Here is a 57,671-nt window from a genome sequence, read left to right as displayed (position 1 = left end):
AAGCCCTTGCAATTGCTACACGCTGCTTTTGCCCACCTGATAACCTTACTGGGTGTTCTTTCTCTTTTTCGGAAAGGCCAACTTTTTTTAATAATTCACGACCAAGATTTTCTGCGTCACTCTTCGAAGTGCCTTTTACCATCATTGGTGCATATATAATATTTTCAAGAACAGTCTTATGAGGGAAGAGGTTGAACTGTTGAAATACCATTCCCACTTGTTCTCTAACCTTCATGATATTCACTTTGGGATTTGTCACTTCATTATCATTCACCCATATTTGTCCGCTGGTGGGATTTTCAAGAAGATTTATACAGCGAAGAAATGTTGATTTCCCGGAACCTGAAGGGCCAATAATCGCGATGATTTCCCCTTGTTGAATGGTGGTTGAAATACCTTTCAAAACCTCAACTTTTCCGAAGTTTTTACGGAGATTCTGGATCTTAATCACTTCTTCTCATCCTCCTTTCAATCACTTTCCCAAGAAGTGTTAACACAATTACCATCAGATAGTAGATGACACCTGCGAAGATAAGGGATTCAAAATAGCGATAAGTGCTACCACCGACAATATAAGATCTTCTCATAATGTCCGTGACACCAATTACAGTGACAATCGCGGATTCCTTCGTTAACGTGATAAACTCATTTACTAATGCGGGTAAAATATTTTTCAAAGCTTGCGGTAAAACGATATCTTTCATCATTTTCTTATAAGGAATACCGAGGGCCATTGAAGCTTCTAGCTGTCCTTTATCTACAGCTAAAATACCAGCTCTAATAATTTCTGAGATATATGCACCCGAATTTAAACCGAATGCCAAGATAGCTGCGGTATACGCACTAACTTTTATATCGAAAAGTTGTGGGGTACCGTAATAGATTAAAAGAAGTTGGAGAATTAACGGTGTTCCACGGAAAATGGACGTATAGATATCCGCAAACCATTTGAGTCCTTTAAATGGTCCGATTTTACATAATGCCAAAAGAATTCCGATTGCAAAACCTATAAGTGCCGCTACGCTAACAATTTTTAGAGTGACCGCGATTCCTTGCAGAATATAAGGAATCGAGGGAGCAATTTGTGTAAAGTCTAAATTCATGGGTTACACCCTCTCTTCCTATCTGACTTAGTTGCTTAGTTGCTGAACCATTTCAAAACTAGTTTTTCTACTTCGCCTTTGTCTTGTAATTCTTTTAGGGCTTGGTCAAATTCAGCAGTCAATGGACTGTCCTTTTGGAATGCCATTGATAAACCTAATTTGTGCTCTTCAGGAAGCTCAAAACTAGATAGGTCCTTATCTGACTCGATGTAGCCATTTGCCACTACATCCGCAATTACGATTGCATCAAGATGGCCAGATTTGATTTCTTGGAATAAATCTGGAACACGGTCCCGGCTTTCGACTGTATACCCATATTGTTCTTCAAGTGATTTCGCACCTTTTTCTTGAACAGAAGCTGTTTGTGCGCCTACTTTTTTACCTTTAAGATCTTCCGCACTATTGATATTGCTGTCTTTTGCTGTAATTACCAGATTTGTTGCTGTGAAATAGGCTGTTGAAAAATCCACTACTTTTTTACGTTCTTCATTGTTGCCGTCCATACCAGCAACGACCATGTCAATGCTCTTTGCTTGTAACGCTGGAATTAGGCCATTGAAATCCATATCTTCAATTTCAAGCTCATAGCCAAGTTCATTTGCAACCATTTTTGCTAAATCTATATCGAAGCCAATAATTTCATCACCTACCGCAGTGTCAACATATTCGAAAGGAGGGTAATCAGCTGAAGTACCCATCTTAAGAATCTTGGTTTCTTCCGTATCTGAAGTACCTGTTGTTCCGCTATCCGCCTCATCTTTCGTTCCACATGCCGCTAGTACGCTCATAACTAAAACGAGTAGAAGTGCAATTCCTGACCATTTTTTCATATTAAATCTCTCCATTCTCAATTGGTTTTATTTTCGAATTCCGTTAAAGCTTCATCCAATACGTTCAATCCATCGTCAATCTGCTCTTTCGTTATTGTAAGCGGGGGAATCATCCGGATAACTTCACCCGAGTTACCGCATAAGTAGAACAGAACGCCTTTTTGGAGACAACTATCTAGCACAGTCAATACGGCTTCGCCATCAGGTTCGCCCGAATCAGGATTCCCAAGTTCGATACCAATCATCAAGCCGACACCTCTAATATCGGTAATAACTGGGTGGTTCTCTTTCATTTCAAGCAGGCGTTTCTTTGCATAGGCACCCATTTCGGTCGCGTTTTCCAATAACTTTTCTTCTTTCATCACTTCAAGAGAAGCAAGGGCAGCAGAGCAGGCTATAGGGTTACCGCCAAAAGTCGTTCCATGTGTGCCGAGTGGCCATTGATCCATCAGTTCCTTGGAGGCGACCGTCGCACTTAACGGAAGTCCTGCGGCAATTCCTTTAGCAATCGCCATGATGTCCGGTTTAACATCAAATGTCTGTGCAGCAAACCAATTACCAGTACGACCAAACCCTGTTTGGACTTCATCGAATATTAGAAGAATGCCATGACGGTCGCAAATTTCACGAACTTTTTTAAGCCATGCCTTTGGCGGAATGATGTAGCCACCTTCGCCAAGAACTGGTTCGATGATCATGCAGGCGACTTCTTCAGGATCAACTTGGTGATTGAAAAGTTTTTTTACGTCTTGTTCTAGTTTTTCAGGGAAGAAGACTTCAGGATCTGCACCTTCAGGAAGGTATTCAGGTAAAGCATATGGCAATTGATATGAAAGCCATGTGGGTTGCAGGTGTTTTCGGTATTTACTTTTAGATGTTGTAACGCTTAATGCACCCATTGAACGTCCGTGGAAGCATCCTGTAAAAGAAACAATATATGGTCGGCGAGAAGTGTACTTGGCAAGTTTTAATGCACCTTCAATCGCTTCAGTACCACTATTTGCGAAAAAGAAGTTATCGAGTTTTGGTGGCAAAATCGATTGTAATTCTGCAGCGAGTTTCAGAATTGATTCGTAAATGATGACGCCAGAGGGACCATGTATTAGGTTGTCCGCACTGTCTTTTATCGCCTGAACTACTTTTGGATGACGATGACCGACGTTTTCCACGGCAATACCAGATGTGAAGTCTAAATACCTTTTACCATCAGCGCCGTAGTAATAACATCCCTCAGCTTTAACAACCGGTAAATTCGGATGGTCTTTTGCCATGCTAGGTGCGAGAAAGTTTCCGATATTGTCGACCATATGAAGCCAATCTTGTTTTTCATTGTTTTGTAGAGACAATCTAGACACTCCTATTGAAATTCATTGTATTTTTTTAGTTTGCGTACGACGGAAGGTTGACTTATTCCTAAGAATTTCGCAATTTCAGTTGTTGTTCGATAGCGCTCTTGTGCGTCTCTTAAGACTTTCATTTCTACGTCTTCTAAAATGCTTGGGAGCGTACGACCTTCAAGATGAATAATAGACAAATCATTTGTGGTTTCTCTGCGGTATTCTGGTGGTAAGTCTATCGACGTGATAATAGAAGAAGTACTTTGAACAACAAGTCGTTCCATTACATTTTTCAGCTCGCTGTGATTGCCCGGCCATTCAAGTCGAAGTAGATGGTTAAACAAATCATCTGCAATTCTCTTCTCGGTATGGTGATAACTGACAAAGTGACGTAAATAAAATGTAATTAAAGCACTCAAATCTTCTTTTCTCTCATGTAATGGTTTTAAATAAATAGGCACAATATGAAGTAAATAATATAAGTCTCGGTTAAATTCTTTTCCAAGTAATGCATCTGTAAGAACACTTTCGGAAGAGCTGATGAGTCTCACATTAAGTGGAATGGCTATCGTTGAATGGATAGGTGTGTACTTACGTGCTTTTAAAACACTTACCAGTTTCCCTTGTAAATGAACAGACAACTTATTAATCCCTTTTAAATAGAGTGTACCTCCATGAGATAACGTCAACAATCCGGTTTCTGTGTTTTCAAACTCACCACCGAATAGTTCTCGTTCAAACATCGCTTCAGGTATTGTTTCGCAGTCGATTTCAATGAATGGCCCATCTTTACGAGTACTTTCATTGTGAATGACCTTTGCCATTGTCGTTTTCCCGGTTCCTGCTTCTCCATAAAGGAAAATGGAGACGTCAAGTGCGGCTGCATTACGTGCAGTTTCATAGGCGATTCGAGTTGATCTGCTTTCAATCGTCAGCCCATCAATTGTAAGATTTTCTTTTCGTAAGTGAGATAGTTCTTGTTTTGCCAAAGACATTTCAAGTTCAAGATCTTTCATGTATTCCTGGATAACCAGAAGTTCTGCTACTTCATATGAATAGCTCATTACAAATTCAACTTCACCCGATTCATTAAAAAAAGGCATACCAGTAATAAGTACTTTCTGTCCAGCAGGTGTGGATTGTATAATGACTACTTTCTTTTTCTGTTGAAGTACTAAAGGTGTTATGGCAGGCGAGAATATCCCCATTTTCTCCAGCGCATAAACGGACTTTCCGAGTAACTCTTCAGCTTGTATACCATAATTTCTTCCACTAATTTGCGAGGCTTTTACTATGATACCTGCGTGATTGGTTACGATGATGTCTTCGTCATATGAATCGATAATTTCTTCCCTTGAATTTGGATGTAAGAAAAATCCTAACATACGACCACCTTTCCTCAGAATGACATTATTCAATTTTGAATTATTATTTAGAAGTAAATAAATTGTACTGCTTTTTCAGAAAAGCGGCAATAGATATTTAAAAATAGGGAAGATTTTTTTATGTAAATAGTTGATAACGTTGAAAAGTATAACATGTATGTTCATTCTTGCACAAGTATAATTATGCAAAAATGAATAAAGGGAAATTAGGATTTCCTTTCTCTATTGCTTTATGATTAACTGACTAGAAGGGCTACAATTTAAATTCATTAAATGGAAGGAGAATTATGAATGCTAAAAGAAATGATATTCAAGAATATATCGGATGCTAGGATGGAAATGATAAAGATTCGTCGTCATTTACATATGCATCCTGAGCTATCACATCAGGAGATTGAAACGCCTAATTTCATCGCGAACTACTTGGAAGACTTGGGAATTGAAGTTAGGCGGGGGGTTGGTGGAAGAGGAGTCACGGGGATAATTCGTGGTGGGAGGTCTGGGAAAACAATTGCATTTAGAGCGGATTTTGATGCGTTGCCAATTCAAGATGCTAAAAATGTCCCTTATCAATCAACTGTTCCCGGAGTCATGCATGCTTGTGGGCATGACGGTCATACTGCAGCATTACTAGGGTTTGCGAAATCTTTGAATTCAGTAAAGGACCAACTTCAGGGAACTATTGTGCTTATTCATCAGTTCGGGGAAGAACTGCCACCTGGTGGGTCAAGGGCAATGATTGAAGATGGTTGCCTTGAAAACGTCGATGCGATTTACGGTGCCCATCTACAGTCCAATATGGAAGCGGGTTATGTCTATGTGCGTGATGGTTATTTACAGGCTGGAGAAGATACGTTAAAAATCACTGTAAATGGTTCTGGAGCACATGGGGCGGAACCGCAAAATGGGGCAGACCCGATTCTGGCAGCCAGTCATATTATGGTTGCCCTACAGTCGATTGTAAGCCGCAATGCAGACCCATTGAAAGAACTTGTCATTTCGATAGGGAAGTTTCATGCAGGGGATGCGGATAACGTCATTCCTGAGAAAGCAGTTATGGAAGGGACAATTCGCGTCTTTGATGAGGACTTGCGAATGCTTGCCGGCAAACGTCTAATTGAACTTGCACAATTTGTCGGTCGTGGACTCGGTTGTGAAGTTGAAGTCCAAATAGAAAAAGGCTATGACGCACTTTGGAATCATCCAACACAAGTGAATATTGTCCGGCAAGTGGTAACGGATGCATTTGGTATGGACGTTTTGGTGGAAACTCAACCAATTATGCCGGTTGAAGACTTTTCTTATTTTCTGCAAAGAATTCCAGGCGCATTTTTCTTCGTTGGAGCAAAAATGGATGACACAGATAATGTCTTTCCACATCATCATGAACGATTTGACTTTCACGAACCTGCAATGGAAATGATCGCGAAAACATTCGCGGGAATTGTACTTGCATATCAAACATAACCAATGCTCGGAGCGCAATAGCCCGTACAATATTAAAGGCAGGACTATAATTTTATAATAAATGAATGCTAGATGTTGTAAACGGTTGAATAAAGGGGGAGTTAAAGATTAAAATAGTTATCGCTCCAGATTCATTTAAAGGCAGTGTCACAGCGATGGAAGCTGCACGGTCGATTGAAAAAGGTGTTTTCCAAGCGTTTCCAAATGCAGAAACGGTCCTTGTTCCTGTAGCAGATGGGGGTGAGGGAACAATGGAAAACTTAGTCGCTGTTACCAAAGGGTATACGAAGACAGTTCTTGTTATAGGACCACTTAGAAGTCCGATTGAAGCTAAATACGGTGTGCTTGGAGATACTAAAACTTGTATCATCGAGATGGCGACTGCATCAGGTTTGAATTTATTGAGCAGTACTGAATTAGATCCACTTAACGCAACTACTTATGGAACAGGTCAATTGATTAGACATGCACTCGATGAAGGATTTAGAAGTTTCATATTGGCGCTTGGTGGTTCAGCAACCAACGATGGGGGCGCTGGAATGCTTCAAGCACTAGGTCTAGAACTGAGGGATAATACAGGTGCGGAGCTTGATTTGGGCGGGGGATCATTGAATCAACTTGATTGTATTTCAACGGAAAACTTTGATCCCCGCATTATTGAGAGTCAATTTTTGATAGCGTCTGATGTTGAGAATCCCTTTGTTGGACCTAATGGGGCTTCACACGTGTTTGGTCCGCAAAAGGGCGCGACTAAAGAAATAGCTGAACTCTTAGACAACAACCTTTTACATTTTGCTAATTTGATTGAAAGGGAAATAGGCATTAGACTCCATGAACTTCAGGGAGCAGGTGCGGCAGGTGGTTTCGGAGGCGCAGTACTTGCGTTTTTTCCTTCAACAATGAAGCGGGGTGTAGATGTCGTACTCGAGTATACAAGGCTTGACGAACATCTATTAAATGCAGACCTTGTCATTACGGGCGAAGGACAACTGGATTTTCAAACGGCTTTTGGAAAAACACCCATGGGAGTTGCCCAAATGGCAAATAAACGCAATGTATCTACTATAATTCTGGCTGGGTCGCTAATGGGGGATATCGATTCACTTTATCAGTACGGCGTAATTGGAGCATACAGCATCATGAATAAACCGATGAGTTTAAATGAGGCCATGGAAAACGCAAGTGAGCTATTAGAAAAAGTCGCGGAACAAGTTTGTCGTACTTATTTTTCAACTAGAAAAGTGGTTGAATGATATGGAAATCAAAAAACGATTGAAAAGCTAAACAAAAAAGCCCTAAACAGTTCACCTGAACTTGTTTTGGGCTTTTTCATGTTATTGAATTGCTTGAATATCCTTCAAAATTGCATAACCGTTTTTCACCTTTAAGTGAGCAACCAATTGCCCTTTAGCAGATAAATCCTCAAGCTCTTTTCCAGTGTTTTCTGGTACATAGAATCTATCTAAACCAAAGTTAATGGAATGAACGTTTATACCTGTCGTATTTTGATAGTCATAGCCATTCAGTTTTCCAGTTAAGTAAATACTGCCTTTTGGTTTTTTATCAGTTAAGCTATCAAGTACATAAATGTCTCCCTGTTTAACTAGCTTTCCATAAACAGTTAACTGATTGGAATTCGTGTGTTTTTCAATTTTTTTCAAAATACTTGTGGGAATTTCGCTTTTTGCAACTTCCTCAATTTCATAGCGGAGCGTTACATAATCTCCATACAATAAATCTCTCGGATCCACAGGCACAGTTAACAAGCTGATATCTTCACCGTACGTTAGCGCCCATAGCGGTTTAAAAGTCAAGCTAATTAACAATATAAGAGGGATGGCTAATGCAACGATGAAACCAAAACGCTTATTTTTCATCCTGTTCATTGGCTATCACCTTTCCTCTGACGTGTCTTTTCAAACCAGAAACCAAAGCCAATTAGGATCAAACCACCAATGACAAAGAATAGTGATTTTGGCATGAAGTCATATGACAAATCTGCGTAAAAGCGGAAAATCAGTGCACAAACAATGAGAACAGCGGGTAAACTACCGATTTTCAAGAAGAACAGTAGTTTTATCGCGAAAACAATTGTGAAAATAATCGCCATGATTTCGGCAGTATCTCCAGAAACAACATCTATCCAAGTAGTTGGAAATGTTAGAAATAGACCCGCTATTCCATAGACAACTGAACCAAGCCATTCAGACGATAATTGGTACCTGCCAAACGGGTAAAAGGCGAGAAATAACCCAATGATGAAGAAAGTACTTGCAATAAGAAGCCCATGCACATCAAAATAGATGAATAAATTGAAAATAAACGTCATTGCTAAAACCGTATTAGCGATGAACAAACCTCTAGAATGATCGAACCTTTTTTCATTCATCCAAAAAAGAAATGGAATGACAAGTAGAAGGAAGTAAGGTACACCACTGATTCCACCCCATACATTGAATCCATAGATAATGAAAAATACTGTTGCTACTGCAGCTATAAATTTATCTTTCAAGTAATATGCGAGCGGTAATATCCCGAGTCCCCACATGAAGAAATCTGCATAGACGCCTGCGCTTAGGTTAAACATCTGGCCAATCAAGAAGATACCAGCACCGTACACAGCCACACCGATATAATAAAGGCTACGCGATGTTTTTGGATAACGTTCTTCCATTTTATAGCCGCCAATATAAAAGCCAGCTGTCGCAAAGAATAATAGAATAAACTTTGCAAGTTTCGGTATTTCCTGCCAATTTCCAGCGATGAAACTTAAAATACCGACACCTATTAAAATGGCTCCAAAGACCAGCAAGACCCGCACAAAACCCACTCGTTCAGTAGGCTCGTATTCCGATAGAAGTGCGCTTCTTTGATCCGTCCCAAGCTTTCCTGCTTGTTCCAAATAGCGAAACTCCTTTTCAAGAACACGGTATTCAGAATTACTGACTTTTCTCTTCATCTAATCGAGCCCCCTATTCCATAGTTTCTCGTATGCTTAATTATACCCGTTTTTATTCATTAACAACACTGGAAGTTAAGGCTATTTTCTAGAACAGTTTAAACTGTATAAGAGACAAGTGGTAGATAGACGAATGAATAGTTTTTGGGCACTCTAGTACTTAGCACATTGTATTCTTTGCTGTGTGCTATAAGAAGTGTTCTTCCTTAAAATGAAAGTAGGGATGCGACGAAATCGCATCCCTACGTATTAATACATTTCGATAATGTATTGAAGTCGTTCAATATAAAGTAATACAACTGTATCCGTATTGCTCATTGTGTGGATTAAATTATTCGCTGGCGATTCTGGACAATTACCATGGGTAATTTTATTAGTACATATCTAAACCCCACGTTTATTCCCCCATATAAGGGTATGGAGCTGAGGTAACACCCTAACGTCATTCATGATAGATGAATTGACGGTCAAATCAACCAACCATTCATACCGATTCAGTAGAGTAGACACTAGCAGTTCATTTTCAGTCGTCGTCGTATCATCGTTTCCTGTCTGTAAAAAGAAAGGAAAAGCCGGGTAACGTTGGTGGACGGCTTCGGCAAATTTGAAATCCACTTCATCAAAAATGACGATTTTCAAACTAGCCGTCGTATTAAGCAGTTTCTCCATAAATGTATCCAGTTTGCTGAAATCTGTTGCCATTCCAGAACTAGGTGGTTTTGGAGAAAGGGTAATATCATCGATTTCCAACAACCAATCCTGCCAAAAAGAAGCCTGCGTTTCAACCGCAACTTTCCAGCCTTGTTCATGGCATAAATCAACAAGTTCCCCGATACCTTTATGAAGCGCAGGATTCCCACCTGAAATTGTTACATGTGAAAATGACTGCCCACCAATTGCTTTAAGTTCATCTATAATTTCAATAGGTTGTTTCGAAACGCTCTTTCCTGAACCATCCCACGTGAAACTGGAATCACACCACGAGCATGAATAATCACACCCTGATGTCCGAACGAACATCGTTTTCAATCCCATTACCATTCCTTCACCTTGAATAGTTGGTCCGAACACCTCCATCACAGGAATCTTCATACGTTCTCCTCCAGTTTAGGCCGGTAGATGACGTAGCTTGTTGGCGTTTCACGGACAATGACCTGAAGACAGACTGCTTTATTGCTCCTCGTCTGTAGAACTTCCTGAATTGAATTATAAATCTGTTCGGCTAATTTCTCAGTTGTAGGGAAGTTAGCCTTAAATTCAGGATGATCATTCAATACGGAATGATCATATTTATCATGAATGAGGGTTTTGAGTTCCTTGAAATCAATCAGAAAACCAATTGAATCCAATTCATTTCCTCCGATTGTTATGTTCAAATAGTACGTATGCCCATGCATCACTTGGCACTTTCCAGCATTTTCACTCGGAATGTAATGCGCCGCCGAAAAATGCATGTCTTTGTTAAGTTCAAAACGAAACGAGTGCTGAACTTGTGGGTAAAATTGCTGCATCATTCGGAAACACCTTCAGACTTTTTAGTAATGTAAGCAGTTAGTCCATCATTTCGTAACACACAAGCTGGACATTCCCCGCAGCCTGAACTTGGAATTCCGTTGTAGCATGTAAGTGTTTTGTGCTGTACAAAATCAAGTGCACCTAATTCATCAGCCATTGCCCAGACCTCGGCCTTATCCAGCCACATTAAAGGCGTATGGATAACAAAGCGCCCATCCATTGCTAAATTCAACGTGACATTCAATGACTTAATAAAATTGTCACGGCAATCTGGATATCCGCTAAAATCAGTTTCACTCACACCCGTTATTAAGTGCCGGGCTCCAATCGCATCCGCATAGACAGCCGCAAACGACAGAAATAGATGATTCCTTCCTGGAACAAAGGTAGAAGGTAATTCACCATCTACTTCTTTTACTTCGATTTCATCACGTGTCAAAGCATTAGCAGATAGTTGATTAATAAGGCTCATATCGAGCAGTTTAAACGACACACCGAGCTCATCCGCAATTTTTCTTGCACATTCAATTTCCGCTGAATGGCGCTGACCATAATCAAACGTGACCGTCGCAACTTCAGCGAAATTTTTCAATGCCCAAATTAGACATGTCGTACTGTCTTGGCCGCCACTGAATACAACGACTGCTTTTTCATTTTTCATAGTAAACATCTCCTTAGTTTTTTTGAGAGGGAGTTTTCGAACCTCTTTTTCGAACAATGTTAATAATAGCATAGGAGTAGAAGCTACTAGTAGTAGTTTCCACTTTAAATAAAATGATATATTTATTCAGTATTTATATACCGATTTAATCCTAATCAATTTTAATATATAAAATGTGATTTGTTGGTACATTCATTTGTATAAAGGGAATTGACATCACCAAGGATCAAAAACGGGAAGCATAAAATATATAGGATTAGTGCCGATTAACTCCACAAATTTTTATGATTTATGTATTAAAACGCTTTTTTAGCAGAAGATAATAACGAATCTTAACAATTACCGAGAAGAGTGTTTTTATGGTGCCCATTCGTAATGATGTAATCCCTTTAAAACTCGAAACGGTATTGCGGATTCAATAATTGTTCGAAACTGCTAATTAAATAAGGGAGGTGTTAAAATCATGAGAACGATACAACGAATTGCCTTGGCTTTGGTAATAATTGGAGCAATCAACTGGGGCTTAATTGGATTCTTTAAGTTTGATTTGGTAGCATCACTATTTGGTGGACAAGAGGCGTTTTTATCACGGGTGGTTTACGGTCTGGTTGGGTTAAGTGGATTGGCTTGCTTGGGTATCTTATTTAATCCAATCGAAGAAACAGTCGCAGATAAAGAAACCAATCGTCGAGGCGTTAATAATCTCAGTTACGATACTGAGTTTGGTGAGGAAACAGACATTGCGAAGTTGCGTGAGTCTTCTAAGAAACCCATTGATGGAAAGAATTCAGCTGACACAAGAAAGCAGGATTCAACAGACAATAAAAAATAAAGGAAGCTGAGCTAAGTTGTGGCATTTGAAAAAACATCCCAGCCTATGTCATATTGACAAGGGCTGGGATGTTTTTTAATGCCTTACCTATACTTTTTCGAAGGTATTAATATAAATAGGTGTCAATTTTCATTAATAATTTCATCAACTGTAGATTCAACTTCAGCTCGTGACATTTTTTCTTTACCACTCTTAAGCGTTTTTAATGTTGTTTTTGCCAAGGCAAGTGGGATTTTACAGAATAAAAGAATGTTTTTAGTGTCTAATGACTCTACATACGCATCCGCTTTATCCAAGTTCTTTGTTGCATAGGAAAACATGTCGTTACGGTCCCAACCATCGGGAATAAAATGAACACCGCGATCAGCATCTTCCTCTTGATTGCGAAGCATATTGACTGCCTGCAAACCACGTCCGTATCCTATAGCTAATTCACGATCTGTTTTAGTTCCATCATACATCTCCCATATATCCGAAAGCATAACACCTACTAATCCTGCTACATAGTATGTATATTCATCTAAATCTTCTTTGGTTTTAACTAACCAATCCTTCTCGACCCACTTGGCCATACCGTCTGCCATAATACTTGTTGACTCTTTTACCTTGTCCATAATATTTTCCGGACAAAAAGATAGCCAATCAGCCAGCCTTAATGTTACTTCAGGTAAAAGGTCCTCATAAGGCTTTAATAGTTGTTGATAGGCTGCACCATCAAAGTCTGCTTTTAAAAGTTCGCTTGTTGAGCGCAAAAGATATTGCTTCGTCTCCGATTGTAATCCTTCGTGATCTTCAATTTCATCAATTGCTCGCATACATAAATATGCTGATCCTACAGACTTTCTTAATGTTGGATTTAGTAATTTGATGGGGATATAAAAGGTTCTACTTGTCAACTTAAGGATGTGCATGGCTTCTTTATTTAACTTTGCTTCATTAATCAATGAAATGATCCCCCTTTCACAATGAGGTTGTTAATGTTTTAACGCGTCAGATAGAAAACAATCAATTACTCGGATAATATCTCAAGTTATTCAGATTGTATTCGCTCACAATATACTTGGATCGTATAATCTTTATTGTATCATGGACGGCAGTAATACGTACAAATAAACTCAGCCTACAACTTAAAGGCTGAGTTTGGATTATATTGCAGTCAACTTCAAATTGATGTCGTAATGTGCAAAAAAGACAAATTATTATTTCGTGTTCTTCTTTTTAGCGGCTTCTTCCAGTTTGCTTTTTGGATCTTTTGATAAGTCAGTATCTGCATAACCTTGGGGTGTTACACTAGTCGCTTTCTTACCCTTATCGTTATTTTTGTCTTTCTCCATTTTTTCACCCCCTATTAAAATGAATTGCTATATGTGATTGTTCCTTGTCACTTCATCTGGATTTGTATCACTGAAGATACCAGTTCCAAGTCCGCCACTCTTGGCAATTAATTCTTTTACTTCATTATAAGTTAGGCCCGAGTTTGCATTTTTTCTTTTTACGTCTTCAATATCTGTTCCAGATACTGTATAAGTTCTTTTGTCCGAATTGCTATTTACGTTCAAAAAGTCACCTCCATTTTGTGTATACTTATGTTCTCTCAATTCAGGATAATTATTCAGGGATTTATTGTCATTGGTGCAAGTGACTATATGGGACACTGCTTCGGAAATACACTATAATTGTCTAGAGTGAAAATCCAAAACACGAAAAAAGGTAATTGCTGATTTATTGGGCCAACAAGGTAGTTCGTCTGTTAGCCGCATTTTACAAATGAGAAATCAGTACAAAATAATCGTATAAGTCATAATGAAAAGTCAGTAATCTGAATAGGGATGCTGACTTTTCCATGTTTATAGTTATCAGATTGTGAAAGAGGGCATGCTAATGAAACAAGATTCATCCACACTTAAGGTAATGCGGTGCGGACTAGGCATGACGGATAATGCCCGCAAAGGAATAGCGAAATTGACAATGGACGAATATGCATTTTTTTCGATGCAAGAATCCTTTTATGTATATATTGAAAAACGACCGAATAATAGACAGGGAAATATGTCGTTTTCAATTTACTTTGATAACGTAGCGAATGAAGTTTTATCAAAACGTCTAAATGATAGAGTGGCCGTAATGGAATGCGTTTATCAAAATGAAAGTTTTTTGGCAACCGGTTTTCAAGTTAGGGGAAGGAAAGAACCCGTCCAGACAAACAGACGTCTTCCAGCACGCTTGAAATTTCTGGTAGGGCGTAGTACAGGTATTGCAATGCCGATTGATCTTTACACAAGCATTCGAGAATTGCCGATTGCACAAGAACGTTCGGAGTATGTGAAGAAAAGAATTGCCGGCTGGGAAGGCTATCTGCGAGTAGAGGAAAGAATTGCCGATGTCGATGATTTGACGACGCCTTTTTCACACGCATCTTTGAATGCAGACTTCAGTAAATTGACCATTCGATGTAAAGAACTAAAAGGAAATGAATGGAATACAATTAATGGTTTCAGTGTTAAGTTGAAAGGACTTCAAAATGAAATTGGAAATGTTATTAATACGAGTAAGGGCAAAGGGATTGTAGAAATCGAACTGAGTCGCAACTATAAAGAGATGGCTCGCCGGAATGAATGGAATCCGAATACATATAAGGAAGCAGTATTTAGTAACTTTGCTGCGCTTAGCCAGGTAAGGAGACTTCGAAAGGGGTTCAAAGATCTACAGGATGGACTTGCTGCTAATGCAAATTTGGAAAGGGTACTTTTTGAAGAGCGCCCAGTTGTACGTATTTCCAAGAAACAACAGAATCTTGTTTTTCATAATGAACTTAACCAGTTCCAGAAAGAAGCAGTCACTGGAGCAATGACTTCAAATGATTTGTACGTTATTCAAGGACCACCGGGTACAGGGAAAACGACGGTTATTTCAGAGATATGCCATCAGAATGTCAAAGCTGGACTGCGTACTCTCGTTGCTTCTCAAGCAAACCTTGCTGTGGATAATGCACTCGGAAGACTTCTATCTCATCAGGACGTCCGAATTTTACGTTATGGTCGAACTGAAAGTATTGAGGAAGAAGGCAAAAAGTTCATTGAAGAAAACGTAGCTATAAACTGGAAAAACGTGACGTTAAATACCATCAATGCAAAACGCCAGTCGAATACAAATAGAGAAATACAAATAAATGATTTGTTAGTAAGTCATGGCGTAAAGTTATCAGAAATGAAGAATGAATTGGTATCTTTAGACAAAAAAGTTGAATTGAAGGAAGCGGCTCAAGAAGAATACATAACTAATTCATTGACTATGAAAAAGCAACTTACTATTCTGAAGAGCTTGAAAGAAGAAAGTGATAAGTTGGTCAAAATTCAGGCCGCATTCATCCAATCTGAAACGACGTTAACCAGTGATGTTAATCGTCTTGAAGAACTCGTCTTATCGAAAAGCACAAGTATAGCTACAGCGGGGCAAATGGAAAAATTAGAACTACGAATAGAAAAGCTTCAATACTTCATTAGCTATAGTCAAACAGTAAATAAGATTGACGAGATGAATAGGTCCATTGAGGCCCTCCATAAAGAAGTACAAATAATAAATAACAAAAAGAAGCGACTTCATGTATTTTTGGAGGATATTCAAAAAATCACTAAAATAGATCGTTTACAAAAACAGATGGATTCGTTTGAAATTATTCCACACTTCAACACACAGTGGAAAATTACCGAGTTAAATCAATTGATCGCCACTATTAAATCTGAAACTGCGGATGTTGGATACAGTGAGTGGCAAGAACTTTCACAGCGACTATACAATGCCATTGAAATTATTGAGCGTTTATTGAAAGATAATGGTTTTATTAAGAAAGAACTGAAAAGAACAGTAAATGATAAATATAGTTCTATAAAAGAAATTCATGGCCTTATTGACCGTGTAGGTAAATTTCTAATTCACCCATCTACCAAGAGCAGCCTAGAAACGCGTAGCTACTCTGCACAAAAATATGACAATCTCGAAAAAATAGCAATTGCACTTGAAATGTTATATGAAAGAAAGAGATTTTCAGAATTACAAGAAGCAGGTTTTGAAAAACAAAATCAAATTAAGATAAACTCGAAAAAAATGTATTCAGTCATAAAAACCGAAATTAGCGAACAGATGAATCAATCCATAGTGGAAATAGGACAAGAAAAAAAAGCAATCGACTTAATTGCTAATACTCACCAAGCTGAAGTCATCAGTCTTCAGCAAACGGCCATGCAACTTTTAGAAAAAGTGGAACCCGTTGACGAAACCATGACAATCAGTTCTGCAATAGAGGAATTGAAGAAAAATGAGATCGTTTTTTCGGATTATAATGAGAATAAGAAGGATATCGAACAATATAAAGGTGAATTAGAAAAGAAAAAGCATGAAAAGAGAATTAATGCAGAACATCATATAGATACTTCAAAGGCACTTGAAGATATTAGAGATAAAACTGAGTCATTGAGCAGCAATCTCATGAAGTTGGAAAAAGTAATGATGACCTTGGATAAGCTATTGGATGAAAATCCTGAAGAAATCCGTAAACAAGTTTTAACTACCATTCAAACCATTTCCACTGAAGTAGAAAAACTTAAAGTAGAAAAAGAACGACTACCAATAACAGATAAACTCCAAAAAGAATGGGTTTCACTTCTGACTAATGCGACTGAATATGATTTAGATGAAATACGAAAACTGTATGTTAAACACGCAAATGTAATTGGTACAACCTGCGTTGCGTCTGCACGGCGCGATTTCATGGAAGAGTATCCTACTTTCGATGTAGTTATTATCGATGAAGTTTCCAAGGCGACGCCGCCAGAACTACTTCTCCCAATGTTAAAAGGGAAAAAAATCATATTAGTTGGAGATCATCATCAGTTGCCTCCGCTTATGGGACAAGCAACTCTTGAAGAATTACTTGAAGAAAGCAACAGTCATGAAGAAAAGAATGAACTGGAAAAGCTTTTGAAAGAATCATTGTTTGAACGTCTTTTCAGAACGTTGCCAAAACAAAACAAAACGATGCTGGGTATTCAGTACCGCATGCATGAAAGTATTATGGAAACAATTACGCCGTTCTATGAAGAAGGGAATTACAGTCTACGCTGCGGGTTAACTGATTCGGATTCCTTGCGTGATCATTTGCTTGATTCCCACTTCGTGAATAGAAAAGATCATCTTTTATGGTTTGATATGCCGAACGAACAAAAGTACTTCGAAGAGAAGGTCAAGGGCGGCACAAGTCGTTTCAATCAAGCTGAACTAAACATGACTTGTAAAATATTGAAGGATCTAGATATGGCTACTGAGAAGGCCAAAACCTCTGGGCTAATGAATCAAGATACTAAAAAAAGTGTCGGCGTAATTAGTTTCTACGGTGAACAAGTCAAAAGGATGGATCGGCTAATTCATCAAGAGCTGATACCTCAACATTTAAATTGCAGAACCGGTTCGGTTGATAAGTTTCAAGGAATGGAAATGGATGTCATTATATTGAGTTTTGTTAGAAACCATCGGGAAAAAGGTGGAGATATCGGTTTTGCGAGAGATTATAGACGTTTAAATGTAGCGTTATCTCGAGCACGTGAACTACTCATTATAGTAGGGAGTTCAGAAATGTTTACAGTACAGACGAAACATCCTAGTTCGAGGAAAATGTACGGACGTTTACTTGAGAATATCAAAATGAAAAATGGCTTAAGAGGTCTAGATGGAATTGTTAAATCGTAATTTGATGGATGGAGGTCCCAGGTTAATGATTGAGTTGAAAGCGCGGTTAACAAAGGAACTTCAGCAGGACATCAATCTAAAAGTAATGGGTTCTCTAATATGGAATCTACCTATACATTTAATTGAAATTGAATATAAAACGGTAATGCGAACTAAAATGGATATACTCATGAAAATGATGTTGATTGCATTTGGAAAAGCTGAATTTTCGACAGTAGAAGAATTAAGTGAAGTTCTTCTCGTAGAACAGCTCTTTATTACTGATTTAATCGATAAAATGTCCAGAACTGGTGTAATTGAAAAGAGAGAAGGCTTTTTTTCATTGACTGAAGCCGGGATTGAACAGCTGAAGAAAGGGATTTTTGAACATGAACCAGAAAAAAATTCGACACAGACGCTCTATAGTCCTAGTCATTCAGCGTTTTTGATAGGCGAAATAAAAAATAGTGCATATGAAAATGCCGAAGTCTACCGTTATTTTGTTGGTTTTGATGAGAGGGATTTAGCAGTTATAGAAGATGACTTATTAATAGAAGTGCTTAAAAAGAGTGGTGTTGAGTCAGGTGAAGGAAACGTTCAAGTCATTGTTTCAGAAATTATATCTGCATCTGAGTTAGCAACTGAATCATCACAATGTATAGAATTTCATTTGTATAACAAATCTGAAGATATATTATACGCGCGTGTTTGGAATACACTAACAAGTCACTGGGATGAGGTTATCGAAGCACAATTAAATGAAAAGGAACGTAAAAAGTGGCGGGAAACTTATTTGGCATAAGTTAACTAGCCGGTCTTTGTCCTTAGAACATCGTTTGTACCAAGTATCACAGAAACTAATCACATAAATTCATATATAAAGTAGCCTTGCTCACTGTAAAAGTGATCAAGGTTTTTGTTTTTGATTTACATGATATTTACTGCGGCAACTTTATCAAAAATAGTTTGCATCTTTTCGTATATCAGCGCATATACTAAATAGTTCAATGACTTTATAAGGAAGCTTATATATTTCCTTCTACCGTTTTGTCTTTACAAATTAGGCGATTATAATTCGGTTATTCAATTGTTCAATATACATAGTTGATAAATGCTAAAATTTAAAAGTGATAATAAAAAATATTCAGTATATTGTAACTATTTGAGGCTATCAAACGTCTAATATGGACACAATCATTTTAGAAAAGAGGGGTAAACTATGAGAGAAAAGAAAAGATTGTTAATTGCTTCAGTTGCGATAGTAATTGGGATTGGATTGTTTACACCATCTTATACATCAATGGCAGCCGAACAAATTGAATCGCAAATTAAAGTTGGACAAATTATTAAAGGCACTGTATTAGAAAATTGGGGTAATGAAATTATAGTTAAAGGAGATGACGGTAAACGTTACCATGTAGGACTCTATAATTTTGAAGAAGAACAAATTCAAAAGATGAATGTTTCTATCGGTTCCACTGTGCAAATCGAAGGAGAAATACTTTCTAGCTTTTCGGAATTATATGACTTCAACTATTTTGTGAAAACATTACCCGAAGGAGTAACTGAAGATGAAATCAAGAAGTTAGAAAAACTTTATAATAGAGTCATGGTTTTGGAAAAAGATGAGTTATGGGAAGAGTCTGGGAAGGTCTGGGTTAAAATCAATGAAATAACAAACCCATACTATCTGAAGAACTGGGAGCCGGAACCTTTTGATATTTATATCAGTATGTTTGAATATTCTTTTTCAAGTGACGACTTGATACAAATGGAAGAGCTTTATAATCAATGGATTACGCTTGCAAAAAGTGGTCAAGAAGAAGAATCAAGTAGTAAGTTGAATCAACTATTTGAAATTGTCGGCAACTATTATGTGGAGCCAACATTTGATGAATATATTGCAAGCATGGATATGATTATTCCGATTGAAGATTATCAAGTGATAAAGAACTTATATGAAGATGCTCGTCAGGCAAATATAGATGAAGATGAACAATTATCGATGGCTAAATGGGAAGCCTTTGACTTAGCGATGCGTCCATATTACCGTGCCGCATACCCAATGCCGACATTTGAAGAACAAATGTCTTACAATGATTTCGAAGTATCGGAAATAGACTTTTCTAAGCTAAAGCAGATTTATGCAACTATCCTAGACCTGGAGCAGAGTGGTAAATATGATGATGTAGATAGCCAGTGGCAGCTGTATTACTCTATTTTAGAGCCATATTATACAATTAATGAAAGTATCCCATTTCGTGCTTTACAAGTTATTGCAGATGATAAAGTGAAGCGCTGAAAAAAGGTGTGTAGATTGAAAGTATCAAATCGGTATATAAATATCGATATGCTTTTGTGATAAACAGGTAAAATGAATTTCCTTGAATAGTAGTTAATAGCCAGTAAAATTATTCAATTTGTCATTGAATAATTTTACTGGCATTTTTATTTTACAAAAAATGTACGTAGTTGGAAATCCACAAATCATTTGAAAGAACTTCTAAGTGGAAGTTCTTTCAAATGAAATTCTTTCCTGTATTATTACAGTATGGTAGACAGTTTTCTGATACTTCATTAGGAATCCTTGTAGAAAAAACGAAACGTAGTTGGCTATGACAACAAAGTCGGAAGTATCTATGTCAAAATGTAGACCTGTGAATTCTGTGCTCGTAAGAATAAGGAGCATGACTGAATTTGATAGTGTCGAAAGAATTATTTTTGGAAGCGTCTTACAATCAATAATTAAACTTAGGAGTGTGTGAAAAATGAAAAACTATCTAATGTATATTAACGGAGAATGGGTTGGGGAAGATCTTGAGAAGCTAGAAGTTAAGAATCCAGCGAATGGCCAAGTTGTCGGTTCAGTCCCAGTTGGGGGAGAAATTGAAACGAATCAGGCAATAGATAGCGCACATGAAGCCTTTCAAACTTGGTCCCAAACGACTGCGTATGAAAGAGCCAAGTATTTAAAGAAATTGAATGACCTTATATTAATAAATCAAGAAGAATTGGCACAAATGATGACGATGGAAATGGGCAAGCCGATTAATGAATCTAGAGGTGAGGCTGCTTCAGCCGCTACATATATTGAATGGTATGCGGAAGAAGGTAAACGGATATACGGAGAGACAGTCCCTTCCCATATTGCTAATAAACGTATGCAGGTATGGAAAAAACCTGTCGGAGTTGTTGCGGCAATAACGCCATGGAATTTCCCAGCAGCCATGTTAACCCGTAAAATGGGACCTGCTCTAGCGGCTGGCTGTACAATTGTAATAAAACCTTCTGGTGAAAGTCCCTTGACTGCGGTTAAACTTATTGAGTTATGTGAAGAAGCTGGGTTTCCGAAGGGTGTAGTTAACCTAGTAACAGGATCTTCATCGAAAATAGGAAAAGCGATAATGGAAAATGACAAAGTACGGAAGGTAACGTTCACTGGATCTACGGAAGTAGGTAAATTGCTAATTCAACAAAGTGCGGATCAAGTCAAACGCCTATCGATGGAACTCGGAGGACACGCACCAATCATTATTTTGGATGATGCGAATTTAGAAAAAGCCGTAAAAGGTGTAATTGCATCTAAATTTAGAAATGCAGGACAGACTTGTGTTTGTGGAAATCGAATATATGTGCAATCGGGTATTTATGATACATTTTTGGAGAAATTTACGGATGCAGTGAATAAATTAACTATAGGCGATGGCATCAATGAGGAAACAGATATAGGACCATTGATAAATCAGAGTAGTGTGGACAAAGTATCAAATCAAGTAGCCGATGCTCTCTCAAAAGGTGCTTCTCTATTAACTGGCGGAAGTGCGTTAACAGATGAAGGTGGAACTTTTTATACACCTACTGTGCTAAGTGGGGTTAATCCATCCATGGTTATTATGCAAGAGGAAACGTTTGGGCCTGTAGCACCTGTTCAGAAATTCGAGAGTATAAAAGAGGCTATCCAATTAGCGAATGATACAAATTATGGTTTAGCAGCCTATGTCTTCACTGAAAGTGTATCTAAAGGCACGCTTTTAATTGAACAACTGAATTTTGGAATTGTTGGCTGGAATGATGGTACTCCTTCTGCTGCTCAAGTTCCATTTGGGGGAATGAAAGAGAGTGGAATTGGTCGCGAAGGCGGTCATGAAGGACTGGAAGCGTTTTTGGAGACGCAGTACGTATCGATTGGTATGGATTAATTCTAGGTAAGTATTATTTATATAAAGATTTTACAATACACACATATATACATCTATTAAACATGAAAATCAGCCAATTATTAAAATGGCTGATTTTTTTCTTATTAAAATAATTTGGACTCAGATAGGTCCACCAAAAAATATTTACTAAATGACCATAACCTTCTTGTAACATTAAATAGGATGAACCAAGAGCTGCACTGTTAATGCTCTTGTCTCTTGATTAACTCTAATATTGAATATCACTAGTTGTCCCACAATAAACCTATTTATAATATCTACTCACTATCTATGAGTTTTAATGTTTCCCCGATTTTCAAAACATATAACTGTTGTTCATCTAAAGCATTTTTCTTCCATTCATTTAGTAAGCGATCAAGGGCTTCTTTTGGTGTGTCATCAGCTAAACGAAAAGCACCGTAATGCATAGGAATCATGGCATTTGACCGGGTATCTAAGAATGCCTTTACAGCTTCTTCCGGGTTGACATGCTGCATACCCATGAACCATTCAGGTTCGTATGCACCAATTGGCATGAGACAATAATCAATATTGTATTTATCCCCAATATCTTGAAAACCTTTGAAATAACCGCTATCCCCTACAAAGTAAAGTGCATAGCTAGTTTCTTGTATGATCCAACCACCCCAATGTGAGGTATTTGTATCTGTAAGTGTCCTTTTTGTCCAGTGCTGTGCAGGTACAAAAACGAAAGTTAGACCATCTAGCTGTTTTTCATCCCACCAATTAAATTCAATGATTTGTTTAAAACCTTTACGTATGAAACCTTTTTTCAATCCTTCTGGTACTAGAAATTTCGGATTGCCCGGTAATTTTTTAATCGAAGTGTAATGGAGATGATCGTAATGGCTATGTGTAATCAGTACATAGTCGATTGGTGGTAAATCTTTGATTGCTATTCCTGGAGGCATGAGACGCTTCTCGGATCCAAGCCTGTTCGCCCATACAGGATCTGTTAGGATATTGAGACCATTCAACTGAATCAGAAATGTAGAATGTCCAATCCAGGTAATCGTGGGAATTGACCGATTTGTTTGGAGAAAAGTTTCATCAATATCCTTTGCCACTGGAATTCTATATGATAAATCCTTCTTTTTTGATAATCTTTCTTTTCTCCACCGAATTAATTCTTTGAACGATGCTGTTGCAGTGATATTTATGTTTTCATAGCGTCTCTTTTTCAATGTAAACCACCTCTTCGGTTTGGAAATGGGGAATTATGTTATACATAACTATAACTAATATTTACCGTACTACCAAGTTAAAGTCACATGGATGAAATTTATACATTTTCTGTAAGAGGAAACTAGTGAAATCATAAATGGACAATATAAAAAAGCGATCAGTCAGATATCAAAATGACTAATCGCTTTTTGTAGTATTTATTAATGCTTAAAGTTTGTTCTGCGATAACTCCATTGTTGGTATTGAAAACGTATAAAACAACCGATACAGAACCCTAGTATTGCAATAAGTGCGGCCAGACCAACCATGACTGTAGCAATATTAAATAACAAGGACCACTTTAATAGTGAACTAACACTTGCTATTATTAGGAATCCGACAGCCAGCCATTGGTTAAACCTTAATTGAGCATAGTCTTCTTGAACGTACTGATTTGCGGGTTTGGTGAGAAATCGTTTAACAATTACCAAAATAGGATGGAAGCCTGTCAATAAACTTGATAGGTTCGCGATTAAAGGGATAAGTAGTATCCAAGCTGACTGTGTCAAAAGTGCAATAATTACCGCCAATACAATTGTCCATTGATTTACCATAACTAAAGGCTTCGGAATTGTTTTCATTTTAAACCTACTATTCTTATTGGATTTTATATAATTATATATCTAGTCAATCAAATTGTAAAACGTTCAAGCAACTAATCAGCATGTGAAATTGTGAGTTACTATGCATAATTCAGAGTCGGAAAGGACATATTGATAATTAAAAAAGAACTTGAAGTATTAAGCATAGGGGGATTTCCATGACAACTATAGTCAGGATAACCAATGTAGAAATATACAATCTAAAAAATGTGAAGAGAGGTGAATTTCATACAAATTCAACTTTCGATACTTTGGAAAAAGCTGATGTCATAGGATTTTATGGTCAAAATGGTTCTGGAAAAACAGCTGCGGTAGAAGCTTTCAACCTATTAAAAACGTTGTTATCAGCCCGGCACGATGCATCACTTCCTAAAATAACATTTAACTTACTCTATTTTGGAGAAAAGACAATTCGATTGGTTTTTCGATTTATTGTGGAAAACAGTTTTGGTGAATTTTCCGTTAATTATTCCGTTTCCTTATCTGCAGGAAAAACAAAATATCAGGTGCTTGAAGAAGAATTGGTATACCGAAAAAACAAAGAAGAAGATCCATTCGAACTTTTGATTTCAAAGAAAGAAAACAATATCGTCATTGGAAATAGAAAAATTCATGAAATGAATGAATCTGAAAGAGTCTCCGTTATTGTTGCCAATCGGATGGCTGCTAGTAACGCAACTTCCCTAGTTTTTAGGGACGAATTGAAAGAGGTGTTTAGCAACGCCCTTGGTGACCATGAAATTGAAATTATAAAAAGTCTATCCTTCAACTTTAATCAAGATCTACATGTAATTGATACGATTCAATATGGTTTGTTAATCGCTAATCTTGTCATGCCATTTAGTGTTCACCTTGAAAAAAAGCGTGGTCATATACCATATGAGATGACAGACACAATGGTGTTGCCAATCGATTTATTTGAAACAATAGATCAAGTGGTTACCCAAACGAATATTGTTTTACAGACAATAATTCCAGGTCTTCGAATAATAGTTAGACAAATCAATAAACAGAAGTTAAGTGATGGCAATGAAGGGATTCGCTTTGAGTTTCTTGCGAGAAAAGGGGAGATTGAACTACCGCTACGAAGCGAGTCTGAAGGTACTTTGAAAATCATCTCAATTTTAAGTACATTAATAGCCGTTTACAATAGACCAAACGCTTGCGTAGTGATTGATGAATTGGATGCGGGGATTTTTGAGTATCTACTTGGTGAAATATTGGAGGTATTGAATGAAAATGCACAAGGACAACTTATTTTCACTTCACATAATTTACGTATATTAGAAGTTCTCCCCATTCGAAACTTATGGTTTACGACACTAAACGAAGAAGACAGGTACCATCAACTAAAAGGCGTTAAAGAATTGAGCAATGCGAGGGATCTCTATTTACGTGCTGTACAACTAGGAGGACAGGAAGAAGCAATATATGAAGAAACAAGTTTGTTCGATATTAAAACAGCATTCCGAAAAGCAGGAAAAGTACATGACGAATAGTAAAAAGAAAGTTGTAATATTAATTGTCGAAGGAAGTTGTGAAGAGGTTTTACTATATAATCGGTTACGCAGTCTCTTTGAGCAGCATAATATACGATTCCATATACAGCGTGGTGATATTTTATATGATTTAGACAAGCCGAAAGAACCAATCACGTCTGTAATTGATAATGCTGTGAAAGAGTTTATGATAAAAAGTAAATTTCTAATCGATGATATATTTTGTGTTGTGCATATTACTGATATGGATGGTTGTTTTATTCCAGAAGAGGCTATTATTATAGATGAAACACAAAAAGAACTAACAGTTTATCATACAGATCGAATTACTGTGCCCCATGATAAGCAGAAACAGCAAATAGCAGTTAGGAATGTGGATAGAAGCAGAAATATCAATGAGATGAAATCAACAGTTAAAATACTTTCTGGAGAAATAAATTATCGGATGTACTATTTTTCAAGAAATTTAGAGCATGTTTTATTTGAAAATCTGAATCCGGAAAAAGGCGGGAAATTTCCTGAAGTTGAACGTTTTATTGAACAGCTTGAGATTCCGATTGAAGAATTTCTGCAGGATTCAATGCCAGAATTGAAAGGAATCGATCCTTATTCGGAAAGCTGGAAAAGAGTAACTGTGGATACAGCATCACTGCAAAAATACAGTAATGTGCCTTTGTTATTTGAATTCATAAAAGTACAATCCGAACAACTTTGAGGTTATTGAAAGTCGTGCGAGTAATCTGCTGGAAATGCTCATAATTAGTGTCCATAATCCTGAACATTAGCGTATAAAAGATGTGTAGTATGGCAATACTGATGTATCACTATGCGATTTTAGAAAGGAGAGTCTAATTTTGAGCGAGAAAAAACCTCAGCATGAACAGATGACGACTAAAAACAATGGTTTGAGTTCGATGCAAGAAGTGGTGTATCATGAAGAATTTAAAAAAGCAGATAAAGCTATTAAAAATGGAGAAAACAAGGATAAAGAGAATAAAAATTGATATAGTAAAATGAGCATCAAAAAACGATTGCAATATAACTGCAATCGTTTTTTGAATTGATAAAACTATTTCTGTTGACGATAATACTCATCGATTGGTACAAGTAGACCAACATTTCCATATTTATCAACATTCGATGTAGCGAATACGATGCCAATCACTTTACCATTACGATTAATAACCGGACTGCCGCTGTTCCCACGATAGACAGGGGCCTTCATCATAACGACACGTACATCCCAATCTGGTAGTTTTAGATAATCAATAATCTTTCCTTGGTTTGCAATGCCAGTAAAGCTTAAAGGATTTCCAATGAAGTAAACGGATTCGTCATCTCCAAACTCCGTTTTTTCGGCGAGTTGTAGAAATGGGAAATTACTACCTTTCACTTTTACTACAGCGAGATCGACGGATGGATATGTATGTATGACTTCAGCATTGAAACGGCCCTCATTTGGAAATAGAACCGTTACAGAATCATTTCCTTCGACAACATGGTAATTTGTAAGGATTATTCCATCATTTGATATTGAAAAGCCGGTGCCTTTACTGTCTTGTGTCTTAATAACAACAACAGACTTTTTATATTCCGTGATATTATCTTGTTGGGATAGTTTTGAGGATGTTATTAAAAAGTCAATAGCAGGAATCGAATAGATTTGAAAAATCATTCCAAAGGTATTGAAGAACAACACGATTGAGATGAGCCAGAAAAGCCATTTTGGAAAGGGGCGTTTAATTTTGTGTATCTCTCTCTCTTCTGTCGCTCTTGTAAGGGCTTCACGTTGTGCTTCTAAAACGAGTACTTGTAATTCTTCATCATCTATTTCTTCCAAAATGTCATTATCCTTTAAATCACTCTTATGGTTATCATTTGAATCCACAAGTTCACACCCTAAACATTATCATTATAGTCATTATACACATATGCACGAACTTGCGATTTATATATGGAAGCACACTATTCCAATCTCACCAAAAGATATTGGTTTTTCTCATTACACTTGGTTCGGTCGGTTCTACTTTTACCTTCTCAAGACGAGTAATATATATTTTTAAAAAGATTCATTTGTGGCATCGGTTTTCTTCGTTTACCAAAAACCTTTGTTGGAACATTATTGACCGATTTCTTTACCTGGGCATAGACATTACCTTTCTCTATTTCCCTGGTCTCCTAAAAGGTATAACAGGAGCAACAAGAGAAACAGGGTCAGTCGCTAGCATGTTGTATACGGAGCCTTTCATTGCTATTATCGTTACATTGTTCTGGCTAAGTGAATTCTAAGTAAATTATCCATTGTTAGGACATCATCACGATTTTAAGTGTCATCATCGTAAACTGGATAGCATTAAACGCCATCCGACAATAGTAGGTGAAATAGGTAACTAAGATTGAAGCTAGAAATGAATACGATTTGGAAATTTAAATTAGTCCATTCAAAAGACAAGTTGTTTACTCGAGATTTCGGGCAAACAACTTGTTTTTTATAATAGGAATTAGGTTTTTAAACTCTATTGTGTTTTAAGGATAGCTTTCCAGAATTGACAGGTCCATTAAGCATAATAGTTATACAAACGGGCAAAATGAAATCCATTTATCCTTGCGTGAAATACAAAGTACTATCCAAAAAGTCACATTTGGCTTGACGATTCATGATGGAGAAAAGAGGGGACAGAACCTCAGTTCAGCTTCATCACAATATCTAACTTTAAAAGGTTGATTGAGTGGGAAAAGATTGAATTCATATACTCTTGGAAGAACTCCAGCAAGAGCCTGTCATTGTTTACGGTGAAATCGATTGGCATAATGGCGAGTGGAAACTGAAATCGTTTTATCTATTTCAGTAGTGTCTAACAATATCATCCTGTATTTCACTAGTATCGACACATAAACTGTAATCTCGTACAAATCTAATTTCTTAGAAGCATTTCACCGAATAGTAATTAAATATGTCAAAAGTGGAAGTGAATTGTCAATATGACTCCACTTCCACTTTTGACGAATAGAGCTACTATTTTTAGTAATAAAACAATTAAAGGCTTAATATGATAGAGGACACTTTGAATAGGAAGGCGATAGGAACGACGTTAGGAAAGCTATCTCCGTAATAATCATCCGCTTACAACCTTTTCCAATGGCTTTGGTATAGACGTCTCTCCTTCCATTCGAACTTTTCTAATATCAACTCTGATTAAAATGGAGATAACTAGTGCAACAGCAAATAATCCAGCGAAATAGAGCAAGCTACTTTCGTAACTACCAGTCGTATCTTTCATCCAAGCCGCAAACATAGGTCCTGCAAGACCTGCTGCTGACCAGGCGGTTAAAATGTAACCATGTATTGCACCAAGCTGTTTCGTTCCGAAAATGTCGGCAATGTATGCAGGAATGGTTGCGAAACCACCGCCGTAGCAAGTATAAATGACTGCGAGCATGACTTGAAATAGCAGTGCATTTGTTGTGAAAGGCAATAGCGTAAACAAAAATATCTGGATGACAAAAAAAGTGGTGTATGTGTTTTGCCTGCCGATATAGTCGGAGGCAGCTGCCCATCCAAGTCTGCCAGCTCCATTAAAAATACCGAGGATTCCAACAAGTGCCGCAGCTTGTACAGTTGACATGCCAATGCTATCAATTGCGAGCGGCTTTGCAGCAGATAAGATACCAATGCCACATGTTACATTAATAAAAAGCATTATCCATAAATAGTAAAACCGTTTTGTTTTCACTGCTTCATTCGCTGTCAATTGTTCCAAGTCTCGTTTTGGTTCTACTTTACCAGCCTTTATTTTTTCAACATATCCTGCAGGTGCCCAGCCTTCTTCAGGCTTTTCAAGATATAGAGATGATAAAATCATAACTAAAAAGTAAGAGCCGCCCAAAATAAAGAAGGTGTTTTTTAGCCCGACAGAAGTAATAAGCACTTCCATAATTGGGCTACTAATGGCAGCAGCAAAACCGAACCCCATGATTGCAAGGCCAGTAGCGAGTCCACGGCGGTCTGGAAACCATTTTACGAGGGTGGAAACTGGCGCAATGTAACCGACACCAAGCCCAATCCCTCCAAGTACTCCATAAGATAAATAAAGTAACGGAAGTGAGGAAATGCTTACAGCAAAACCGGCACCAATTACACCTGACCCAAAACAAACCGCTGCCAAGATTCCTGCTTTTCTAGGCCCGTATTTTTCAACAAAATGGCCAAGAAACGCCGCTGATAATCCCAAAAACAGTATGGCGATACTGAATGTAAGTTGAACTTGACTAGTGGACCATCCGAACTGATCAATCAATGGATTTGTAAAATTACTCCAAGCATATACGGACCCGATAGAAATGTGAATACCTACTGCGGATGCGGCAATCAACCACCTGTTCTTTGTTTTTTTCCCCTTCACTACCTTCTCCCCCTTTATAAAAATATGAAATTTAACAGATTTAAATCTGTAATCCCCATTGGTGATTTCAGTAACTGAACACTGATTTTAAATCAGTATTTTAGTTACATGGAAGATGTGTTTTGGTGGATTGTTAGATATTTCAGTCATGCTAGCATTCTTTTTCCATTTTGTCACGGATTTCTTAATCAGCAAAAACATCGTTATTTTCTTCGATAATGATCCTCTCTGGGTGGGTATACAGGTTGAAGGAGTTTTGTCGTATAAAGCCGATAGTGGTAATACCGAGTTCTTCCGCAAGTGTAAGCGCTAGTTCGGTAGGGGCCGACTTTGAAAGGACCATCTCACAGCCGATTTTTGCCACTTTTAATAAAATCTCGGATGAAATTCGACCGCTAAACACAATGACTTTGTCGCGCACTGGAATATTATTTTTCAAACAGTGACCATAGATTTTATCCAATGCATTATGTCTACCAATATCCATCCTAGATAAGACAATACCGCTCGGCTCACACAATGCGGCATTATGAACACCGCCCGTTTGGTGGAAGATGTCTGCAGATCTATCCATCTGCTCCATCAAGAAGAAACACTCTGCGGTAGTTAGCCTCACATGGATTTCATTCATTTTCTTTGCTGTCAATGCATCGTTTGCGAACACAAATCCTTGTCTACTCATCCCGCAACAAGAGCTGATGTAGCGCTTGTTCAGCAGTTTTTCGTAAAAGGGATACATTTTGGCAGTTTTGATATGAACTAAGCCCAACTCTTCCTGCACAGAAATGTCTTTGATATCTTCATACTTGGGAATGACGCCTTCAGAAGCTAAAAACCCAACCGCCATATCTTCGATGTACTCAGGCGAGCAAACGATAGTGGCAAATTCCCGGTCGTTGATTTTGATGGTGACTGGATGTTCGACTACAACTAAGTCTTCTTTTTTCGAAAATTGTTCGTTTGAATAACGAAAAACAGTCCGTTTCTTATCTAGTTTCAACTGCCTTTCCTCCCTTATGGTCAATATTTCGATCGAAAAGGAATACGGAAATAGCAATGTCGTCTTCCAATTTGATGTCCGAGAAAAGGTGGACAAACTTAGCGCCGACGAGTTCTTCCATGCCATCAGGCGGTGCTTTTTGATAAACTTCCTGGATCATACGAGTCCTTGCAGCATGAACCATTTCTTTTCCTTCCTGTGTACCAGCAATAAAATTCTCAGTCGGCGTCAAATTCCCATAAAGTGTTGAAATTATCATATTGTCGACAAAAACCGTATGAATTCTTTCAGGCCCCTTACCAAATAAATCTTTTCTTAGCTTTCTGATGATATCGTTAAATTGATGTACTTTTTTCAACATATACATATTCCTCCTTCGTTAGTAAAAGAAAAATAGACTTATAGTGCGCATTTGATTGATTATTCTTTTAAATTCAAATATACTAGTATTAAAGAGGGCGGTACAGTATGAACTGCTGTAATGTTTTCGAGCTTTTTAGAAAAATATGGATTGGTAATTTAACATGTCCTGTTAGAAGACTATTCCACTATGAAAGTGCACTTGTCAAGTTAGTGTATTTTTTCATGGTGGTTTTTTATTGATAAAATAGGAGGCGCCAATATGCCAATTAAGATTAACGGTTCCGAATATGACTTCGTGGAAGGCAAGACAATTCTTGAGGTAATCAATCATTATCAAATTTCTCATCCGCAAATATGTTACTTACCAGAAGTAGACCCAATTGAGACGTGTGATACGTGTATCTTGGAAGTGGATGGTCTTCTAGTGCGTGCTTGTTCAACAAAAGCAGTTTCTGGAATGAACATTGCGCTTTCTTCGACTCGAGCTAAAGAAGCCCAGACCGAGGCGATGGATCGGATTCTCGAAAACCATCTGCTGTATTGTACAGTATGTGATAACAACAATGGCAACTGTAAAATACATAATACAGTGGATATGATGGAGGTCGAACACCAAAAGTATCCTTATGAACCAAAGTGCACACAAGATAGTGTTGATTTTACGCATCCGTTTTACCGATACGATCCGAATCAATGCATTGCTTGTGGTCAGTGTGTGGAGGTATGCCAAAACTTGCAGGTAAATGAAACCTTGTCGATTGATTGGGAGAGGGACCGTCCAATAGTCCTGTGGGATGGGGGAGCGAAAATCAACGACTCATCCTGCGTTGGTTGTGGCCACTGTGTTACCGTATGCCCTTGTAATGCGCTAATGGAAACCTCAATGCTTGGCGAAGCTGGTTTCATGACTGGGCTGAAAGAGGAGCTTCTAACGCCGATGATTGAACTAGTTAAAGATGTTGAGCCAGGGTATAGCGGAATTATGGCAATCTCGGATGCAGAAGCAGCGATGCGCGATACAAGAACGAAAAAAACGAAAACAGTTTGTACATTTTGCGGTGTTGGGTGCTCATTTGAAGTGTGGACAAAAGACCGGGAAATTTTAAAAATCCAGCCGGTTTCAGATGCACCGGCCAATGCGATTTCTACATGTGTTAAAGGGAAATTTGGATGGGATTTCGTTAATAGCGACAAACGCATAACGAAGCCACTTATCCGTAAAGATGATTCTTTTGTTGAAGCTACTTGGGAAGAGGCACTGAACCTGGTTGCACGGAGACTCGGAACAATCAAAAATGAGTATGGAAAAGACGCTGTTGGAATTATTTCTTCGTCTAAGATTACGAATGAGGAGAACTATGTGATTCAAAAGCTTGCTCGTCAAGTTTTTGAAACGAATAACGTCGACAACTGTTCACGTTATTGCCAATCCCCAGCAACGGACGGCTTGTTCCGTACAGTTGGCATGGGAGGGGACGCTGGAACAATTAAAGATATTGCTAATGCAGGTCTAGTGATTATTGTTGGGGCTAACCCAGCTGAAGGACATCCTGTACTTGCCACACGTGTAAAGCGAGCTCATAAATTACATGGGCAAAAACTAATTGTTGCTGATTTACGAAAACACGAAATGGCGGAACGCTCGGATATTTTCATTAGCCCGAAGCAGGGGACAGACCAAGTGTGGCTAATGGCAGTTACAAAATACATGATCGATAATGGATGGCATGACCAGTCATTTATTGATGAAAATGTCCATTACATGGAAGAATTCAAAGAAGTATTAGAAAAATATACACTTGACTATGCCGAAAAAATTACTGGCGTGTCGAAAGACATGCTCATTCAAACAGCTGAAATGATTCGTGATGCTGACGGTACTTGTATTCTTTGGGGAATGGGAGTGACACAAAATACTGGTGGATCGGACACTTCAGCTGCCATATCCAATTTGTTGCTTGCGACTGGTAACTACCGTCGATCCGGAGCAGGAGCATATCCTCTTCGCGGGCATAATAATGTACAGGGTGCATGTGATATGGGATCACTACCAGGATGGCTTCCAGGGTATCAGCACGTTACTGATGATACAGCGCGTCAGAAATTTGAGAAGGCTTACGGCGTTAAAATAGATAGTAAGCCAGGGCTCGATAATATTCAGATGCTACATTCCGTTGATGACGGAATTATGAAAGCGATGTATATTGTAGGTGAAGATATGGCGCTTGTCGATTCTAATGCGAACTACGTACATGACGTCTTGTCTAAACTCGACTTTCTCGTGGTACAGGATATCTTTTTCTCGAGAACAGCACAATATGCAGATGTCATTTTACCAGCGGTGCCATCACTTGAAAAAGACGGTACATTTACAAATACAGAGAGACGCGTACAACGTTTATACAAAGCACTACCAGAACTTGGCGAAGCGCGAGCGGACTGGTGGATTGTTCAAGAAATCGCTAATCGACTAGGTGCAAAATGGAACTACAGTCATCCTAGCGAGATTTTTGCGGAAATGGCAAGTCTCTCACCATTATTCTCTCAAGCAGATTTTAGTGTGATGGAAGGCTGGGATAGCTTTTTATGGGGCAGTTTTGACGGTGCTAGCACACCACTCCTATACGTGGATGGTTTTAACTTCCCGGATAAAAAAGCACGTTTTGCTCTGTCAGACTGGGTTGAACCTGTAGAGTTTCCAGAGGAATATGATCTTCACATTAACAACGGACGTTTACTTGAACATTTTCACGAAGGTAATATGACAAATAAATCAGATGGGATACAAGAGAAATTGCCCGAGGTTTTCGTTGAAATTTCACCAGAGCTTGCGAAAGAACGCGGCGTGTTAAGTGGTTCTCTCGTCCGTCTAGTTTCTCCATATGGAGCATTGAAGTTGCCGGCTCTCGTAACGGACCGCGTCAAGAACAATGAATTATTCTTACCGATGAACTCGGTTGAAAAAGAATCAGCCATTAACTTCCTAACTGGTCCCGCTGTCGATCAGCGTACAAATACACCTGCTTATAAACAAACGAAGGTACGAATGGAATTACTTCAAAGAGGCGGTGAAAACCCATTGCCTAAGTCGAATCACCGTAATAAAAGTCGTCATCCACAAAATGGTGTAGAAGTGGAGCGTAAATGGGCACGTCCAGGATATGTTCAATTAACTGATAAAGAGTGAGGTGATGTTTAATGGCAGTACCCATTACTTCTATTCGTATAGAAGAACTACCACTAGAAGAAAACAAAAAGAAGAAATTAGATGAACTGCAATCATTGATCATCCAACAGGATCAAGCTCTTAATAAAATACTTGAAATTACCGGTGAATTGGACAATGCAGGAGTTTTTGATGCCGTGAAGGCAATGGTGAAAGCGAAAGATGATATTGCTGAAATTGCGGTAGACCAAGTGTCAAAGGAACCAGTGACTAATCTCATTAACCATATGCTTAATGCAATATCGGTGATTTCATCAATTGACCCTGAACTTACCGCAAAGCTGGGAGTTAGTATTAAAAGTGGTCTGCATGAAGCGGAACTTTATAAAGACAACGAACAGAAGGTGACTATTTTCCAGATAATTACGGCTTTAAACGATGCTGACATTAACCGAGCTGTTAAATTTGGTTTAGATTTTATGAAAGGAATGGGGAAGGAATTAGCCGGTGACGATTAAGCTGCATGTTTATAATACGATTAATTATTAGTGTCATTTGCATAAAAATAGCTCCTTCCAAACGACGACTCGTCGAGGAAGGAGTTTTTGGAGATATAATCTTGTTATTAAATGAAGATAAGTGTTGATACTAGTTAGTAATCAAAAAGATCCGCTTAATTTACTTTGGTACGAAAGTTTTACAATCCGTTTCTTCACTGCTTGAAGCTTGTTTACCCTTTTGACTGACAACATAAATTGAATTAGCTCTACATTTGTTTCCTGAACCCCAATATTTACAGTTATTCACTTCGCACAAAATTTCTTGTGACATCGTAACACACCTCCTTTTTGTTATGATGAACAGAATTGATAGGAACGATACCTTTTAAAAACTGTACTCTTTTTTAATAATTTATTTTCTGAAAATGTCGCAATTATAGATTTCTGAATGAGAACAGATATGGATTTAAAGCAGAATTTATCGTAAGTTAAATAAAAATCATTGCTTAGAAGGTATGTATGAAGCATAATATACACTGAGCGAAATTAACCATAGGAGTTGTTCATAAATGTCTATTGATAAAAAATCAAAATTACAACTTAAAAGTCAGGGGAAACAATCAGAGAACAGAGGTATCCTGTTGGTGAAATGTCCGGAGAAACCGGGAATTGTCTCAATGTTGTCGACGTTTATACATAATCACGATTCCAATATTATCGAATTGAATCAATATTCAAATGACCCGGAAAATGGCACTTTTTTCATCCGGATTGAGTTTTATTGTGAAAGTTTGGTTAATAAGTCATTAGAAATGGAAAAGAATTTTGAATCGGTGGCTGCTAATTATTCTATGGACTACCATTTTGTATATGGGAATGAACGCAAACGGTCAGCTATCTATGTTTCAAAAGAGACTCACTGTTTAATGGAGCTTTTATGGGAATGGCAAAATGGCGACCTGAACACAGACATAGTTGTTGTTATTAGTAACCATGAGCATGCGCGTGGAATCGTTGAGTCATTAGGTATACCATTTAAATATATTCCCGCAAACAAAGACATTCGAAAAGAAGTTGAACAAGAACAGATTCGCCTAATGGAAGAGTATGATGTTGATTTATTGATACTTGCTCGTTATATGCAAATTCTTACGACTGATTTCGTCAGCCGTTTTGAGAATCAGATTATTAATATTCATCATTCTTTCCTTCCTGCATTTATCGGTGCACGTCCATATGAGCGTGCATACGATCGTGGTGTGAAACTAATTGGGGCGACATCCCACTATGTAACGAATGATCTTGACGAAGGTCCCATAATTGAACAAGACATTGAACGGGTAGACCACCGTGATAGCATCATTGATTTGAAGAAAATAGGTAGTCGGATTGAGCGTCGTGTTCTTGCGAAAGCTGTAAAGTGGCATCTTGAAAATCGAATTATTGTAGAAGGTAACAAAACAATAGTATTTCATTAAAAAGTGATTGCAGCTTCTTATCCCCAAAACTAAATAGACCAGTTTCAAATTTAAACACGATAATAGTTAACTTCGTGTCCAATTAGAAACTGGTCTTTTTGTTGTTTAACTAATGTAACTTATGTGCATTGGAAAGTAACGATTTGGTCTAAATCTGTACCCCAAGGAATCCAGGAAAATCCATTCCACTTATATCCAGTTGTTGCTAAATAATCGATGTATGTTGGATGATACCAAAATGAACTGCGGTTTTTGAGTTTTATATAGGTATCGCGATATAAGCAGCCGCGCAGTGCGCCTGGGTCCACTGTAAGTACTCCACCTTTATGTTGAGGCATCGTTGATGGTGGGGGATTAGTTGGTGCTGAACCTTTTTTTGTATCTTGAATGTGTTCATTGCTTTTTGGGTAATGTGGCTGTCCAAAAGGGAGTTCTGCATTATTCGGATTTAATGGCTCGGGAATTTGATTCTCATTCAATATTGAGTTCCTCCTTTAAGTTTGCTTCATCTCAGTATATGTGAGTAAAGAAATTTAGGAACGTCAATCATTTTATGTATGTTTAACTGTGCTTCAACTCTCTAGTAATTCTGTTTTTTTAAGGCCAGCCAGATATGTTATAAGCGATAGGAAATTGACATTTTCCGATATTGGCCCGTAATGAATGGGAACGAAAACTGTATGCAGTGAAATCTTAATAATTTAATACATAAAAACCGTCATTAATTTAAATCAGACGGTTTTTATGTCTATTTATTTAGAACGTCTAAACACCCAGCCGGCACAGACGAAGAAAAATCCCGATGTTGCAAGTAGAGGCATTTGTTCGTCCCAGACGCTGAAAAAGACAGTTGTAAGGGACAATACTGCAATGATCCCTGCAAACATACGTGTTTGTAAACGGGTGCGCTCAATCTCTCTCCTGGAATCCCGCGTTTGCATGTATTCGCGCATGCGTGTCGGTTCATCGAGGAACGTATTTAATTTATTGGGGAGTGTTCTCAAAGGTCCAATGAGTTTGAGTGCAATACGTTTTGCATCATCTTTTGAATAAGAACCGTCTCCGATTGTTTGTTTCTTCGCCCACTCCACTATTCGCGGTCTTCCAATTGCAAGTAAATCAACTTGTGGATCCAAGACATGAAGAACACCTATGAAAATTGAGACAGCTCGCCCTAAAAAAGCGAACTCTGACGGAAGCTGTACCGGTTGTGTACGGATTATTTCTTTTAAATCATCGAGTAAACGGTCAATCACAAAACTATTCATTTCATTTAAGTCATTCGATTCGTAGGCGTTTACAACACTTTCAATTGCCTCTGCCAATATGCTTCGATCCGCATTTGGTAACAAGAATTTCAAAGCTTCCAATCCATCCAACACTTGATCATACTGTTTGAAAATAATCCCTTCAACTATTTCTAATATCGAACGGGCCTCGACAGGAGTAATGTTTACTATCATCCCAAAATCGATTAAAAAGAGCGTGCCATCCTGCTGAACTAAAAAATTACCGCCATGTGGGTCAGCATGGAATTGACCACCTTCAAGTATTTGCTCTAGAAACAATCGGACAAGTCGTTCCGAAAGTTCACGGCGATTGATGTCATTCTGCTCAAGAAAAGCAATATCTGTAATGCGAGCCCCTTCAATCCATTCCATAACAAGAACGCGACGCGTGGAGAATTCATCATAGTAGACGGGAAAACGAACACCTGGCATACTCGTAAAGCGTTCTGAAAAGCTTCGTCCGTTTTTCATCTCCTGCAAAAAATTCAACTCTGCGCCAATTGTATCAACCATTTCTCCATACAATAAGTTGAAATCTATTTGTTTACTGAATGAAGTGAACCTTTTTATTAACCAAATAACAATTCTCATAGCACGAAAATCGACTCGTAGAATTCGTTCGATATTTGGTCTTTGAATTTTTACGGCAACAGCAGTTCCATCTTTTAATGTGGCCTTGTATACTTCACCAATAGAGGCCGAAGCAATAGGTCCATCAGAAAGGGTTTCGAGATAGTCATCGAAGCTCGTACCCCATTCATCCTCTAGGAGTCTAATCGCTTTTTCTTTAGGAACTGGTGTCACATGATCTGTTAAACCTTCCAATTCTGCAATAAACGATTGAGGCATAATGTCAGCCCGTGTTGACAAGAATTGACCCATTTTAATCATTAAACCGCCTAGCTCTAACGCGATTTCCTTATATTCTTTCGCTTGTTTCGTTACAAGAATTTCCCACTTTTTATTAACTGAAGGCGTAAAGCGGCCCCTATATCTACTTTGAAAAGCCATGATTTGGGTGAAGAATTTCACGGACATCCAAACAATTCGGAAAATCCGGTAAAATGCTAAATGATTCATATAATTTGCCTCCCGATGTATTCCATTATAGACAGTTAAGCTTTTAACGTCCAAAATGGTAGACTTAAAAGAGGTACTTATTATTCTGGAATAGACATGTTAGACTTAAATGTATTCTTATTTAATAAAAGGACGTGTTTTTTTTGATTGGACGTAATGACCCATGCCCGTGTGGCAGTGGAAAGAAGTATAAAAAGTGTTGTGAATCGAATAAAGATTTTTCAGTAAAAGAAGCGCAATCGAGCGAATTAGAAATGATTTTGCAAGCTTTTTATGAAGACTACCCTGAAAAGAAAGACTTGAATCAATTTTTGAGTCTCGTGAAAAAGTGGAGTGAACCACTTCAGCAATATATAGCGGTAGAAATGATTGAAGCGATTGTAATGGATGAATTCTTTTTTCATGAAAAACCTGATATTTGGGAAAGCTATCTAGGCAAACTACAGAAGAAAGTTATCCGACCCTCAGTACTTAAAGTTTTAGAAACATGGTCCAATCCCAGAGCATTTATTGGTCAGGTAGTGAATGTGGATGAAAACTATTTATCCGTAAAAAATATATTCGGACAAGAAACAATACGTTTAAGACGTGAAAGTGAAAAACCTGTTCCCATGGATGTACATGTATACTGTTTCATTCTGCCGGACGAATCATCTATTGATAATCACTATTTGGCGATTTCAAGTTTGATATTTTTCCCGACTGACCATGATAAAGTGTTTGACGAGTTCGTACAGCAATTTGAGATGCAACATGAACATTCAATTTCATCTTTTCTTAAGGAAAATGGAATTTCGTTTTGGAAATTGCTTGGTGAAGATGGATATGATGGAAGCGAATTTACCGATTTTGAAGTAGGTGTCATCCAGGTAGTACTTGATTTTTTAGACAATAATGAACGAGAATCCGAAAGGTTATTGGATCTACTAGAGGATTACTTAGTAGAGCAGCAGCCGAATGCACGTAAAGAAGTAGCTATAGCAGCTGGAGCAATTAGATTTGGTCAGGAGAATTCATTTTTTGAATCTCTAGACATGAACATAAAACAGATTGCAGAATGGTTTAAGGTATCCACTTCTTCATTGAACAGGTATTACAATGAATTAAACGAGTATTACCAAAGTAATAAATAAACAACAGGATAGGCTGGAGGAGAGATTCTCTAGCGTCATAAATAATAAATTTAATCGGAAATACTAAACATAGAAATTGGCCCCATGATGCGAGTAACAATCGTATCACGGGGCTTTTTTAGTAGTGATGTTTCTTCGGGGGAACTGTGTGAGCTGAAAATGTTAATAAGCTGAATCCAATGTCTTATAAGAAGTTTTTTCATCATTTCACCAGCACATAAATCGACTTTCTTGTGGGAAGCTATCTTAATAGTGGAGGTGTGGAAATGGGTAAAAAAACGTCAGGTGATAAGGATGAAGCAGCAAACCTTACATGGTGGCAATTATCCCTAATTGGAGTAGGTTGTATTATTGGTACAGGGTTTTTCCTAGCTTCAAGTTTTGCGATTAAAATGACGGGACCTTCTGTTATCCTGGCCTTTATAATGGCTGCAACTGCAACGTATATTGTATTTGAAGCGCTTGCGAAAATGTCTGCAAAAGATCCACAGAAGGGGTCTTTTCGGACCTATGCAAAAAAAGCATATGGACGTTGGGCAGGTTTTTGTAGTGGCTGGGTTTACTGGTGTTCCGAAATACTCATTATTGGCAGTCAGCTTACGGCGATTTCAATCTTGTCTGGGTTTTGGTTCCCTAACGTAAAATTATGGATATTCGCATCGATTTATGCAGTTTGCGGTTTAATTGTTCTCTTTATTGGTGCAAAAGCGTTTGGGAAATTAGAGAGCGTATATGCTGTAATGAAAATCGCCGCTATTTTTATGTTTATCGTGATCGCTATTTTAGCGCTGACTGGGACAATTGAAGGCGACCAAAATGCAGGAATTCCAGAAACAGTAAATGAATTCTTTCCAAACGGTTTAACAGGGTTTTGGAGCGCACTGTTATTTGCCTTTTATGCTCACGGTGGTATTGAAGTAATGGGCGTGATGGCAATTCATCTGAAAAATAAGGAAGACGCTCCTAAATCAGGGAAAGTGATGTTGGGGTTGCTTGGAGTAATATACGTTACCGCATTATCCTTAGCACTATTACTAATGCCATACGATAAGTTCAGGGAGAACAAAAGCCCATTTGTTGAAGCATTATCAGGAGTTAGTAATATCGAATTTTTCCCGCATGTATTTACCGCAGCAATTATTATTGCCGGTTTTTCAACGATGTCTGCGTCTCTTTTTTCGGTAACCACGATACTTGTGACAATATCAGAAGACGGGGATGCCCCTAAAATATTCAGTAAACAAACAAAAAAGAAGTTCAAAATGCCGTTATTTGCAATTGCTTTAACATCAACCGGTCTTGTTCTTTCTATAGTCACATCTTTATTATTGCCTGATAAAGTATATGAATATATAACCACTGCCGCAGCATTAATGCTCCTTTATAATTGGTTTTTCATTTTAACGATGTACCACAGATTAATCGAGACCACTACTGCAGATAAGGTGAAAAGAGTGATTGGAATGATTCTTGTTTTTGGAGCTGTAAGCGGAACATTATTTCATCAAACAAGTCGGCCTGGCTTTTTTATAAGCTTAGGATTTCTCGCGGTAATTGGAATAGTTGTCTTATTGTTGCGAAAGAGATGGAAGAGAGAAGAAGTTCAAAATAGCGCATGATAAGCTTGAATACCAAAGTAAATTCCAAATCCAATCATAGCTAGTGACGAAAAGATGGAAATGGCTTTCAAAAGATTGGTGGATAAAAATCTGCGGGCGCCACTTGAGATAGTTGCCATTATAGTATCCCATAAAATGATACCGACTATGATGGCTATGCTATTGATAAGTATTTGATTGCCTGTGAAATTTTTGGCCGTTTCGGCAAGGACTGAACCATAAATTCCTAGCCAAAATAGAATTGTAAGGGGATTTAAAAGTGACATGAAAAAACCAGAGAATAAGGAACGTCTGAGGCGTGTTTTATTAGCGAACCTTAAAGCCAACTCAATTTTATGCAGTGAGAGTAAGCTTTCTATTCCCGTATATGTAAGAACAAAACAACCAAATGACCAAAGAATTATCTTTACTAGGGGAAACTCAATAATTTGACCAACACCGAAGTAAACCATGATCATATACAAGACATCGGCAACTAATGCTCCAATACCAAAAATCCATGCATGAAAAAATCCGTTCTTAATCCCCGTATCTAGCTGCGCAGCGTTAACAGGTCCTATAGGCGCAGCTAAAGATACGCCTAAGAAGATATAGGCAGCTATTGAATTCAATAAATAATCCTCCCTTAAATTGATGTCTATGCATCCTATTCGAAAGGAGTGACCTGTACAACTATTATAAAGGAGAAATTATAGTGAAGGGAAAATGGTTTTTTCATACCCGCCCACGGCTTGTAATAAAAATATAGGTCGCAAATTTGATTCAAGAATGAAAATAGTTCTTGGATTTCTTGCATATATTAGGTATGAATATAAGCAAGGGATGTGGTTCCATTTATTGAAAAGGCACTTGTTTTGATCATTACATTAAGACTAATTTCGGGAAGTATAGAGATAACAGCTGCAGCATTAATGTTTAAATTCAATGATTTAGAAAAAGCCTTTTATATCAATACGCTACTAGCCTTAGTGGGTCCCGTAATTCTAATTGTTACGACAGGAATTGCATTACTTGGTCTCGCTGAAAAAGTGTCATTGACGAGAATAGTATGCCTTTTTTGTGGAATATTTCTTATAATTTTTAGTTTAAAATCTGAATGAGAATGCAGCAATACATGTTATTTACATACTTTAATATAAAAGGACCCAATTAGCCATAATAGCTATTAGGTCCTTATTTTTATGTTGTTTTATTTGATTTTTCAATTTCCTCGACTTTGATGAACTTAAAGACAATGAACACAAGGATAATCCCTAATACACCTGCCGTAATGTAACTGACATTGAGAAAGTTTTTCATAGCGAGTGACATAATAGGTGGACCTGCTGCTACGCCGATAAACCTCGCCGAGCTATAAAAAGAAGAAACTGTGCCTCTTAATTCTTTTTTTATATTTTCTGTAATTATGGCGTCAAGTGCAGGTAATAATGCACCAATCGCAATTCCAACTATACTTGTTACGATTAACAGAAGGATAAGTTTTTCGCTTGTAAACCCGACGAATATGACGCTGGCGGACATCGCAATCAAGCAAATAATCATTACTTTTTTTATCGTCTTGAGATTACCTTTAATTTTACGACCGGAAATAAAGGAGGCAATACAAAGTAGCAGAAGTGGAATGGCCAAAACGAATCCTTTTTTAATACCCTTTATATCATGAACTTTTTCAAGGTTTTCTGATAAGAAAAATAACATGCTGAACAATATAAGCATTACAAGGACTCCATTAAGGAATACAGTATACAACCATTTACCTTCCACTTTGAATACTTTTTTTGTGTTACTTAAAAATTGCTTGAACTTTACTGGCTCATCTTTTTCTTTAGGGACTTTAACGAAGAAAAAGATGAGGGCAAAGGAAATTAAACTAAGTGCTGAGATGGAGAAGAAAGGAAGAAACCATAAAATAGCAGCAAATACTGAACCTAAGATTGGACTTAATACTTTTCCAAACGTGTTCGACGTTTCAATAATACCTAAACAAGAACTCGTTTTTTCATCATCATCCTGGTAAAGGTCACCCACGAGTGGCAAAACGATTGGCATGGCTCCAGCTGCTCCTACTCCCTGCAGAATCCGTCCCACAATAATCATTGTGTATGGGTCATTCATTTTCCATGAAGCGAATCCGGCAATCAGACCACCGATTAAAGCGAAGATTAAACTCGGCAATATCACCATTTTCCTACCAAAGCGGTCTGATAAATAACCGGCTACTGGTATTAGAAAAATTGCGGCAACTGAGTAGCTTGTAATGATCATACTTGATTGAAATGATGTGATACCAACTTTTTCTTCCAGTATCGGGAGCACTGGAATAAGCATGGAATTCCCAAGCGTCATGATGAGAGGAATTGAAGCCATGCTTACAATGCACCATACACTTACTTTATCTGCACTTTTGTCCATTACCACACCTCGATAATTCCTGATTTTGATTAGTAAAGGTATGGTTTCCTTGCCTGTGCAATTTATGCGTTTAATATTTATCTTTTGAATTATTCAAATAACTAGGGAAGATACTATGTAAAAATTAGAAATGATTCTTATGAAATTTTAAGATGGTTTATAAAAATAACGTTTGAAAAGCCTGAATACCAAAGTATATTCCGAATCCGATCATGGATACGGATGAAATAATGGAAACAATCTTCAAAAACTTGGTGGATAATAATTTACGAGCGCCACCAGATAAAAAGGACATTATTAAATCCACAAACATAATACCAACCAAAATTGCAATGCTATTTAAAATAATTTGATATTCTGTAGAAGCACTAACTGTTTTCGCGAGGATGGAACCATAGATTCCTAGCCAAAAGAGGATGGTAAGTGGATTCAACAACGACATGAAGAAACCTGATAGTATTGATTTTCTAAGTCTGACTCTTTTTCCAAATCTTAATTTCATCTCAATTTTATTTAGTGATAGTAAATTTTCTATACCCGTATACATAAGTACAAAACAGCCGAACGACCAAAGAATTATTTTCATTAAAGGTGAATCAATAAATTGACCCACTCCAAAATATACTATGAACATATACATGATGTCGGTTGTCAAAGCACCCAGACTAAAAAACCAAGCATGAAAAAATCCACTTTTAATACCCGTATTTAATAAGACGGATTTAACAGGTCCAATTGGTGCAGCCATAGATATGCCTAAAAAGATATAGGTGAATATAGAATTCATGAATAGCCCTCCAATAATATAATGTCCTTGCATTTTATTCAAAGACAATTACTTATAGGACTATTTAAAGGGGAAATTCTAAAGTAATGTTTGTGGTTGAATTTTATCCCTTTGGATTTTTAACATGAGCTTAAGTTGCGATAGCTTCGTATATCCGATTAAAGATTTTTTAAATAGCTGATTCGCTAAGTACTATTTTGTCAAAAAAAGGGTCATCGTAGTAGAGTGAAGCTATGAGAAGAAATGTGTAAGCAAGCTTGTCAATATGACAAGACTGTGGCAGTATATAAGCATATAAGGCACCCCTATATATTTTTAAAATTGTTGAGAGTAAATTGCTAGCAATATAAATCTCGTTGAAATACCTATAATGAATGGAGGAAATGAAATAATGGTAAACCTACCAAATTGCCCAAAATGTAATTCAGAATACACTTATGAAGATGGGGCACTTCTCATATGTCCAGAATGTGCTTATGAATGGTCTTTTGAATCAGAATCCGAAAGTAGTGAGCCGGAAAAGATTTATAAAGACAGCAATGGAAATGTTTTATCCGATGGTGATTCTGTGACAGTGATTAAAGATCTTAAAGTAAAAGGAAGTTCATTAGTCGTTAAAAAAGGAACCAAGGTAAAAGATATACGTTTGGTAGATGAGGATCATGATATTGATTGTAAAATTGATGGAATCGGAGCTATGAAACTTAAAACTGAATTTGTTAAAAAATTATAGAAAGCTATTCATGCAAGGGCTTCAATTTCTTTCATAAGTAAGTACAGAAAACAACTTCCATTAATTCACGTATTCTTTATGTCACGAAGTACTGCAAAGGAGAGACTCCATATACTTGAGAGTCTCTTTTTTGGTGCTTAATAGGGTATTATACGAGGAATGTTACACTTTCATATGCTGGTATATGATAACTTTGTGAATCTAAGGAGAATTATGAAATAACTTGAGTTTGACCGTGATATTGCTGATATAATGAAGTTTAACTCTTTTAAGTAATTGGTTATTTTGTTTATAGCACATATGATCTAACTGAAAAGATTGTATGTTCGTTTATAGAAAGGTGTAGAATACATGAAACTTCAATTTTATAATCATGCGTTTACTGAACTCATAGAAAACTATACATTAACCGACGAACAGCTACGATTTACGGGGACACCCAAGGATGCCATTGATCTATCGAATACAGAGCAGAATCGCTATTCGATTTTAGCAGTAAAAAACGAGCAACTGGTAACGTTCTTTAGCCTACATAAAGGTGAAGGGGTCAAGCCTTTTTCACCGAATGACAATGCAATATTAATTAGAAGTTTTTCAACGGATTTTCATCAACAAGGTAAAGGTTATGGGAAGAATGCTTTAATGCTTTTACCAGAGTTTGTTAGAAGTAATTTTAAAGATATTGATGAGATTGTACTAGCTGTAAATGTTAAAAATGAGAAAGCCCAGGCTTTGTATAAAAAATGTGGCTATATTGATGAAGGCGTACGAGAGATGGGGAGGAGCGGAGAACTTATTGTGATGAGTTACCACTTGTAAGAAAAGAATTAATTTTTCGATTAGCAAAGCAACTAATTGAGACGAAGGAAAAATTAATGAAATAGTCGGTAGATCATAATGAGAAAGGAATTGAAGTGGATGAAACAAATTAACAGTTATATCGATACGGTTTTTACGAAGCAAGATGCTCTTTTGCAGGATGTGATTTCTTCTATTGAAGAAAACGGTATGCCTGCCATATCGGTATCCCCTTCTTCTGGCAAGCTGCTAACGATGCTAATCGCTATTTCAGGTGCTAAGAATATACTTGAAATTGGTGCACTTGGCGGCTATAGCGGAATTTGCCTTGCTAGAGGATTTGGAAGTGAAGGGAAACTAACCTCCCTTGAATTGGAAAAGGATTATGCAAATTTGGCCTCCAGTAATCTAGCTAAAGCTGGCTTTGGCGACCAAGTCTCCTATATGACAGGCGCTGCTTTGCAAAACCTGGAGAAACTAGTCGACAATCATCAGCGATTTGATTTTTTCTTTATTGATGCAGATAAAGAAAACTATGAAAATTACTTGGAATATTGCATTCAGCTTGCAGATTCAGGTGCTTTAATCGTTATGGATAATGTGCTTGCTGGTGGTAGTGTAGTGGACCAAAGTGCAAAACCTAAACGCTATACCGAAATAATGAAGAAGTTTAATGAAACCGTAGCCAACCATCCTCAATTAGAATCGCTTCTTGTTCCAATCGGTGATGGGCTGACGCTTTCAAAAGTAAAGAAGTAATTGGAGAATGCCTTATTCTAATCTGTTCGAAAGCATCTGATAGAGGATGGAATCTTTATTTTTGACACAAGAAATCCGATATTCCACGAGTTGGGAGCTGTTGATGAGTACGAGCAAAAGTATATTGATAAATATGGAAATCGGATCATTGAATTCCACCGTGATGAATATGATTCGATGACACAAATATTGCATTGTTATACTAATCGGCAAATTCATCAGGGAGACACTTTAATTGCTAAAGAGCAAGATGGTATTTCCTTGCGCTATTCATTTCCACTTGAAATGGAAAGAGTACTTAAGGATAATGGATTTGAGATCATTCAAGTATTCGGTGATTGGGATAAAAATGAGCTCAATGCAAAAAGTGTTTCTATGGTGTATGTATGTAAAGTTATAAAATAAAAGTAGCCAAGTTCTGAAATCACTCAGAACTTGGCTTTTCTTTAGACGGCGGCTAAAACAAAGCTTAAGCATACAGCTATTTTGTATATGTTCGCTCAGAAACCTTTCTATGAATGAACTGAAAACACCAAATCGCACCAATCAGCCAAAAACTACCCACAAAAAAGCCTGCAATTACATCACTAGGGTAATGAACGCCTAAATATATGCGGCTAATTCCAATCATTAGAACCATGATTGTACTAAGGATGACTAAGAGCGTTCGGCCCCAATTTGAGGGAATACGAGACCATAGTAGGAATGAAATGATTCCATATAACGTTATTGCATTCATCGCATGGCCGCTTGGGAAACTGTACCCACCAATTTCAATAAGTTGATGCAATTCTGGGCGAGGCCTTTGAAATATTTGTTTTAACGCTTGAAAAATATAGTGAGAACCAATTATAACTACAGTAAACAATATAAGTTCAGATCGATATTTGAAAAAGAAGAAAAGGACTATTATTGTAATCAGTGCAAGAACTTTAACTGAAGAACCCGACCCTATAAAAGAGAAAAATTTCATTATCGTGGTCAAACGTTCAGACTCCAGGCTATGAATAAAAGAGATGATTACATTGTCAAACTGAAAAATTTGATTTACTTTGACTAGGAAAGCTAGGAACCCAAAACCAAAGAGAGTTATTAGAAGGACAAGTACTACGAATAGAGTATTTAACCTAGTTTCCACTTGCAAAATCACCTCAATATAATACATATGCATTAATAGACAGACTAAAGAATGACCTTCCTTGAGTTTGACAGGCCAAGGTAGTTTGTTTTTCCGCTTTCAGGTCAATTTTTATTGTTGGAACTGCTTATTACAATACCGCTAAATACACTTGCCTCATGCGGTCTTTTTAATATATCCTATTGCTTACGTAAGTATACCAAGCAAAAATCGTGATCAATTTTCCGACAGATGAAAAGTTAGAATTACTTTTAACACAGATTCGGCGGCAGTTGTTGGATGATTATCGTCATTTTTTAGTAGTACTCGCCTAAATGCTGCGAAGAAAATGTTATTTAGGAATGAATGACTTCATATTAGGATGAATTCGTTTTTTGTGGCCTAGCTTCATAGAAGTTTTGTTTAGTTACCAAGAAACATTGTCCGTTATCAATGGAGTAACCCGAGTCAAAGCCACTGGGGAATATCCTACTGGCCAAAACTAGACATAGCCCTTGATAACTCCTACCTGAGTTATCAAGGGCTCAAAACTTGTTAAGGGAATTTTTTTCATCAATCTAAATTGAGCTATTGTATAGCAAAGGTTACATACCAACTTGAATTTATCAGTATATCTTCATATAACGTTCAACTTCCCAAGGATGCATAGTAATTCGGTAACTTTCCCATTCCAATTTCTTCTCTGTCATAAAGTTTGTGAAAATATGCTTGCCAAGAGCTTCTTGGATAATTTCATCTTTACCAAGTGCGATGAGTGCGTGATCAAGGTCAGTTGGTAAGGTACCGATTCCTAATTCTTGAAGCTCGGAATATTGCATTTCATAAATATTACGATCAACGGGCTTCGGTGGCTCAAGTTTACGTTTGGTGCCGTCTAAGCCAGATTTTAAAATAGTCGCCATTGCAAGATATGGATTTGCTGCCGAGTCAACGGAACGGACTTCGATTCGAGTGCTTATGCCCCGGGAAGCAGGGATTCGGATAAGCGGACTGCGGTTTTGAGCGGACCAGGCGATGTAGCATGGTGCTTCGTAGCCAGGTACAAGTCGTTTGTAGGAGTTAACTGTCGGATTTGTCACTGCTGTAAAACCAGGAGCATGCTCAAGAACCCCAGCCATGAACTGATATGCTATTGTGCTCGATTGTAATTCACCATTTTCGTCAATAAAAGCATTTTTACTATCTTTAAATAGGGAAACATTGCTATGCATACCCGATCCGCTGACGCCGAAAAGAGGTTTTGGCATGAAGGTTGCGTGCAAACCATGCTTTCGTGCAATCGTTTTGACTACGAGTTTGAATGTTTGGATATTGTCGCAAGCGGTAAGTACATCCGCATATTTGAAGTCGATTTCGTGTTGTCCTGGTGCACACTCATGGTGGGATGCTTCAATTTCGAAACCCATTTCCTCTAGCTCCAAAACGATGTCGCGTCGACAGTTTTCTCCGAGGTCTATTGGGGCAAGGTCGAAATAACCGCCGTTATCGTTTAGTTCCATTGTTGGTTGCATATTTTCATCGTGCTTGAATAAGAAAAATTCTGGTTCAGGCCCGAGGTTGAAATCTGTGAATCCGAGTTCTTTCATCTCTTTTAATACACGTTTTAAATTGCCACGAGGATCACCTGTAATCGAAGAACCACTTGCAAGATAGATATCACAGATTAACCGTGCAACTCTGCCTTTACCTGAAGGCCAAGGGAATACCATCCACGTGTTAAGATCCGGTATGAGGTACATATCCGATTCCTCGATTCGTACAAATCCTTCGATTGAAGAGCCGTCGAACATCATCTTATTATCTAGTGCTTTTTCGAGCTGGCTGATCGATTTAAAGGTGAGATGCTTTCCTAAGAGTAATTTAATTGCATTAGTATCTAATCGCTGGCCTAGTAAAAATGTAAACATATATTTGGGGAATTATTACCTAATATAATCTTCATTTGGAACATCATCGGCTTCGCTTGCTAAATAATATTTTCCTTTCGTGTAAATGGCTAGAATTACTGTAAGGACAGCCGATAGGATTGCCGCAAAAAATGCAGCGGTACTTTGTAAGAACGGCCCCATAAAGCCCAAAGCTGCCAGTGTTCCTAAACCACTAGCGACAAGGAGGGAAACGACTCCGACAGGATTCCATTTAAATAAGTATTGTTGTCGCGCTTCATAATACCCAGGACCAATCTTTAATAGTTTTTTTACGATTAATGCGTCGGTCACCAAGATTGCAGCCCAAGACAATAAAAAGACTCCTTGGAATGTCATGGCAGTATCTAAATGATCAACAATGCCACCGAGCATCAGTGCCATCGCAGTTACAGCTGAAACGACAACCCAGAATCGTCTACCCGGCTTGAAATTAAAAATGTTTTCAAAGAAGTTGGATAGCGATAGGGAACTGCTATAGATATTTGTGATATTGATTCTTATTTGGGTCAACATTGTAAAGAAGACGCCACTCGCTCCTAGAAGAAGGACGATGTAAATACCCGGATTCGACTCTCCAAGACGGACTCCAAACCAGATACCAAGGCCACCCATCACTCCAAAACAGAAAATTTGCGGGATGAACCCAATTGCAACGGAGCCTATTCTGATATCTTGCGGCTTAAGGAAACGGGCATAATCTGAGGAAAGAAGAGCCGTCAGACCCATAATGCCGTGGTGTATGCCTATACAATACAACAATGCGGTTCCGCCGACTTGAACACCTCCTGGCATGTATGTCCAAAATTCACCATCGTAAACTGAGGGTGTATATAAAGAGACAATAATCGCTGCCAGTAAGAAAATAAAGAATATTGGTAAGGACCATTTTTGAAGTTTGTCTAGTTGTTTAATACCAAACCAGTTTAATGGAATTACAATTGTACCAAAGAAAATGATGTACACCCATTGGGGGAAGGCGGGAAAAAATGAATGGACTGCGGAGACCAGAATCAAGCCTTCGAACGCACAATACATGATGAAGTTTGTAGCATAAATAAATGAGGTGAGTGATGCTCCGATATAACCAAATCCGCCGCCCTGGATAATAAATTTACGTTCATGCCGGATTTAGCGGAAAAATAAGAAATGAATGTACCTAGAATTCCCGCTACGATTATCGCATAAGTGGAGGATATGATCGCATTAATGGCTCCAAATTGAAGAGCCATAACACTTCCCATCTGAAAATAGAAAATAGCTGTCGCTATCCCAAATGTGATATTTGTAATACTTAACCAGCCCATGGTTCTTTTAGACCGGGGAACCCTATCTAATGAATAATCATCATCCACCGCTTTCTGATCTATTTGATCTGCAGCATAATCAGATTCCATATTCATCAACTCCTGATTTTTTATATACAAATACCCTTTACTCACTTTATTGAAACTGTTTTTTGAATATTACATATACTAGTATAGTATTTATCGGTAAAACCATCAAAAGTCGTTGGGCGAAACGGTAACTAGAAAAAACATATTAAACAAGCTTTAGTATTGTGTACGAAAAAATAACAAAAAATACAAGGTGCACTTCATTATCACCAGTTAAAAAGCAAGTTCGAAATTTAACTATGTATAGTATAGTGAATAGTGCCTTCAGATTCGTTTTGATTGCCAGTGCTAATGCGCCTACGCTTAATTTATTATAGGTATTGAATACTTCGGCATATATGGGTTTTACGAGTTATCAATTATATTAATTAAAACTTCCAGTAGTAGTGGGGTTTCGGGTATACTAGAAAGAAGTAAAAAAACAATCATCATTCGATATAAAGGAGGATTTCATATGACTGAAAATCATGAAACAAACGAGCAAGATGCACCAAAGAAAAAAATTAGCTTAAAAGAAGCGATGCAAAAACAATTAGAAGCAAAGAAGAATCAAATCGCCGATAACAATAAAAAAGGTAATTCAATACAAACTGCAAAAAAAATGCAAAGCCAACAAGCGAAAAAAGTTAGTAGCGCACGCAGAAAAATGGGTTCTTAATAATAAAACGCAAACCATCGGCTACCTTGGTTTGCGTTTTTTCAATACAATACTACGGTTACGTGCCATGGGCTAAAACTCTTAACATGAATGTGTAAAAAGGGTATGTGTTTCAACAGATAATGGTACAATACATATTGAAGGGTTATCATACGATATCCCCTTGCATAAACAGGATATTGAAACAGAAGGAGATTGGATTACTTGAATAATGGTATAAAAAACGAAATGCCTCCAAACTATGATGAATTAAGGAAGGCAGTAAACAGGACGTCGAATTGGAGAGTCCGTTTAGATGCTATCGAAGAATTGGGACAGTGGAAACATAAAAGGACTATCGATGTACTGCTGCATAGAATGAACAACGATGCCGTCTATAAAGTGGTAGAAGCGGCTTACCGTAATCTTGTGAAGTTTGGCGAAGATGTGCAGCTACCGCCAAGAAATAAATTTGAGTTAATTAAAGATGCTAATAAAGTCTTCTTCAGAATTAAGAAAAGTTTGCCGGCAGGCCATACGTACGAAGAGTACAAAGAAAAGTTGAAGAACATGAGACTTGATTTGTATGACACGTATGAAGGGGATAAGGGTGCAGAGTTTGATGAATGGCTCCAAAACACCTGGGAGACGACAAAGGGGAAATAGATTGAAGGGGTTTTTGGGGGACATACCCCAAAAATCCTTCAATCAACCGTATTTTAATAATTTATCGCATCATTGAATGTTACTACAGAATTTTTTATCTTCTTCAAATACATGGCCATACAGTGTATTTTCTAAGTGCTTTGCAATTAACGTAGCAGGATTTCGAATTTAGATAGAATCAAATGCATTATTAAAACTTCTACAAGGGCAGCTGTTGAGGCTATCAATAAATAATCATTTTAAGACACATTTTCTCCACTGAATAACTTAATTTTCAACTAACATTTTCGATATAGTTTCAATGTTAACTAGAAAATCGCTGATAACAATTGTTCTGCGACTTTTTTATTTTTGACGCCCTCGTACCAAATTCATCTCCCGTTCTATCCACGGTCAGTTTTTTGTTTTCGAAGTCTATATCTTTCCACTTCAACCCCTATACTTCCTAAGTTAAACCCACAATTATCGCTAAATAGTTTTTTAAATGTACCCACCAACAAGAAAAAAATGAACTCAATGAGTTTTCGTGAAATGTTGAACCGGGATATAGCAGTTAAATCATCACTTAAATAGAGAGAAAAACCTATTCTTCTTAGGTTTGGCTAAAAGTGATCCGGTTACTTTCTTCGCGATAAACTTTGCAGGATTCTTCATCGCAGTTGCTTCACCCTTACCTCAACCAGGAACAACGGCTTTCATTACTGATCTTTTTACATGCGATTGTATCATTTTTAACGGTGAGCATGGTTTTTTAATCTAAACTTTAACCCCTTCATTCAAACTAGAATACAAAAACTATTAAAATGAGGTCGAGATATAAAAGGGAATCCAGTGTAGGATTCCCATAAGAATAATTGTTTACAGAAATCAGGATAATCGCCAAGCGGGAATTAAAGAGTGAAATTGAAAAAAGTAGCTCACCACAACGTGAATTACCGAATATAAAACTAATGTAGTTAGATAGGTGAGAAACCAAGTTCCTATGGATTTATTTAAAAATAGGTAAAGCAAAAACATCCCAACCGGAAATGGTATTAATACAATTAGCCATATAGGGGCACCTAATGCTTCGGTAATCGCGCCTAACGAAACAACGGAAACCCCAATTATGAGAGCTTGCCAAACAGCTATACCATTTCTGATTAGAAGACTACCTAAAATATAAGAAAAAGCAGTGAGTAAAGTTGCTAATAGAAAGCTAATGAAATAGTTCACATTACCCTCCTTAATTGAATTATCTATTTTCTATTGTATCAAAGGACAGTTAGTTAATGGGGATTATCCTGTTGATTGTAGACTGGGCAGAAGGGGGCTCGATTAAGGATAGAGGGACGGTGTTTTCGGGCAATAAAAAAAGGCAGGACTTCTCCTGCCGTGGCCAAGCCAAGTATAACACGAACGAGGAATGGTCCTGGTGAAAGATATGGCAGCGAAGATTGATTTTTATGAGAACTCAGTATACCGATTGAAGGATGGGCAACTAGAGAAGGCGGACAAGTCGGGCAACGGGAAACAGATTATTATAAGGCAAGAGATGACAAGCCTTTATTTTCTGAAGTTAGTTATACAAAAAAACAGTCCCTAGTAAAGGGACCGATTTAATTTAGGTGCTCAAGTCCTGTATACCTGGACTATGTTCATTTGGCATGTCAGGCATTAAAGGAACCGGAAACCCTTTTGGAGGATCCGTTACTGAAAGTGTTCCATTGTTCCTGCTAGGAGATTGACCTCGGAATATTTCACCAATTCGGGTAGGGTCTAATCTGAAATTGAACTGTGCATTATGGTACCCCATCTCAACAAACTTTCTACATTCAGGATACTTATTTATATCATAGTTCGGTACAGGAAAGAGTTTGCCCCAATCCACACCCAATGTCTCTAACGCTTTAGCAAAAGCATTTTGATGCGCATTATCCCGTACGATAAGAAAAGCAAGCGTTTCCCGGAAAGTTTTATTTGAACTCATTTCGTATATACGCGTCTTTTGTAGTACTCCAGTTGACTCAAGAACCAAGTTGTCAAGTAAATCAGCTATAAGATTTCCATGTGAATAAACCCAAGAACCGTTCCAGGGGTTACCGGCAGCATCGACAGGCAAAGAGGCTTGCGCTCCAATAATATAGTGATGCGGGTTAGCGTGTCTAGTTGCGTCATTCAGAGGAGCATGATCTACACCTGCATTCCCTGGAACTGCAGACTCTCCAGAATCATTTAATAGCTGGTTAATTGTATTTTGCACGAGCTCTACATGTGCGATTTCTTCTAAGAAAACACCTCGAAGCAAATCTCGGTATTGAGTATCCTTACCCCTGAAATTAGAACTTTGGAAAAAGTATTGCATCATAGTTCTCATTTCGCCATAATGCCCACCTAGAATTTCTTGTAATACTCTTGCAGCTTCTGGATCAGGTTTATCAGGGGTGATTATATTAATGAGCTCTTCCTTGTAGTAATACAAATTTATTCAATCCTTTCAAATTATAATAAAGATTAGAATGCCACTGATAATGAAAATCATACATTCATATAGAGGTTCATTTCCGTTAGTATCCGACATTCGAAGGATACATAATCGGCCTGGTCTATAAATACGTTAACGGCACAGTATTGGAAGCTCCCAACAGATATGCGGCAGTTTTAAATCAAACAGATTATAAAAATGCGATGCTCATATAGTCATTTCCTCTTACAGTTGACTGAATCTTCATGCAAGTCAATTGATTTCTGGTAACATTTGTTTTATAATGAAGGAATAGGAATAAAGTCAGATACGTAGAATAGTTGTATAGTAGCTGTTTGTATTTCTGTGATTTTAAAAGGGGGATATGAGATGAAGAGGAATATTATTTTGACGATTATCACCATTTTTATGATTACTATAATTGCAGGTTGCGGTTCAAATGAAGTGAAAAGCGAGATTACAGATGAAAATAAAGGTAAGGAAAGCGGCACTAAAAGCGTGATGGATCGTATTGAAAAATCCAATACATTGCATGTTGCTTTCGAAGGAACATATCCACCATTTAACTTTTTAGATGACGAAGATGAGTTCCAGGGATTTGACGTTGATATTTCCAACGAAATCGCGAGAAAGTTAGGTGTTGAGGCAAAATTCATCGCAACAAAGTGGGATGGGTTAATTGGAGGTCTGAAGGCCGATAAATTCGACATTATCATTGGACAGATGACCGTTACTGAGGAACGTAAAAAAAGCGTTGATTTTACTGAACCCTATGTAATAACCGGTTCTGTATTGGTTACCCGTGAAGAAACAGAAGGAATTACAGAACTTGAAGATATTTCAGGAAAAAAAGTCGGTGTTGGGGGCGGAACTACATTTGAAGAGGTTGCGAATAGTGTAGATGGGGCCGATGTAAAGTTATACAAAGCTGTCAGTGACTACATTCAGGATTTGACGAACAAACGATTGGATGTCATTATAAACGACCAGTTATTAATGAGCTACAATATTAAAGAAAATAATCTTCCTTTAAAAATAACTAGTGGAATATTAAATAAAGACGAAATTGGAATGGCTGTCAATAAAGGAAATGAAGACTTTATTTCAAAAGTCAATGAAGCCCTGAGTGAAATGAAAGAAGATGGTACTTATAATGAAATCTACAAAAAATGGTTCGGGACAGAACCTTTAGAAAAATAACCGTACGCATAGAGTGATCAATAAGGATTATTGATCACTCTATGTTTTCTTTATCCTGCAACCGTAGATAAGGGAGGTATGTAAATTGCATATTGTCATATTAGGAACGGGAATGATTGGAACTACAGTGGTCAGCGAAATCGCTAAGTTTTCCGTAATAGATAAAGTTACAGCAGTTGATGGAAGACAAGACAGCATCGAGAAGTGTCTGGAAAATGCAAATAGTCCAAAAGTAAATGGGGTAGTAGCACCGTTGGAAACAGAAGAGGATATTTTCAATATCCTAAAAGGTGCCGATATAGCAGTAGCTTGTCTACCACATTCCTTAAGTTTAATAGCAGTGAAGGCAGCTATAAGAGCAAAATGCCACCTTGTAGATCTTGTCGGTTCAGACTTCATTGAAAAAATAGCATTACATGATGAGGCGCAAGAAGCAGGTGTTATTATCATTCCCGGGTGCGGTGTTGCACCAGGTATAACAAACTTTTTAGCGGCACAAGGTATAGAATTGCTGGATGAAGCTGACGAAGCAATTATGACTTGTGGTGGTATTCCAAGGCATCCTGTTCCACCTCTTTGGTATCAAGTAGTTTTCCGTTTAGAAAGTGTACTTGGTTTATACACAAAACCCGCGATGGCTGTACAGGACGGAAAGCTTATAAAATTGCCCCCTTTATCGGGACTTGAAAAAGTTATTTTTTCAGACCCGGTAGGTGTTTGTGAAACGGTTATAACAGATGCACATAGCACAGCATTTGTGCTAAAGGACAAAGTTAAAAAACTATATGAAAAAACAGCCCGCTATCCTGGTCATTGGGGGAAAATGGGTGTTTTAAGTGAATTAGGATTTTTAGACACAGAAGAAATATCCATAGAAGGAACAGTAACTACTCCACGAGCAGTTGCGGAAAAAATTCTTACAGCTAAAATGATATCTGACTCAAATGAAGATATAACAATTGTGAGGGTAGAGGTCAGTGGTGTGAAAGATGGAAAATCTAAAAAGTATACATGGGAAATGATTGATCTTTTTGACCATGAACGGAATATTACATCGATGGCAAAAACGACTGCTCTTCCAGCAGCTCTTGTAGCTAAGTGGATTGCGTTAAAAATAATACCAGAGACAGGCGTAGTACCGATTGAAAGTTTAATTATTAGGGATAGATTTCAGCCGTTTATAGATGAGTTGAATAGTGTTGGAATTGAAATTGAATGTAAGGAAGAAACAATAATGTAACTATATATCTTGAACAAATGTATACAGAGTAAGTGACTTACAAGGGGCAGTCGGAGCAGTGAGGTTAGCGTCGATGCCTGCTTGGCTTTTTTGCCGCAGGCATCCCCTAGCGCTACAGCAGGTTCAATG

54 protein-coding genes, 1 pseudogene and 1 riboswitch (1 of these 56 only partly in view) are annotated in these 57,671 nt (G+C 37.7%); of the genes and pseudogenes, 25 read left to right on the top strand and 30 right to left on the bottom strand.

What is annotated here, in order from left to right; all coding sequences use genetic code 11:
* The 5 genes in view from AC1TO6_RS06070 to AC1TO6_RS06050 are tightly spaced (at most 35 nt apart) and all read right to left on the bottom strand, a layout consistent with a single transcriptional unit that may run on beyond the window.
* Positions 1–451, bottom strand: the 5' portion of a protein-coding gene (locus AC1TO6_RS06070; protein ID WP_482100718.1) for an amino acid ABC transporter ATP-binding protein. The gene continues 272 nt to the left of window position 1, outside the view; the window shows 451 of its 723 coding nt (coding positions 1–451); the start codon lies at positions 449–451; its stop codon lies off the left edge, out of view.
* The gene (locus AC1TO6_RS06065; protein ID WP_482100717.1) at positions 444–1,103 is read right to left on the bottom strand and encodes an amino acid ABC transporter permease; all 660 of its coding nucleotides are present in this window, start codon (positions 1,101–1,103) and stop codon (positions 444–446) included. The genes AC1TO6_RS06070 and AC1TO6_RS06065 overlap by 8 nt, the downstream gene beginning before the upstream one ends.
* 35 nt (positions 1,104–1,138) lie before the next feature.
* Positions 1,139–1,933: a transporter substrate-binding domain-containing protein gene (locus tag AC1TO6_RS06060; RefSeq protein ID WP_482100716.1), complete on the bottom strand. Its 795-nt coding sequence runs from the start codon at positions 1,931–1,933 to the stop codon at positions 1,139–1,141.
* Positions 1,934–1,950: 17 nt separating this feature from the next.
* Positions 1,951–3,279, bottom strand: a complete 1,329-nt coding sequence (locus tag AC1TO6_RS06055) for an aspartate aminotransferase family protein (RefSeq protein ID WP_482100715.1) — start codon at positions 3,277–3,279, stop codon at positions 1,951–1,953.
* An 11-nt stretch (positions 3,280–3,290) separates the two neighbouring features.
* Complete coding sequence (locus AC1TO6_RS06050) at positions 3,291–4,655, bottom strand: sigma 54-interacting transcriptional regulator (protein WP_482100714.1); 1,365 nt, start codon at positions 4,653–4,655, stop codon at positions 3,291–3,293.
* Between the two features lie 291 nt (positions 4,656–4,946).
* On the opposite strand from AC1TO6_RS06050, the gene AC1TO6_RS06045 reads away from it, so the two are divergent.
* Together AC1TO6_RS06045 and AC1TO6_RS06040 are read left to right on the top strand one after the other, a co-directional pair.
* Entirely contained in the window at positions 4,947–6,122 is a 1,176-nt protein-coding gene (locus AC1TO6_RS06045; RefSeq protein ID WP_482100713.1) for a M20 metallopeptidase family protein, read from the top strand.
* Positions 6,123–6,229: 107 nt separating this feature from the next.
* Positions 6,230–7,375, top strand: coding sequence for a glycerate kinase (locus AC1TO6_RS06040; protein WP_482101005.1), 1,146 nt, complete (start codon positions 6,230–6,232; stop codon positions 7,373–7,375).
* A gap of 81 nt (positions 7,376–7,456) precedes the next feature.
* Here the strand turns inward: AC1TO6_RS06040 and AC1TO6_RS06035 are convergent, their stop codons facing one another.
* The 5 genes from AC1TO6_RS06035 to queC form a co-directional block, all read right to left on the bottom strand.
* Positions 7,457–8,008: a GDYXXLXY domain-containing protein gene (locus AC1TO6_RS06035; protein WP_482100712.1), complete on the bottom strand. Its 552-nt coding sequence runs from the start codon at positions 8,006–8,008 to the stop codon at positions 7,457–7,459.
* Complete coding sequence (locus AC1TO6_RS06030) at positions 8,005–9,081, bottom strand: DUF2157 domain-containing protein (RefSeq protein ID WP_482100711.1); 1,077 nt, start codon at positions 9,079–9,081, stop codon at positions 8,005–8,007. Before AC1TO6_RS06030 ends, AC1TO6_RS06035 begins: the two co-directional genes overlap by 4 nt.
* Before the next feature lie 384 nt (positions 9,082–9,465).
* Entirely contained in the window at positions 9,466–10,173 is a 708-nt protein-coding gene (gene queE / locus AC1TO6_RS06025; RefSeq protein WP_482100710.1) for a 7-carboxy-7-deazaguanine synthase QueE, read from the bottom strand.
* Positions 10,170–10,595 (bottom strand): 6-carboxytetrahydropterin synthase QueD, encoded by a 426-nt coding sequence (queD, locus tag AC1TO6_RS06020; RefSeq protein ID WP_482100709.1) that lies wholly within the window; start codon positions 10,593–10,595, stop codon positions 10,170–10,172. The genes queE and queD overlap by 4 nt, the downstream gene beginning before the upstream one ends.
* Positions 10,592–11,257, bottom strand: a complete 666-nt coding sequence (queC, locus tag AC1TO6_RS06015; RefSeq protein WP_482100708.1) for a 7-cyano-7-deazaguanine synthase QueC — start codon at positions 11,255–11,257, stop codon at positions 10,592–10,594. Before queC ends, queD begins: the two co-directional genes overlap by 4 nt.
* Before the next feature lie 7 nt (positions 11,258–11,264).
* A riboswitch (PreQ1 riboswitch) is annotated at positions 11,265–11,308 on the bottom strand.
* 412 nt (positions 11,309–11,720) lie between these two features.
* Here queC and AC1TO6_RS06010 point away from each other — a divergent pair.
* Positions 11,721–12,089: a DUF378 domain-containing protein gene (locus AC1TO6_RS06010; RefSeq protein WP_482100707.1), complete on the top strand. Its 369-nt coding sequence runs from the start codon at positions 11,721–11,723 to the stop codon at positions 12,087–12,089.
* Positions 12,090–12,211: 122 nt separating this feature from the next.
* Here the strand turns inward: AC1TO6_RS06010 and AC1TO6_RS06005 are convergent, their stop codons facing one another.
* From AC1TO6_RS06005 to AC1TO6_RS05995, 3 genes are all read right to left on the bottom strand, one after another.
* On the bottom strand, positions 12,212–13,033 hold the full coding sequence (locus AC1TO6_RS06005; protein WP_482100706.1) for a squalene/phytoene synthase family protein: 822 nt from the start codon (positions 13,031–13,033) through the stop codon (positions 12,212–12,214).
* A 255-nt stretch (positions 13,034–13,288) separates the two neighbouring features.
* On the bottom strand, positions 13,289–13,423 hold the full coding sequence (gene sspL / locus AC1TO6_RS06000; protein WP_482100705.1) for a small, acid-soluble spore protein L: 135 nt from the start codon (positions 13,421–13,423) through the stop codon (positions 13,289–13,291).
* Positions 13,424–13,450: 27 nt separating this feature from the next.
* On the bottom strand, positions 13,451–13,648 hold the full coding sequence (locus tag AC1TO6_RS05995; protein WP_482101019.1) for a gamma-type small acid-soluble spore protein: 198 nt from the start codon (positions 13,646–13,648) through the stop codon (positions 13,451–13,453).
* A gap of 322 nt (positions 13,649–13,970) precedes the next feature.
* On the opposite strand from AC1TO6_RS05995, the gene AC1TO6_RS05990 reads away from it, so the two are divergent.
* From AC1TO6_RS05990 to AC1TO6_RS05975, 4 genes are all read left to right on the top strand, one after another.
* Positions 13,971–17,831, top strand: a complete 3,861-nt coding sequence (locus AC1TO6_RS05990; RefSeq protein WP_482100704.1) for an AAA domain-containing protein — start codon at positions 13,971–13,973, stop codon at positions 17,829–17,831.
* Positions 17,832–17,856: 25 nt separating this feature from the next.
* Positions 17,857–18,612, top strand: a complete 756-nt coding sequence (locus AC1TO6_RS05985; RefSeq protein ID WP_482100703.1) for a hypothetical protein — start codon at positions 17,857–17,859, stop codon at positions 18,610–18,612.
* Between the two features lie 417 nt (positions 18,613–19,029).
* A complete protein-coding gene (locus tag AC1TO6_RS05980; RefSeq protein ID WP_482100702.1) occupies positions 19,030–20,112 on the top strand; it encodes a hypothetical protein in 1,083 nt (360 codons plus the stop codon).
* A 466-nt stretch (positions 20,113–20,578) separates the two neighbouring features.
* On the top strand, positions 20,579–22,009 hold the full coding sequence (locus AC1TO6_RS05975) for an NAD-dependent succinate-semialdehyde dehydrogenase (protein WP_482100701.1): 1,431 nt from the start codon (positions 20,579–20,581) through the stop codon (positions 22,007–22,009).
* Between the two features lie 278 nt (positions 22,010–22,287).
* On the opposite strand, the gene AC1TO6_RS05970 is transcribed toward AC1TO6_RS05975, so the two are convergent.
* On the bottom strand, positions 22,288–23,214 hold the full coding sequence (locus tag AC1TO6_RS05970; protein ID WP_482100700.1) for an MBL fold metallo-hydrolase: 927 nt from the start codon (positions 23,212–23,214) through the stop codon (positions 22,288–22,290).
* Positions 23,215–23,415: 201 nt separating this feature from the next.
* Positions 23,416–23,835, bottom strand: a complete 420-nt coding sequence (locus AC1TO6_RS05965; protein WP_482100699.1) for a DUF4395 domain-containing protein — start codon at positions 23,833–23,835, stop codon at positions 23,416–23,418.
* Positions 23,836–24,014: 179 nt separating this feature from the next.
* On the opposite strand from AC1TO6_RS05965, the gene AC1TO6_RS05960 reads away from it, so the two are divergent.
* The 3 genes from AC1TO6_RS05960 to AC1TO6_RS05950 all read left to right on the top strand — a co-directional run bounded on the left by AC1TO6_RS05960 (position 24,015) and on the right by AC1TO6_RS05950 (position 26,359).
* Positions 24,015–25,355 carry an AAA family ATPase gene (locus AC1TO6_RS05960; protein ID WP_482100698.1) on the top strand — a complete coding sequence of 447 codons (1,341 nt, stop codon included), beginning with the start codon at positions 24,015–24,017 and terminating at the stop codon, positions 25,353–25,355.
* Positions 25,345–26,070: a hypothetical protein gene (locus AC1TO6_RS05955; RefSeq protein ID WP_482100697.1), complete on the top strand. Its 726-nt coding sequence runs from the start codon at positions 25,345–25,347 to the stop codon at positions 26,068–26,070. Before AC1TO6_RS05960 ends, AC1TO6_RS05955 begins: the two co-directional genes overlap by 11 nt.
* Positions 26,071–26,209: 139 nt before the next feature.
* The gene (locus tag AC1TO6_RS05950) at positions 26,210–26,359 is read left to right on the top strand and encodes a YfhE family protein (protein ID WP_482100696.1); all 150 of its coding nucleotides are present in this window, start codon (positions 26,210–26,212) and stop codon (positions 26,357–26,359) included.
* Between the two features lie 65 nt (positions 26,360–26,424).
* Here the strand turns inward: AC1TO6_RS05950 and AC1TO6_RS05945 are convergent, their stop codons facing one another.
* Positions 26,425–27,243, bottom strand: a complete 819-nt coding sequence (locus tag AC1TO6_RS05945; protein WP_482100695.1) for a S1C family serine protease — start codon at positions 27,241–27,243, stop codon at positions 26,425–26,427.
* Positions 27,244–27,900: 657 nt separating this feature from the next.
* On the opposite strand from AC1TO6_RS05945, the gene AC1TO6_RS05940 reads away from it, so the two are divergent.
* Entirely contained in the window at positions 27,901–28,080 is a 180-nt protein-coding gene (locus AC1TO6_RS05940; RefSeq protein WP_482101004.1) for a TerD family protein, read from the top strand.
* A 391-nt stretch (positions 28,081–28,471) separates the two neighbouring features.
* Here AC1TO6_RS05940 and AC1TO6_RS05935 read toward each other — a convergent pair whose 3' ends face one another.
* The 3 genes from AC1TO6_RS05935 to AC1TO6_RS05925 all read right to left on the bottom strand — a co-directional run bounded on the left by AC1TO6_RS05935 (position 28,472) and on the right by AC1TO6_RS05925 (position 31,119).
* Positions 28,472–29,758, bottom strand: a complete 1,287-nt coding sequence (locus AC1TO6_RS05935; protein ID WP_482100694.1) for an L-lactate MFS transporter — start codon at positions 29,756–29,758, stop codon at positions 28,472–28,474.
* 184 nt (positions 29,759–29,942) lie between these two features.
* Entirely contained in the window at positions 29,943–30,758 is an 816-nt protein-coding gene (gene fdhD / locus AC1TO6_RS05930) for a formate dehydrogenase accessory sulfurtransferase FdhD (protein ID WP_482100693.1), read from the bottom strand.
* Positions 30,745–31,119, bottom strand: coding sequence for a Na-translocating system protein MpsC family protein (locus AC1TO6_RS05925; protein ID WP_482100692.1), 375 nt, complete (start codon positions 31,117–31,119; stop codon positions 30,745–30,747). The genes fdhD and AC1TO6_RS05925 overlap by 14 nt, the downstream gene beginning before the upstream one ends.
* 261 nt (positions 31,120–31,380) lie before the next feature.
* Here AC1TO6_RS05925 and fdhF point away from each other — a divergent pair, with 261 nt between their 5' ends.
* Both fdhF and AC1TO6_RS05915 read left to right on the top strand, forming a co-directional pair.
* On the top strand, positions 31,381–34,308 hold the full coding sequence (fdhF, locus tag AC1TO6_RS05920) for a formate dehydrogenase subunit alpha (protein ID WP_482100691.1): 2,928 nt from the start codon (positions 31,381–31,383) through the stop codon (positions 34,306–34,308).
* An 11-nt stretch (positions 34,309–34,319) separates the two neighbouring features.
* On the top strand, positions 34,320–34,805 hold the full coding sequence (locus AC1TO6_RS05915) for a helical membrane plugin domain-containing protein (RefSeq protein WP_482100690.1): 486 nt from the start codon (positions 34,320–34,322) through the stop codon (positions 34,803–34,805).
* 160 nt (positions 34,806–34,965) lie between these two features.
* Here AC1TO6_RS05915 and AC1TO6_RS05910 read toward each other — a convergent pair whose 3' ends face one another.
* A complete protein-coding gene (locus tag AC1TO6_RS05910) occupies positions 34,966–35,118 on the bottom strand; it encodes a DUF1540 domain-containing protein (protein ID WP_482100689.1) in 153 nt (50 codons plus the stop codon).
* Positions 35,119–35,356: 238 nt separating this feature from the next.
* On the opposite strand from AC1TO6_RS05910, the gene purU reads away from it, so the two are divergent.
* A complete protein-coding gene (gene purU / locus AC1TO6_RS05905; RefSeq protein ID WP_482100688.1) occupies positions 35,357–36,265 on the top strand; it encodes a formyltetrahydrofolate deformylase in 909 nt (302 codons plus the stop codon).
* A gap of 119 nt (positions 36,266–36,384) precedes the next feature.
* Here the strand turns inward: purU and AC1TO6_RS05900 are convergent, their stop codons facing one another.
* Both AC1TO6_RS05900 and AC1TO6_RS05895 read right to left on the bottom strand, forming a co-directional pair.
* Positions 36,385–36,744 carry a transporter gene (locus AC1TO6_RS05900; protein WP_482100687.1) on the bottom strand — a complete coding sequence of 120 codons (360 nt, stop codon included), beginning with the start codon at positions 36,742–36,744 and terminating at the stop codon, positions 36,385–36,387.
* Between the two features lie 273 nt (positions 36,745–37,017).
* Positions 37,018–38,634, bottom strand: a complete 1,617-nt coding sequence (locus tag AC1TO6_RS05895; RefSeq protein ID WP_482100686.1) for an ABC1 kinase family protein — start codon at positions 38,632–38,634, stop codon at positions 37,018–37,020.
* A 143-nt stretch (positions 38,635–38,777) separates the two neighbouring features.
* Here AC1TO6_RS05895 and AC1TO6_RS05890 point away from each other — a divergent pair, with 143 nt between their 5' ends.
* Positions 38,778–39,767 carry a YecA family protein gene (locus AC1TO6_RS05890; RefSeq protein WP_482100685.1) on the top strand — a complete coding sequence of 330 codons (990 nt, stop codon included), beginning with the start codon at positions 38,778–38,780 and terminating at the stop codon, positions 39,765–39,767.
* Positions 39,768–40,033: 266 nt separating this feature from the next.
* A complete protein-coding gene (locus AC1TO6_RS05885) occupies positions 40,034–41,386 on the top strand; it encodes an amino acid permease (protein ID WP_482100684.1) in 1,353 nt (450 codons plus the stop codon).
* Here the strand turns inward: AC1TO6_RS05885 and AC1TO6_RS05880 are convergent.
* The gene (locus AC1TO6_RS05880) at positions 41,371–41,997 is read right to left on the bottom strand and encodes a LysE family transporter (RefSeq protein WP_482100683.1); all 627 of its coding nucleotides are present in this window, start codon (positions 41,995–41,997) and stop codon (positions 41,371–41,373) included. The genes AC1TO6_RS05885 and AC1TO6_RS05880 overlap by 16 nt on opposite strands.
* Positions 41,998–42,210: 213 nt before the next feature.
* Here AC1TO6_RS05880 and AC1TO6_RS05875 point away from each other — a divergent pair, with 213 nt between their 5' ends.
* Positions 42,211–42,486: a YqhV family protein gene (locus tag AC1TO6_RS05875; RefSeq protein ID WP_482100682.1), complete on the top strand. Its 276-nt coding sequence runs from the start codon at positions 42,211–42,213 to the stop codon at positions 42,484–42,486.
* A gap of 79 nt (positions 42,487–42,565) precedes the next feature.
* Here the strand turns inward: AC1TO6_RS05875 and AC1TO6_RS05870 are convergent, their stop codons facing one another.
* Together AC1TO6_RS05870 and AC1TO6_RS05865 are read right to left on the bottom strand one after the other, a co-directional pair.
* Positions 42,566–43,798, bottom strand: a complete 1,233-nt coding sequence (locus tag AC1TO6_RS05870) for an MFS transporter (protein ID WP_482100681.1) — start codon at positions 43,796–43,798, stop codon at positions 42,566–42,568.
* A 157-nt stretch (positions 43,799–43,955) separates the two neighbouring features.
* Positions 43,956–44,585: a LysE family transporter gene (locus tag AC1TO6_RS05865; RefSeq protein ID WP_482100680.1), complete on the bottom strand. Its 630-nt coding sequence runs from the start codon at positions 44,583–44,585 to the stop codon at positions 43,956–43,958.
* Between the two features lie 391 nt (positions 44,586–44,976).
* On the opposite strand from AC1TO6_RS05865, the gene AC1TO6_RS05860 reads away from it, so the two are divergent.
* From AC1TO6_RS05860 to AC1TO6_RS05845, 4 genes are all read left to right on the top strand, one after another.
* Positions 44,977–45,318, top strand: coding sequence for a zinc ribbon domain-containing protein YjdM (locus AC1TO6_RS05860; protein WP_482100679.1), 342 nt, complete (start codon positions 44,977–44,979; stop codon positions 45,316–45,318).
* 351 nt (positions 45,319–45,669) lie between these two features.
* A complete protein-coding gene (locus AC1TO6_RS05855) occupies positions 45,670–46,137 on the top strand; it encodes a GNAT family N-acetyltransferase (RefSeq protein ID WP_482100678.1) in 468 nt (155 codons plus the stop codon).
* Positions 46,138–46,236: 99 nt separating this feature from the next.
* Entirely contained in the window at positions 46,237–46,875 is a 639-nt protein-coding gene (locus AC1TO6_RS05850; RefSeq protein ID WP_482100677.1) for an O-methyltransferase, read from the top strand.
* 90 nt (positions 46,876–46,965) lie between these two features.
* A complete protein-coding gene (locus AC1TO6_RS05845; protein WP_482100676.1) occupies positions 46,966–47,280 on the top strand; it encodes a hypothetical protein in 315 nt (104 codons plus the stop codon).
* A gap of 76 nt (positions 47,281–47,356) precedes the next feature.
* Here AC1TO6_RS05845 and AC1TO6_RS05840 read toward each other — a convergent pair whose 3' ends face one another.
* The 3 genes and pseudogenes from AC1TO6_RS05840 to AC1TO6_RS05830 form a co-directional block, all read right to left on the bottom strand.
* Positions 47,357–47,848 carry a phosphatase PAP2 family protein gene (locus AC1TO6_RS05840; protein ID WP_482101003.1) on the bottom strand — a complete coding sequence of 164 codons (492 nt, stop codon included), beginning with the start codon at positions 47,846–47,848 and terminating at the stop codon, positions 47,357–47,359.
* Between the two features lie 770 nt (positions 47,849–48,618).
* Positions 48,619–49,920, bottom strand: a complete 1,302-nt coding sequence (gene glnA, locus AC1TO6_RS05835; RefSeq protein WP_482100675.1) for a type I glutamate--ammonia ligase — start codon at positions 49,918–49,920, stop codon at positions 48,619–48,621.
* A 15-nt stretch (positions 49,921–49,935) separates the two neighbouring features.
* A pseudogene (locus tag AC1TO6_RS05830) lies at positions 49,936–51,335 on the bottom strand (purine-cytosine permease family protein).
* A gap of 454 nt (positions 51,336–51,789) precedes the next feature.
* Here AC1TO6_RS05830 and AC1TO6_RS05825 point away from each other — a divergent pair.
* Both AC1TO6_RS05825 and AC1TO6_RS05820 read left to right on the top strand, forming a co-directional pair.
* A complete protein-coding gene (locus AC1TO6_RS05825; protein WP_482100674.1) occupies positions 51,790–51,993 on the top strand; it encodes a hypothetical protein in 204 nt (67 codons plus the stop codon).
* 228 nt (positions 51,994–52,221) lie between these two features.
* Entirely contained in the window at positions 52,222–52,638 is a 417-nt protein-coding gene (locus AC1TO6_RS05820; protein ID WP_482101002.1) for a HEAT repeat domain-containing protein, read from the top strand.
* Positions 52,639–53,505: 867 nt separating this feature from the next.
* Here AC1TO6_RS05820 and AC1TO6_RS05815 read toward each other — a convergent pair.
* Together AC1TO6_RS05815 and AC1TO6_RS05810 are read right to left on the bottom strand one after the other, a co-directional pair.
* Positions 53,506–53,853 (bottom strand): hypothetical protein, encoded by a 348-nt coding sequence (locus AC1TO6_RS05815; RefSeq protein WP_482100673.1) that lies wholly within the window; start codon positions 53,851–53,853, stop codon positions 53,506–53,508.
* Between the two features lie 388 nt (positions 53,854–54,241).
* Complete coding sequence (locus tag AC1TO6_RS05810) at positions 54,242–55,099, bottom strand: manganese catalase family protein (RefSeq protein WP_482100672.1); 858 nt, start codon at positions 55,097–55,099, stop codon at positions 54,242–54,244.
* Between the two features lie 372 nt (positions 55,100–55,471).
* Here AC1TO6_RS05810 and AC1TO6_RS05805 point away from each other — a divergent pair, with 372 nt between their 5' ends.
* Positions 55,472–56,302, top strand: a complete 831-nt coding sequence (locus tag AC1TO6_RS05805) for a transporter substrate-binding domain-containing protein (RefSeq protein WP_482100671.1) — start codon at positions 55,472–55,474, stop codon at positions 56,300–56,302.
* 85 nt (positions 56,303–56,387) lie between these two features.
* A complete protein-coding gene (locus AC1TO6_RS05800; protein WP_482100670.1) occupies positions 56,388–57,542 on the top strand; it encodes a saccharopine dehydrogenase family protein in 1,155 nt (384 codons plus the stop codon).
* Positions 57,543–57,671 lie beyond the last annotated feature (129 nt).

This window comes from Sporosarcina sp. Y352 (assembly GCF_056786535.1).
The sequence above is the reverse complement of the archived record's forward strand: the minus strand, read 5'-3'. Positions and strand labels throughout refer to the sequence as shown.

Bases quoted from the DNA above. Each gene is read 5' to 3' on its own strand.
- AC1TO6_RS06065 (WP_482100717.1), bottom strand. From the start codon at position 1,103: ATGAATTTAGACTTTACACAAATTGCTCCCTCGATTCCTTATATTCTG.
- AC1TO6_RS06060 (WP_482100716.1), bottom strand. From the start codon at position 1,933: ATGAAAAAATGGTCAGGAATTGCACTTCTACTCGTTTTAGTTATGAGC.
- AC1TO6_RS06050 (WP_482100714.1), bottom strand. From the start codon at position 4,655: ATGTTAGGATTTTTCTTACATCCAAATTCAAGGGAAGAAATTATCGAT.
- AC1TO6_RS06045 (WP_482100713.1), top strand. From the start codon at position 4,947: ATGCTAAAAGAAATGATATTCAAGAATATATCGGATGCTAGGATGGAA.
- AC1TO6_RS06035 (WP_482100712.1), bottom strand. From the start codon at position 8,008: ATGAACAGGATGAAAAATAAGCGTTTTGGTTTCATCGTTGCATTAGCC.
- AC1TO6_RS06030 (WP_482100711.1), bottom strand. From the start codon at position 9,081: ATGAAGAGAAAAGTCAGTAATTCTGAATACCGTGTTCTTGAAAAGGAG.
- queE (WP_482100710.1), bottom strand. From the start codon at position 10,173: ATGAAGATTCCTGTGATGGAGGTGTTCGGACCAACTATTCAAGGTGAA.
- queD (WP_482100709.1), bottom strand. From the start codon at position 10,595: ATGATGCAGCAATTTTACCCACAAGTTCAGCACTCGTTTCGTTTTGAA.
- queC (WP_482100708.1), bottom strand. From the start codon at position 11,257: ATGAAAAATGAAAAAGCAGTCGTTGTATTCAGTGGCGGCCAAGACAGT.
- AC1TO6_RS06010 (WP_482100707.1), top strand. From the start codon at position 11,721: ATGAGAACGATACAACGAATTGCCTTGGCTTTGGTAATAATTGGAGCA.
- sspL (WP_482100705.1), bottom strand. From the start codon at position 13,423: ATGGAGAAAGACAAAAATAACGATAAGGGTAAGAAAGCGACTAGTGTA.
- AC1TO6_RS05990 (WP_482100704.1), top strand. From the start codon at position 13,971: ATGAAACAAGATTCATCCACACTTAAGGTAATGCGGTGCGGACTAGGC.
- AC1TO6_RS05985 (WP_482100703.1), top strand. From the start codon at position 17,857: ATGATTGAGTTGAAAGCGCGGTTAACAAAGGAACTTCAGCAGGACATC.
- AC1TO6_RS05980 (WP_482100702.1), top strand. From the start codon at position 19,030: ATGAGAGAAAAGAAAAGATTGTTAATTGCTTCAGTTGCGATAGTAATT.
- AC1TO6_RS05975 (WP_482100701.1), top strand. From the start codon at position 20,579: ATGAAAAACTATCTAATGTATATTAACGGAGAATGGGTTGGGGAAGAT.
- AC1TO6_RS05965 (WP_482100699.1), bottom strand. From the start codon at position 23,835: ATGAAAACAATTCCGAAGCCTTTAGTTATGGTAAATCAATGGACAATT.
- AC1TO6_RS05960 (WP_482100698.1), top strand. From the start codon at position 24,015: ATGACAACTATAGTCAGGATAACCAATGTAGAAATATACAATCTAAAA.
- AC1TO6_RS05955 (WP_482100697.1), top strand. From the start codon at position 25,345: ATGACGAATAGTAAAAAGAAAGTTGTAATATTAATTGTCGAAGGAAGT.
- AC1TO6_RS05925 (WP_482100692.1), bottom strand. From the start codon at position 31,119: ATGTTGAAAAAAGTACATCAATTTAACGATATCATCAGAAAGCTAAGA.
- fdhF (WP_482100691.1), top strand. From the start codon at position 31,381: ATGCCAATTAAGATTAACGGTTCCGAATATGACTTCGTGGAAGGCAAG.
- AC1TO6_RS05915 (WP_482100690.1), top strand. From the start codon at position 34,320: ATGGCAGTACCCATTACTTCTATTCGTATAGAAGAACTACCACTAGAA.
- AC1TO6_RS05910 (WP_482100689.1), bottom strand. From the start codon at position 35,118: ATGTCACAAGAAATTTTGTGCGAAGTGAATAACTGTAAATATTGGGGT.
- purU (WP_482100688.1), top strand. From the start codon at position 35,357: ATGTCTATTGATAAAAAATCAAAATTACAACTTAAAAGTCAGGGGAAA.
- AC1TO6_RS05895 (WP_482100686.1), bottom strand. From the start codon at position 38,634: ATGAATCATTTAGCATTTTACCGGATTTTCCGAATTGTTTGGATGTCC.
- AC1TO6_RS05885 (WP_482100684.1), top strand. From the start codon at position 40,034: ATGGGTAAAAAAACGTCAGGTGATAAGGATGAAGCAGCAAACCTTACA.
- AC1TO6_RS05870 (WP_482100681.1), bottom strand. From the start codon at position 43,798: ATGGACAAAAGTGCAGATAAAGTAAGTGTATGGTGCATTGTAAGCATG.
- AC1TO6_RS05865 (WP_482100680.1), bottom strand. From the start codon at position 44,585: ATGAATTCTATATTCACCTATATCTTTTTAGGCATATCTATGGCTGCA.
- AC1TO6_RS05860 (WP_482100679.1), top strand. From the start codon at position 44,977: ATGGTAAACCTACCAAATTGCCCAAAATGTAATTCAGAATACACTTAT.
- AC1TO6_RS05855 (WP_482100678.1), top strand. From the start codon at position 45,670: ATGAAACTTCAATTTTATAATCATGCGTTTACTGAACTCATAGAAAAC.
- AC1TO6_RS05850 (WP_482100677.1), top strand. From the start codon at position 46,237: ATGAAACAAATTAACAGTTATATCGATACGGTTTTTACGAAGCAAGAT.
- AC1TO6_RS05840 (WP_482101003.1), bottom strand. From the start codon at position 47,848: ATGAAATTTTTCTCTTTTATAGGGTCGGGTTCTTCAGTTAAAGTTCTT.
- glnA (WP_482100675.1), bottom strand. From the start codon at position 49,920: ATGTTTACATTTTTACTAGGCCAGCGATTAGATACTAATGCAATTAAA.
- AC1TO6_RS05825 (WP_482100674.1), top strand. From the start codon at position 51,790: ATGACTGAAAATCATGAAACAAACGAGCAAGATGCACCAAAGAAAAAA.
- AC1TO6_RS05820 (WP_482101002.1), top strand. From the start codon at position 52,222: ATGCCTCCAAACTATGATGAATTAAGGAAGGCAGTAAACAGGACGTCG.
- AC1TO6_RS05805 (WP_482100671.1), top strand. From the start codon at position 55,472: ATGAAGAGGAATATTATTTTGACGATTATCACCATTTTTATGATTACT.